At 30.2% G+C, this 57671-nt stretch carries 56 protein-coding genes (1 of these 56 running past the window's edge); 32 read left to right on the forward strand and 24 right to left on the reverse strand.

What is annotated here, in order from left to right; translation table 11 throughout:
- The first annotated feature begins 121 nt into the window (after positions 1 to 121).
- The 27 genes from ACIQ06_RS02530 to ACIQ06_RS02660 all read left to right on the forward strand — a co-directional run bounded on the left by ACIQ06_RS02530 (position 122) and on the right by ACIQ06_RS02660 (position 26828).
- A complete protein-coding gene (locus ACIQ06_RS02530) occupies positions 122 to 481 on the forward strand; it encodes a hypothetical protein (RefSeq protein WP_396143731.1) in 360 nt (119 codons plus the stop codon).
- Positions 482 to 727: 246 nt separating this feature from the next.
- Positions 728 to 1093, forward strand: coding sequence for a hypothetical protein (locus ACIQ06_RS02535; protein ID WP_396143732.1), 366 nt, complete (start codon positions 728 to 730; stop codon positions 1091 to 1093).
- Positions 1094 to 1204: 111 nt separating this feature from the next.
- Positions 1205 to 1819, forward strand: coding sequence for a helix-turn-helix transcriptional regulator (locus ACIQ06_RS02540; protein ID WP_396143733.1), 615 nt, complete (start codon positions 1205 to 1207; stop codon positions 1817 to 1819).
- A gap of 1 nt (position 1820) precedes the next feature.
- Positions 1821 to 2249: a cysteine peptidase family C39 domain-containing protein gene (locus ACIQ06_RS02545; protein WP_396143734.1), complete on the forward strand. Its 429-nt coding sequence runs from the start codon at positions 1821 to 1823 to the stop codon at positions 2247 to 2249.
- Between the two features lie 816 nt (positions 2250 to 3065).
- Positions 3066 to 3281 (forward strand): hypothetical protein, encoded by a 216-nt coding sequence (locus tag ACIQ06_RS02550; protein ID WP_396143735.1) that lies wholly within the window; start codon positions 3066 to 3068, stop codon positions 3279 to 3281.
- Between the two features lie 238 nt (positions 3282 to 3519).
- Positions 3520 to 4455: an ABC-three component system protein gene (locus ACIQ06_RS02555; RefSeq protein WP_396143736.1), complete on the forward strand. Its 936-nt coding sequence runs from the start codon at positions 3520 to 3522 to the stop codon at positions 4453 to 4455.
- Entirely contained in the window at positions 4452 to 4694 is a 243-nt protein-coding gene (locus ACIQ06_RS02560) for an ABC-three component system middle component 8 (RefSeq protein ID WP_396143737.1), read from the forward strand. Before ACIQ06_RS02555 ends, ACIQ06_RS02560 begins: the two co-directional genes overlap by 4 nt.
- Complete coding sequence (locus ACIQ06_RS02565; protein WP_396143738.1) at positions 4681 to 6495, forward strand: DUF2326 domain-containing protein; 1815 nt, start codon at positions 4681 to 4683, stop codon at positions 6493 to 6495. The genes ACIQ06_RS02560 and ACIQ06_RS02565 overlap by 14 nt, the downstream gene beginning before the upstream one ends.
- Before the next feature lie 418 nt (positions 6496 to 6913).
- Positions 6914 to 7762 (forward strand): RteC domain-containing protein, encoded by an 849-nt coding sequence (locus ACIQ06_RS02570; protein ID WP_396143739.1) that lies wholly within the window; start codon positions 6914 to 6916, stop codon positions 7760 to 7762.
- A 297-nt stretch (positions 7763 to 8059) separates the two neighbouring features.
- Entirely contained in the window at positions 8060 to 8350 is a 291-nt protein-coding gene (locus ACIQ06_RS02575) for a helix-turn-helix domain-containing protein (protein ID WP_396143861.1), read from the forward strand.
- A gap of 1008 nt (positions 8351 to 9358) precedes the next feature.
- A complete protein-coding gene (locus ACIQ06_RS02580) occupies positions 9359 to 10234 on the forward strand; it encodes a transcriptional regulator (RefSeq protein ID WP_396143740.1) in 876 nt (291 codons plus the stop codon).
- Positions 10235 to 10553: 319 nt separating this feature from the next.
- Complete coding sequence (locus ACIQ06_RS02585; RefSeq protein ID WP_396143741.1) at positions 10554 to 11177, forward strand: AAA family ATPase; 624 nt, start codon at positions 10554 to 10556, stop codon at positions 11175 to 11177.
- A gap of 138 nt (positions 11178 to 11315) precedes the next feature.
- The gene (locus ACIQ06_RS02590) at positions 11316 to 11936 is read left to right on the forward strand and encodes a hypothetical protein (protein WP_396143742.1); all 621 of its coding nucleotides are present in this window, start codon (positions 11316 to 11318) and stop codon (positions 11934 to 11936) included.
- 328 nt (positions 11937 to 12264) lie between these two features.
- Positions 12265 to 12786, forward strand: coding sequence for a hypothetical protein (locus ACIQ06_RS02595; protein WP_396143743.1), 522 nt, complete (start codon positions 12265 to 12267; stop codon positions 12784 to 12786).
- The gene (locus ACIQ06_RS02600; RefSeq protein ID WP_396143744.1) at positions 12779 to 13468 is read left to right on the forward strand and encodes a nucleotidyl transferase AbiEii/AbiGii toxin family protein; all 690 of its coding nucleotides are present in this window, start codon (positions 12779 to 12781) and stop codon (positions 13466 to 13468) included. The genes ACIQ06_RS02595 and ACIQ06_RS02600 overlap by 8 nt, the downstream gene beginning before the upstream one ends.
- A 67-nt stretch (positions 13469 to 13535) precedes the next feature.
- Positions 13536 to 15083, forward strand: a complete 1548-nt coding sequence (locus ACIQ06_RS02605) for a type I restriction-modification system subunit M (RefSeq protein WP_396143745.1) — start codon at positions 13536 to 13538, stop codon at positions 15081 to 15083.
- A 26-nt stretch (positions 15084 to 15109) separates the two neighbouring features.
- Positions 15110 to 15964 carry a DNA damage-inducible protein D gene (dinD, locus tag ACIQ06_RS02610; protein WP_396143746.1) on the forward strand — a complete coding sequence of 285 codons (855 nt, stop codon included), beginning with the start codon at positions 15110 to 15112 and terminating at the stop codon, positions 15962 to 15964.
- On the forward strand, positions 15954 to 17255 hold the full coding sequence (locus ACIQ06_RS02615) for a restriction endonuclease subunit S (protein ID WP_396143747.1): 1302 nt from the start codon (positions 15954 to 15956) through the stop codon (positions 17253 to 17255). Before dinD ends, ACIQ06_RS02615 begins: the two co-directional genes overlap by 11 nt.
- Entirely contained in the window at positions 17242 to 18237 is a 996-nt protein-coding gene (locus ACIQ06_RS02620) for a virulence RhuM family protein (RefSeq protein WP_396143748.1), read from the forward strand. Before ACIQ06_RS02615 ends, ACIQ06_RS02620 begins: the two co-directional genes overlap by 14 nt.
- Positions 18234 to 21341 carry a type I restriction endonuclease subunit R gene (locus ACIQ06_RS02625; protein ID WP_396143749.1) on the forward strand — a complete coding sequence of 1036 codons (3108 nt, stop codon included), beginning with the start codon at positions 18234 to 18236 and terminating at the stop codon, positions 21339 to 21341. The genes ACIQ06_RS02620 and ACIQ06_RS02625 overlap by 4 nt, the downstream gene beginning before the upstream one ends.
- Before the next feature lie 395 nt (positions 21342 to 21736).
- Positions 21737 to 22660, forward strand: a complete 924-nt coding sequence (locus tag ACIQ06_RS02630; RefSeq protein ID WP_396143750.1) for an Abi family protein — start codon at positions 21737 to 21739, stop codon at positions 22658 to 22660.
- Between the two features lie 103 nt (positions 22661 to 22763).
- Entirely contained in the window at positions 22764 to 23060 is a 297-nt protein-coding gene (locus ACIQ06_RS02635; RefSeq protein WP_396143751.1) for a hypothetical protein, read from the forward strand.
- A gap of 27 nt (positions 23061 to 23087) precedes the next feature.
- The gene (locus ACIQ06_RS02640; protein WP_396143752.1) at positions 23088 to 23282 is read left to right on the forward strand and encodes a hypothetical protein; all 195 of its coding nucleotides are present in this window, start codon (positions 23088 to 23090) and stop codon (positions 23280 to 23282) included.
- 95 nt (positions 23283 to 23377) lie between these two features.
- Positions 23378 to 23665 carry a DUF6922 domain-containing protein gene (locus tag ACIQ06_RS02645; protein ID WP_396143753.1) on the forward strand — a complete coding sequence of 96 codons (288 nt, stop codon included), beginning with the start codon at positions 23378 to 23380 and terminating at the stop codon, positions 23663 to 23665.
- 1 nt (position 23666) lies between these two features.
- Positions 23667 to 24434 carry a nucleotidyl transferase AbiEii/AbiGii toxin family protein gene (locus tag ACIQ06_RS02650; protein WP_396143754.1) on the forward strand — a complete coding sequence of 256 codons (768 nt, stop codon included), beginning with the start codon at positions 23667 to 23669 and terminating at the stop codon, positions 24432 to 24434.
- A 1763-nt stretch (positions 24435 to 26197) separates the two neighbouring features.
- Positions 26198 to 26620 (forward strand): DUF6943 family protein, encoded by a 423-nt coding sequence (locus ACIQ06_RS02655; protein ID WP_396143755.1) that lies wholly within the window; start codon positions 26198 to 26200, stop codon positions 26618 to 26620.
- A 28-nt stretch (positions 26621 to 26648) separates the two neighbouring features.
- Positions 26649 to 26828 carry a hypothetical protein gene (locus tag ACIQ06_RS02660; protein WP_064715057.1) on the forward strand — a complete coding sequence of 60 codons (180 nt, stop codon included), beginning with the start codon at positions 26649 to 26651 and terminating at the stop codon, positions 26826 to 26828.
- 27 nt (positions 26829 to 26855) lie between these two features.
- Here the strand turns inward: ACIQ06_RS02660 and ACIQ06_RS02665 are convergent, their stop codons facing one another.
- The 11 genes from ACIQ06_RS02665 to ACIQ06_RS02715 all read right to left on the reverse strand — a co-directional run bounded on the left by ACIQ06_RS02665 (position 26856) and on the right by ACIQ06_RS02715 (position 35101).
- A complete protein-coding gene (locus tag ACIQ06_RS02665) occupies positions 26856 to 27788 on the reverse strand; it encodes an ATP-binding cassette domain-containing protein (RefSeq protein ID WP_396143756.1) in 933 nt (310 codons plus the stop codon).
- Positions 27789 to 27917: 129 nt separating this feature from the next.
- On the reverse strand, positions 27918 to 29027 hold the full coding sequence (locus tag ACIQ06_RS02670) for an ABC transporter transmembrane domain-containing protein (RefSeq protein WP_396143757.1): 1110 nt from the start codon (positions 29025 to 29027) through the stop codon (positions 27918 to 27920).
- Positions 29017 to 29538 carry a peroxiredoxin family protein gene (locus ACIQ06_RS02675; RefSeq protein WP_396143758.1) on the reverse strand — a complete coding sequence of 174 codons (522 nt, stop codon included), beginning with the start codon at positions 29536 to 29538 and terminating at the stop codon, positions 29017 to 29019. Before ACIQ06_RS02675 ends, ACIQ06_RS02670 begins: the two co-directional genes overlap by 11 nt.
- The gene (locus ACIQ06_RS02680) at positions 29535 to 29960 is read right to left on the reverse strand and encodes a hypothetical protein (RefSeq protein ID WP_396143759.1); all 426 of its coding nucleotides are present in this window, start codon (positions 29958 to 29960) and stop codon (positions 29535 to 29537) included. Before ACIQ06_RS02680 ends, ACIQ06_RS02675 begins: the two co-directional genes overlap by 4 nt.
- A gap of 523 nt (positions 29961 to 30483) precedes the next feature.
- Positions 30484 to 31122 carry a hypothetical protein gene (locus tag ACIQ06_RS02685; protein ID WP_396143760.1) on the reverse strand — a complete coding sequence of 213 codons (639 nt, stop codon included), beginning with the start codon at positions 31120 to 31122 and terminating at the stop codon, positions 30484 to 30486.
- A gap of 23 nt (positions 31123 to 31145) precedes the next feature.
- The gene (locus ACIQ06_RS02690; RefSeq protein ID WP_396143761.1) at positions 31146 to 31832 is read right to left on the reverse strand and encodes an ATP-binding cassette domain-containing protein; all 687 of its coding nucleotides are present in this window, start codon (positions 31830 to 31832) and stop codon (positions 31146 to 31148) included.
- Positions 31833 to 33128: 1296 nt separating this feature from the next.
- Positions 33129 to 33353: a hypothetical protein gene (locus tag ACIQ06_RS02695; RefSeq protein ID WP_396143762.1), complete on the reverse strand. Its 225-nt coding sequence runs from the start codon at positions 33351 to 33353 to the stop codon at positions 33129 to 33131.
- Between the two features lie 171 nt (positions 33354 to 33524).
- Positions 33525 to 33701, reverse strand: coding sequence for a hypothetical protein (locus tag ACIQ06_RS02700; protein ID WP_160169123.1), 177 nt, complete (start codon positions 33699 to 33701; stop codon positions 33525 to 33527).
- A complete protein-coding gene (locus tag ACIQ06_RS02705; RefSeq protein WP_396143763.1) occupies positions 33688 to 33903 on the reverse strand; it encodes a hypothetical protein in 216 nt (71 codons plus the stop codon). Before ACIQ06_RS02705 ends, ACIQ06_RS02700 begins: the two co-directional genes overlap by 14 nt.
- A 6-nt stretch (positions 33904 to 33909) precedes the next feature.
- Complete coding sequence (locus ACIQ06_RS02710; protein WP_396143764.1) at positions 33910 to 34305, reverse strand: DUF5675 family protein; 396 nt, start codon at positions 34303 to 34305, stop codon at positions 33910 to 33912.
- Between the two features lie 37 nt (positions 34306 to 34342).
- On the reverse strand, positions 34343 to 35101 hold the full coding sequence (locus tag ACIQ06_RS02715; RefSeq protein ID WP_396143765.1) for a hypothetical protein: 759 nt from the start codon (positions 35099 to 35101) through the stop codon (positions 34343 to 34345).
- A gap of 1030 nt (positions 35102 to 36131) precedes the next feature.
- Between ACIQ06_RS02715 and ACIQ06_RS02720 the strand changes: the two genes are divergently transcribed.
- Complete coding sequence (locus tag ACIQ06_RS02720; RefSeq protein WP_396143766.1) at positions 36132 to 36830, forward strand: porin family protein; 699 nt, start codon at positions 36132 to 36134, stop codon at positions 36828 to 36830.
- Here ACIQ06_RS02720 and ACIQ06_RS02725 read toward each other — a convergent pair.
- From ACIQ06_RS02725 to ACIQ06_RS02740, 4 genes are all read right to left on the reverse strand, one after another.
- Entirely contained in the window at positions 36825 to 37430 is a 606-nt protein-coding gene (locus ACIQ06_RS02725) for a hypothetical protein (RefSeq protein ID WP_396143767.1), read from the reverse strand. The genes ACIQ06_RS02720 and ACIQ06_RS02725 overlap by 6 nt on opposite strands.
- Positions 37431 to 37468: 38 nt before the next feature.
- Complete coding sequence (rpoN, locus tag ACIQ06_RS02730) at positions 37469 to 38935, reverse strand: RNA polymerase factor sigma-54 (RefSeq protein WP_396143768.1); 1467 nt, start codon at positions 38933 to 38935, stop codon at positions 37469 to 37471.
- 70 nt (positions 38936 to 39005) lie between these two features.
- Positions 39006 to 40439, reverse strand: a complete 1434-nt coding sequence (asnS, locus tag ACIQ06_RS02735) for an asparagine--tRNA ligase (RefSeq protein ID WP_396143769.1) — start codon at positions 40437 to 40439, stop codon at positions 39006 to 39008.
- Between the two features lie 53 nt (positions 40440 to 40492).
- Positions 40493 to 42913 carry an RND family transporter gene (locus ACIQ06_RS02740; RefSeq protein WP_396143770.1) on the reverse strand — a complete coding sequence of 807 codons (2421 nt, stop codon included), beginning with the start codon at positions 42911 to 42913 and terminating at the stop codon, positions 40493 to 40495.
- A 185-nt stretch (positions 42914 to 43098) separates the two neighbouring features.
- Between ACIQ06_RS02740 and ACIQ06_RS02745 the strand changes: the two genes are divergently transcribed.
- Both ACIQ06_RS02745 and ACIQ06_RS02750 read left to right on the forward strand, forming a co-directional pair.
- The gene (locus ACIQ06_RS02745; RefSeq protein ID WP_396143771.1) at positions 43099 to 45366 is read left to right on the forward strand and encodes a cation:proton antiporter; all 2268 of its coding nucleotides are present in this window, start codon (positions 43099 to 43101) and stop codon (positions 45364 to 45366) included.
- A 57-nt stretch (positions 45367 to 45423) separates the two neighbouring features.
- Positions 45424 to 46191 (forward strand): hypothetical protein, encoded by a 768-nt coding sequence (locus ACIQ06_RS02750; RefSeq protein WP_396143772.1) that lies wholly within the window; start codon positions 45424 to 45426, stop codon positions 46189 to 46191.
- Here the strand turns inward: ACIQ06_RS02750 and ACIQ06_RS02755 are convergent.
- The 4 genes from ACIQ06_RS02755 to ACIQ06_RS02770 form a co-directional block, all read right to left on the reverse strand.
- Complete coding sequence (locus ACIQ06_RS02755) at positions 46180 to 48660, reverse strand: DUF5686 family protein (protein WP_396143773.1); 2481 nt, start codon at positions 48658 to 48660, stop codon at positions 46180 to 46182. The genes ACIQ06_RS02750 and ACIQ06_RS02755 overlap by 12 nt on opposite strands.
- Positions 48661 to 48763: 103 nt before the next feature.
- Complete coding sequence (frr, locus tag ACIQ06_RS02760; RefSeq protein WP_396143774.1) at positions 48764 to 49324, reverse strand: ribosome recycling factor; 561 nt, start codon at positions 49322 to 49324, stop codon at positions 48764 to 48766.
- A gap of 33 nt (positions 49325 to 49357) precedes the next feature.
- Positions 49358 to 50065 (reverse strand): UMP kinase, encoded by a 708-nt coding sequence (pyrH, locus tag ACIQ06_RS02765; protein ID WP_298304931.1) that lies wholly within the window; start codon positions 50063 to 50065, stop codon positions 49358 to 49360.
- 78 nt (positions 50066 to 50143) lie between these two features.
- Positions 50144 to 50929 (reverse strand): patatin-like phospholipase family protein, encoded by a 786-nt coding sequence (locus ACIQ06_RS02770; RefSeq protein ID WP_396143775.1) that lies wholly within the window; start codon positions 50927 to 50929, stop codon positions 50144 to 50146.
- A gap of 74 nt (positions 50930 to 51003) precedes the next feature.
- Here ACIQ06_RS02770 and ACIQ06_RS02775 point away from each other — a divergent pair, with 74 nt between their 5' ends.
- Complete coding sequence (locus tag ACIQ06_RS02775; RefSeq protein WP_396143776.1) at positions 51004 to 51597, forward strand: thioredoxin family protein; 594 nt, start codon at positions 51004 to 51006, stop codon at positions 51595 to 51597.
- Between the two features lie 222 nt (positions 51598 to 51819).
- Here ACIQ06_RS02775 and ACIQ06_RS02780 read toward each other — a convergent pair whose 3' ends face one another.
- The 5 genes from ACIQ06_RS02780 to ACIQ06_RS02800 all read right to left on the reverse strand — a co-directional run bounded on the left by ACIQ06_RS02780 (position 51820) and on the right by ACIQ06_RS02800 (position 55214).
- Positions 51820 to 52419, reverse strand: coding sequence for a hypothetical protein (locus ACIQ06_RS02780; RefSeq protein ID WP_396143777.1), 600 nt, complete (start codon positions 52417 to 52419; stop codon positions 51820 to 51822).
- Positions 52420 to 52422: 3 nt separating this feature from the next.
- Positions 52423 to 53106, reverse strand: a complete 684-nt coding sequence (truB, locus tag ACIQ06_RS02785; RefSeq protein WP_396143778.1) for a tRNA pseudouridine(55) synthase TruB — start codon at positions 53104 to 53106, stop codon at positions 52423 to 52425.
- A 3-nt stretch (positions 53107 to 53109) separates the two neighbouring features.
- A complete protein-coding gene (locus tag ACIQ06_RS02790) occupies positions 53110 to 53919 on the reverse strand; it encodes an undecaprenyl-diphosphate phosphatase (RefSeq protein ID WP_396143779.1) in 810 nt (269 codons plus the stop codon).
- An 80-nt stretch (positions 53920 to 53999) separates the two neighbouring features.
- Positions 54000 to 54245 (reverse strand): DUF3098 domain-containing protein, encoded by a 246-nt coding sequence (locus ACIQ06_RS02795; protein WP_298304913.1) that lies wholly within the window; start codon positions 54243 to 54245, stop codon positions 54000 to 54002.
- Positions 54246 to 54338: 93 nt separating this feature from the next.
- Entirely contained in the window at positions 54339 to 55214 is an 876-nt protein-coding gene (locus tag ACIQ06_RS02800; protein ID WP_396143780.1) for a cell division protein FtsX, read from the reverse strand.
- Positions 55215 to 55434: 220 nt separating this feature from the next.
- On the opposite strand from ACIQ06_RS02800, the gene ACIQ06_RS02805 reads away from it, so the two are divergent.
- Positions 55435 to 57671, forward strand: the 5' portion of a protein-coding gene (locus ACIQ06_RS02805) for a class I tRNA ligase family protein (protein WP_396143781.1). 733 nt of this gene lie beyond the right edge of the window; only the first 2237 of its 2970 coding nucleotides appear in the window; it begins with the start codon at positions 55435 to 55437; the stop codon falls past the right edge of the window.

Raw genomic sequence — 57671 nt, forward strand, 5'->3', positions numbered from 1 at the left:
TAAAATACCTAAGTGAGTTGTCTAATGTATATTAACAGGATTAAATCAATTACTTATCTAAGATTTAGAGGAATGTTTCTTTGAAAAACAGGAATAGAAAATTTAATAAATATATGTTTAAGTGAATTTAGTGTATAATAAAAATGATATTCTAATTTATGACAAAAGCGAATACTTTACAAAAATTGTAAAGTATTATTGTAGGAACAATATTGAAATAATCTTTTGTACTAGTAAAAAAGAATTAGCTGAATTGAATTTTAATACAATAAATACAGCATTTATATCATCAAATGAAAGATTTGATTTAGCGGATATTGTATTCATATACCAGTATGTAGATAAATTATATGTGAATACACAATCAAAAGAATTAAAAGAAAAATTAGAAATATTAGAAGATGTAATTTTTTTCGATTTATACAATGATAAGTTTGAAGTAATGAATAAAATCTTTAATAAAATAATAGATTTTGATTAAGAATAAGAAGTAAAATATAATAAACAGGTAGTGTTATCTCAATTTTCTTATAACATTATTTTTTGGTTAGTTATGTTAAAGTATTTGAGTATTCTGATTCACACACTGTAACCTACCTGTTTTTAAAGAACATTAAAAATAATCAGGCAAACTGACTAGTGCATCAAAAATTTAAGTTGGTATAGTTTTGATGTCTAGAGATTTGGGGCATTTATTGACGTTTGCCTGATTTTAAAATATGCTCATATGAAAAACAAAATTTACATTATCGGTAACATTCCTAGTACAATTGATCATAATTGTGAAGCTAAATTCTATAAAACCCAGTTGCAATTACTCCAAATGGGGTATTATGTTATCAATCCTATAGAAAGATTATTAGATAAAAACATTTTATCTGAAGATGCAAAAAGAAAAAATCTTCAAGACTTAATGATGTCTGATGCAGTATTCATAATGCCTTGTGTACCTCTTGGAATTGGTCAAAAAAATATAGAAATCAAATTGGCTTATGATTTTAATTTAACAGTTGTCTTAGGAGTATTAGATTTAAGTCCTGATAATACAGATGTCAATAAAAAAAGTAGAAGTAAAAAAATAAAAAGTTTTTAATTTTTAATCAGGCAAACAAAATCTTCGTGGGGCGAAGACTATTAGTGTAACTGTTAGATTTGGTGTATAATACATTAAATGTTTGCCTGATTTAATTTTTTATATCTTGAGATGAATGTAAATGTATTAATTGCAATTGATAATTTTATTAATAGTGTTGGTATAAAAGCCATAATTTCCGAAGGTATTTTAACTAGTAATATTTCTCAAGTTCCAAAAGAACTTATAATTCAAAAAATACAATCCAAAGCTATTGACATACTTGTTATAGATTACCAAAAAAATAATGCAACAGATTATGCATTAATAAAAGATATAATTAAAACAGACCCAAGAGTAAAACTTTTTATTCTAACATCTGAAAAAGTAGATTCAAAAATAATAAGTTTTAGTAGTAAAAATAATATTGAGATAATACTAAATACCTATACACACAAAACAATTATTCATCTGTTAAATTTTTCATATTTAGATTATAAAAGTAAAACTACACTTCGATTAAGAAAAAAAGCAAAAAATCAAAATTTAATCAACTTATTATCTGAAAGAGAATTAGAAGTTGCATTAATGCTAATTAAAGGGAATAGATTAATCACAATCGCTCAAATAACAAATCTACGCAAATCAACTATTAGCACATACAAAAGAAGAATATTTGAAAAGACCAAAGTGAAAAATCTTATTGAAATGGCAGAGCTATTTAGTATTCATAATAATATGGCATAATATGATAAAGGAAACTTTTTATAATTTTTTAGTTCAGCATGAAGAACAATCTGATGGTGGATTAGTGGCTTTGTTAGCTATAATTAAATACTACAAAGGAAACACTTCATCTATCAATTTAAATGATTTAATCCAAACTAATTATCCTCTAACTTCAATGTCATTATTAGTAGAAACTGTTTCTAGATATGGAATTTTATCTGTAGTCTGCGATGATGTTGATATTCCCACAATCATCAACTACAATCAGCCAGTTATTATTAATACAACTACTATAAATAATAAAACACATTTTGTGGTTTGCTTTCCCTACAATGAAGAAAAGGGTTTTTTGATTTGGGATTCAAGAAATGGTTCATATTACACATCAATCGATGAATTAAAATCTTTGCGAACAGATAAAAAATGTATGGCATTCTGTTTCAATTAAAGGATTAATAAAAGTAGAATTTGAAAGGTAAAGTTCTTTAATTGTCTATGATGTTTAGCTAAGATCTAATTAATAAAGCTTCTTAATAGTAGTGGTCTCTTCAAATAAATATATTGTAATCAAAATGAACAATCTAATAGTTCAAAATTCAGTAGGTACTGTATAAAAGAATCTATTCAAGTAAAAAATCTCAAAAAAATCTCATAAACGATTTGTCAATAGTGCAATACACTACGATACATAATAGTAAAATTGATTTCTTTTTAATAGTGGCATCACTATTCCTAATAATCCTCTCTTTTCTTTTTCATCCCATTTTAATCATGTTAATAACTGTAATTTCAGCTTTAACTTCTCTGTTTATAAACATAAAATGAATTGTATAGTTTTTGGGAATCATAAAAACCAAAAAGTTATGACATGGTATTTAATAAAGTTAACAAAAATGATATCGAATTATTTATTAAACTTTTTAACCTTATCAAAGAGATAGACACCTAGTTTCATGAATTGGCAGGAGGTTTCTGCTTTCAGAAATTATTCACATTTTTTATATTTCAAACTACTGATTTACATTAATTAATGATTCTTTTTGTAATTTCAAGATGTTTTGATTTATACTTTTTAATCAGCATTTTTTTTTTATTTTTGTAATTGTTGAAATAATATATTAGTTATAGAGTTAAAAATTCTAAATTAATATTTTTTAATAAAAACTAGTTCTTGTTTTTTAACCTAAATTCAACTCAAAGAAATAATTGTAAGAATAAAACAATTTAAAAAAGTTAAAAAATTTATTTTAAGATTTTTTGCAAAATGAATAGCAATAACCAAAATAATATAGCTCCTGTATTCCATGAAGTTTTTTGCTATTTTCTAGACAATAATATTGATATAGTAAAAGTACAATATTTTTATAATTATTATACGTTAAAAGGTTGGACAAACAATAATAACAAACCAATTTTGGACTGGAAAAAAGAAGTCGATGAATGGTTTAACAATGAAATAATTGAGCAAACAGAAGAATAATTAGTTGAAGATTTTTTGTAAAAATAGATGCTTTAGTTTTTTTTACTTTCAAACACAAAACCAGTCTTTTAACATTCCTTAAGAATTTTAAAATTTTTTCTGATAGCAACTGTCTTCAAGCAATGTTATACTTTACTCACTATTTAAAACTACCAGGATAACAAAGATAGAATTACAATTATAAGATATTTACTATATTGCATTAAGTTTCATAATTAGTTTAATATTAAATACATTTATGGATTACAGACTTGAATTATTAAATGAATCTCAATTTGAAAATCTAGTAAATAGGGTTTGTCAAAATATTCTAGGCATTGGTGTTATTTCTTTTTCTGCCGGAAAAGATGGCGGAAGAGATGGAAAATTTAATGGAACCTCTATAAATTTCCCTTCTGATAAAAACTCTTGGAATGGCAAGTTTATTATACAAGCAAAGCATACAGCCAATCCAATTGCATCTTGTTCAGAGCCTGACTTTAAAAAAATAGTTGATGAAGAAATTAAGAAAGTAAACGATTTAAAAGCTGCAGGAGATATAGATTGCTACATACTTTTTACAAACAGAAAATATTCAGGAATTGAAGGTGAAAGATTATTAAAAAAAATACAGGTAAAAACCGGTCTTCAAAATGTAGTCATAATCGGTAAGGAATCATTAAATGACTTATATATTAAACCGAATAAAGAAATAATAAAGGAATTTCAATTAGATTTGCATCATATTCCTTTTGATTTTTCTGAAGAAGAAATTAAAGACATTATTACTGAATTTCACTCTGAATTACCTAAAATTAGCGCAATCATAACTTCAGAGGTAGACAGAATAAAATTTAACTTTGATAGAATCAAAATAGAAGAGAAAAACAAAAAAAATTCTTTAACTAATGAATATTATTTAAATGAAATTTTAGGTCATTCTTTACAAGATTTTGAGAAAATTGAAACATTTCTCAGTCATTCAAGAAACGATGAATTTAAAGAACAATATTTTGATATAGCAGCAGAATTAAGAAACTTAATTCAAATAAAAAGAGATAACTTTGCATGCTTTGAGGAGATATTTATTTTCATCTTTAAGAAAATTTCGGACGGAAATAAAATTAAAGGTAAGAGGCATATTTTTACTTTGTTACACTATATGTATTATGAATGTTTAATTGGCATTAAATGATTAAACCAGACCGACACACAAATCCAAATTTTTCAATACTAAATATAAGTACATTTATATTGACGGAGCTTAATGTTTATTATTCGATTCAATATGATAAATTATTAAATAAAATTGTTACTGTTTTGGGAGACGAAGCCAAAATAAATTTTCCATATGCTCTAAATTTTTTATTTTTAATGGGCAAACTTAATTACGAACAAGAAACGGACTCTTTTAAAGCAAATGAAGTTAAGTAAATTATATTCCAATGACAGCCGTTTTAAGAATATAGCATTTAATTTAAATGGATTAAGTGTTGTATATGCAGATGTATTGACTGAATTGAAAGAAAAAAAGAACTCTCATGATTTAGGTAAAACTAAACTTGCAGAATTAATAGATTATTTACTTATAAAGCAGATAGATAAAAATCATTTTTTGTTAAAAATAAAAGATGCTAATGGAAAATCAACCTTTATTGACCATATATTTTTTTTAGAGGTACTTTTAAATGACGGTCGATATTTAACTATAAAAAGAGCCATAGACAATCATTCTAAAACTTCAATTAGTATCAGTAATGAAAGAACAAACAACTTTAATCCTCCAACTATTTGGCAACATGAAGAAATTGGCACTGATGCAGCAAAAAAAATTCTTGCATCATATATGAAATTTGATTTTTTTAAAAATAAAACATATGATTTTAGAAAGGCTATTAATTATTGTATTAGAATGCAGCCTGATTATGAAGATGTATACAGATTATCAAAATTCAAAGGAGGAAAGGATATAGATTGGAAACCTTTTATGTTTGATTTACTTGGATTTGATGGGGATGTTTTAAGAACTAAATATCAAAATGATATAGAACAAGAAAAGATAGATGTTCAGATCAAACAGTTGAAAAAAGATTTTTCAGTAAATGATACAGATAGAGATGAAATTGTTGCTCAAATGTCTCTACAATTAAACAAAACCAAAGAAGCTGAAGAAAAAATTGATCAACTAAATTTTTATGATCACGATCAAATTCTAATAGAAACTGGTGTTGACCAAATAGAAAATAAAATTTCTGAACTTAATACACTCTCTTACAATTTGAGCTTCGACATTAATAAATTAGAAAGTTCCATTAAAAACAATTTTGCGTTTGATATTAATAAAGTAAACAAAGTTTTTGAAGAGGCTAAAATTTACTTTGCAGAATCTTTAAAAAAAGAGTATGACGAACTTATAGCTTTTAATGTAGAATTGACAAAAGATAGAAATCGCTTACTAAAAAAAACATTAAAAGAAAAGAGGGAATCTTTATTGAATATAAATTTAGAACTTCAAAATCTTAATGATAAAAAAGTTAACTTATTAAGTTTTTTAAAAGATACAGATACTTTCAGAAAACTTAAAGAGTATCAAAAAGAATTAGCTCGTTTAGAATCTGAAGTAATTCAATTACAAGATAGGCTTAGAATTATTGATATTGTTATTGATAAGGAGGAATTGAAAGAACAACTTAGAAAAGATATTGAAGATACTATAAAGTTAATTAAATCAATAAGTAATCAAACTGAAAAAAATGCTAAGTACAATAAAATTAGAACTTTATTCTCAAAATATTTTGAACTAATTTTAAATGAAGTTACTTATATTTCATGGTCAATCAATAACAATAACAACGTCGACTTTAAACCGCCAGTTATAAGAACAAAAGAACATTTATCTAAAGATACTGCTAAAGATGAAGGAAGAACATACAGAAAAATATTATGTGTAGTCTTTGACTTAGCAATTTTGGTAGCATATAATGTTGAATCTTATTTTAGATTTGTATACCATGATGATGTTTTATCACAGCAAGATAATGGTATTAAAATAAGATTATTGAATTTAATTCAAAATATTACAACGCAATGTGATATACAATACATTTTATCTGTTATAAAATCTGATTTACCCATTGATGAGAATGATTCAGTTATTTATTTTACTAAAGATCAAGTAGTTTTAGAATTGAATGATCGAGATGATAATGGAACTTTGTTCGGTTTCGAGTTTTAATTCTAGGTTTAAAAAATAATAAAAAAGATGCCTTGGCATCTTTTTTATTGGAAAATTTTTATAATCTCAGAAATAAACTTATTCACTATATACTTTAGATTTTTGAATATCTAATTCAAAATTGAATAAAACTGCTGAGTAAAAAATGATGCTTTTTGTAGAAATATTGTAAAAATTATTATTGAAGAATGAAATGAATAAAACTGTCTTTTTTTAAAGCAGCAAAAGATTTGTTTTATCTCGGACGAATTTATGACCAATAAAATGTAAATAAAATTTAGACCACTACCGTACTATAATCTTTGTGTGGTAATTAGACAACAAAACCTAAATAGCAAAATAACTTATTGTAATTAAAAAAAATATAAAGTCAAAACTTCCATATAACTCCTAATTCTCAATTCCTAATTCATTCCTTTTGAATCCAAAATACAACATACTATTAAACAAACTAAACGAACAACTTAACTTTATTGATTTAGAAATTGACGACCAAATCAAAAAGTGCGAACAAGCCATTACCATTATATTCAAATCCATAAACGAACTCAAAAAAGCGACAACCAAAACCAACTTCAAAACCGAAACAGAGGAAATTCAATTTTTCAAAGAAATCAAACCCTTATTCACTTCAAAACTCATTTTTTACAACAGAGTATACAAAATTGAAATGAAGAAGCCAAACGGTGGAAACAAGATACTAAAAAAATACTACTATAACGAATTACAAATCTTAAAGAACTTTTTCGATAGCGAATTAGAGTTTTACCAATATTACCGCTCTGGTAATAGCTATCTAGATTATAAATACTTCCTTAGAGGTAAATTTGATATCAAACTAGCATTAGATCCTTACTATTTTGAAACAGATGCAACTTTTGCTACTTCACATGATTTTAAAGTAGCTACAATATTAGCAAATGACCTCATTGAATTGTATGTTGAAAATCAATTGATTATACTAGAAAACAAAGATACCAATGAAAAATCACAACGCAAACCGAACGTGAAAATGACATGGACTAGCTCTAAAGTAGCCTTAGTAGAATTAATGTATGCTTTACATACTGAAGGTGTTTTCAATAATGGTGCTGCAGATTTAAAAGAAATAGCTAATTATTTCGAACACATTTTCGAAATCGACTTAGGGCAATACCGCCGTGTTTTCCTTGAAATTAGAGCAAGGAAGAGTGATAAAACAAAATTTATCACCATGCTAAACGACCAACTATTAAAACGAATGGAAAATTCAGATGAGGTTATTTAAATAAAAATCGTTCACAACGCGAACTCCGTTGTGAAAGAAAAACTTTCAAACACCACAATTTTGCATTACCAATTAATACCTAAAAGGGCCTTAAAGAAATTGAGGCTTTTTTCTTTATTGAATAATGAAAATTAAATCATACTTGTGCTACGTTTTAATTTTATTTTGAAGAAGAAAGGGGAAATGACCGATTTATTAAGGTTATTTTGGGTGTTAAGCGGTAAAATATAACAATCTAAAACAAACGTTATGGCAATTGAAACCAACAGGTTCGCGAACTCCGCTGACAAAAACAGAATGTATCTTGAGCAAATTATTACTCGTGAAGATTTAAACGAATTCAGAAATCTTCTTTTGAACGATTTAAAAGAAATCATTCAATCCAAACCACAACAAACAAAACAGTGGCTCAAATCCAATGAAGTTCGCAAACTGTTAAACATATCTCCTGGTACTTTACAAAATCTACGCATCAACGGAACACTGACTTATACCAAAATTGGAGGCATAATGTACTACGACAATTCAGACATAGATAAAGTTTTAAACAGCAACAAAGTAAACGCAATTCCAACTTTGTTCAAGTAAGTTCTTTTCCAAACGAAGCGCCTTTAAGTACTCTTAAAAGGAAACCTTAGTGATTAAAACCTTCGTGCTCTTCGTGGTTAAAAAACTCAAAGAAACACTATACATTTTCAAGTAAGTTCTTTGCCAAGCGAAGCGTCTTAGAGACCTTTTAAAAGAAAACCTTAGTGCTCTTCGTGGTTAAAAAACTCAAAGCAACACTCTGTACTTGTTCAAGTAAGTTCTTTCACAAGCGAAGCGCCTTTGTGGTCTTTTAAAAGGTAACCTTAGTGACCTTGGTGATTAAAACCTTCGTGCTCTTCGTGGTTAAAAAACTCAAAGCAACACTGTACTTGTTCAAGTAAGTTCTTTTCCAAACGAAGCGCCTTTAAGTACTCTTAAAAGGAAACCTTAGTGAGCATAGTGATTAAAACCTTCGTGCTCTTCGTGGTTAAAAAACTCAAAGCAACACTGTACTTGTTCAAGTAAGTTCTTTCACAAGCGAAGCGCCTTTGTGGCCTTTTAAAAGGAAGCCTTAGTGAACTTAGTGATTAAAACCTTAGTGCTCTTCGTGGTTAAAAAACTCAAAGCAACACTCTGTACTTGTTCAAGTAAGTTCTTTTCCAAGCGAAGCGCCTTTGTGGTCTTTTAAAAGGTAACCTTAGTGACCTTGGTGATTAAAACCTTCGTGCTCTTCGTGGTTAAAAAACTCAAAGCAACACTGTACTTGTTCAAGTAAGTTCTTTGCCAAGCGAAGCGCCTTTGTGGCCTTTTAAAAGGAAACCTTAGTGAGCATAGTGATTAAAACCTTCGTGCTCTTCGTGGTTAAAAAACTCAAAGCAACACTGTACTTGTTCAAGTAAGTTCTTTGCCAAGCGAAGCGCCTTTGTGGTCTTTTAAAAGGAAGCTTTAGTGACCTTAGTGATTAAAACCTTTGTGTTCTTCGTGGTTAAAAAAAACACCGCGAAACTCTGTGAAAAACTCTGTGAAACTCTGTGCTACAAAAACTTAAAACATAGTAATATAAAACCCATGAACTACATAAAACACCTAACAGGATTCTTCGAAAAAGTCGCAAAAGACAAAACACTCAATCCAACTCATGTAAGTCTTTACATTGCATTATTTCAATTCTGGAACTGCAACAGATTCAGAAACCCAATAAGTATAAGCCGTGATGAAATAATGCGAATCAGTAAAATAAGCTCAAAGGCAACCTACCATAAATGCTTAAAAAATCTGCACGCACTAGGATATATTAAATACGAACCATCATACAATCCATTCAAAGGAAGTCACGTCTACCTATTCAATTTTTCTGAAGAACTAAAGCCACAGCTAAAAAAAGACAGAATCCAAAGTTCATTTTTTGAACCTCCTAATGAACAAGTAGTAAACAAGAACATTACAAGTCATCATACAAGCATTGAACAAGCACAAGTACCTTTTATAAACAATACAAACAATACAAAAAATTCAAACGAGAGTAAACAAACGCTCGCCAACAATTTTGAAAATAAGAATGACTTTCAAAAAAAAACAGAAGAGAAATTCAAGTTTAAAAACAACAACGAAATGGAAAAAGAAAAAAGTTCCGCAAAAAAAGAAAAAGCACAAACCAATCCAGAACATAGTAGCTCAAATAGTTTTCAAAAACCACAATTTACTGAGATTTTTGATTACTTCATAAATCAAGAATTTGATATTGCAGAAGCCCAAAAATTTCACAACTATTACGAAAGCAACGGATGGTTAATTGGCGGAAAAACCCAAATGGTCGATTGGCAAGCTGCAGCAAGTAACTGGATGAATAAAACAGAAATCTTTAATCACAAACCAAATACAACAACCAGCAAACCAAACCACCTAAGCACAACAACCGACAAAGACTATTCAGAACCGCTTTAGAATTCCCATCCTTTAGAGGGGTACCCAAAGGGCGTGGTGGCTAATCCGTCAAAATCCGTTTCATCCGCGTCACAAAACCTTCGCTTTAGCGAACAAAAAACACCAAATGAATGAAATTATAAAATCACAATATTGCTATACAGAAATAATCAATTGGCTCGAATCAAAAGATTTGATCGTAAGGTTTTTAAAAACTTTGCGACCCTTGCGTAAATCTTTGCGGACTTTGCGGTTAAAACTAAAAAAGCTGCGAAAATCCGTCAAAATCCGTTTCATCCGCGTCACAAAACCTTCGCTTTAGCGAACAAAAAAACACCAAATGAATGAAAATATAAAATCACATTACAGCTACACCGAAGTAATCAATTGGCTTGAGCAAAAAGGAGTTGAACTATACGGCAATCATTTCAAAATCCTTGAAACCGATTACCCAATAGTTTACAAACTAATTGCTTACTTTTTAAAGGAGGAACAAGCTTGTTATCAATTCAACATAGATTTAGAAAAAGGAATCCTATTAACCGGACCAATCGGCTGCGGAAAAACATCATTGATGAATTTAATGAAATACCTAACAGCTACAGAACATAAATTTATAGTAAAACCCTCCAGAGACATAAGTTTCGAATTTATTCAAGAAGGCTATGAAGTAATTCATAGATATTCCAAGGGTAAACTAAACCAATCAGAACCTAGAACCTATTGCTTTGACGATTTAGGAACAGAAAACAACCTCAAATATTTTGGCAACGAATGTAACGTCATGGCAGAAATTCTATTAAGCAGATACGATCTATTCATTTCAAAAAAACTCCAAACCCACATCACCACAAACCTATCAGCCACAGAGATAGAAACCCATTACGGCAACAGAGTTAGAAGCCGTTTACGTCAGATGGTAAACCTAATTGCATATGATAAAGCAACACCAGACAAACGCTAACGTCAGTTCGAGTGTTCTTATAAAATTGCGACCAGCTATTTTAAAAGAATTTATCGAGAACCTTTAAAAAATAAAAATCTGTATAAATCAGCGTTGCGAAGCATCCGTTTAATCCGCGTTCCAAAAACAAGAAAGAACATGAAATCTATAACAACCTTCTGGAATCACTTCCAACAAAACAACTTCATTTTCCTACTCCTAAACGAAATCCCAAAAGACCAACTAAAAACCCATTTCGACAAACTACTCGAAATACTACACCAATACAACAAAGACCTAGACCTCATCATTAAAAACAAAATAAACGGTGCAGAACTAATCATCACCGCAAACGGAAATCCTTATCTTTTCAAAGAAGTAGAACTACTAGTTCATCATGCACCAGTTCTAGAACGTTGGAAAATAACCGCATTCCTCCAACCCGAAACCAACCTAACCAAATACGAAAATGGAACCGACAAACCACTAGAATATTACGGCATCACTTTACGAATAAGCGAAATGTATTTCATCCCATTAGAAAACCCAAACAAACCAACCGATTTAGGAATAAAAGTCTTACTCAAAAACCATATCGTCCACAAATACAACCCAAGACTTTGCGAAGCAGTTTACGTTCACATTGAGCATTTAATTGGTGAAAAAGCATTTGCCAATGATATTGCATTTATTGAGATTGGGCAATTAGAAGGAGATGATGAAAACCAAATCGAATTGTATAATTTAAAATCATATATCGACTTTGAAATGAATAATTAACTTTCGGCAATAATTCTCATTTACTGCCAAAACTTAACTAATATTCTGTTCACAAAACACTACACAATCTTATAGTAAATCGCAAATGAAAAAGAATATACTTTGTCCCAAATAGAGCAAATAGTTGGGACAAATACAACAAACCAAACTACTATCTATGAACACGATAAACTAGTTTTTGAACAATAAACCACATAAGTTTATTATCTTATTATGTAGTTTATTAGTCCATATATATCGCATATCGCAATATGAAATATAATAACATATTTTACAACTTTATAACATATTTTATGTAATATTGCATATCGCAATATCAAATATAGAAATGATACAAGCAAAAAATAACCTCAAACCGCAAGACATAGTAATTTTATTAAAAATTATTGCACTAAGAGAAAAAACTTGGTTTCATCATACAATTGCTCAAGAACTAGGAATAAGTCAATCAGAAGTCAGTCAATCACTAAACCGTTCCAAATATGCCGGATTAATTGATGACGCAAGAAAAAAAGTAAACAAGATAGCATTTACAGAATTCTTACTTCATGGTGTTGCCTATGCCTTTCCACAACAACCAGGTGCTATTGTAAGAGGAGTTTTAACAGCTCATGCAGCAGAGCCACTAAACCAAATTATAAACTCAACCGAAAAATACGTTTGGCCCTATGCCAAAGGCGTAGAAAGAGGACAAGCAATTGAGCCTTTATACAACACAGTCGTAGAAGCAACTTTAAACGACAAAGAATTATATGAATTACTAACAATGGTAGATGCCATAAGAGTAGGACGAATTCGAGAAAAAGAAATAGCAAAAAAAGAACTTGAAAAAAGAATTCTAAATGCATAACAAAGTAATAAATCTTGCTTTAGTGGCTCAAGTAGCTCAAGGTTTACAAGAATTAAAAGATAAAATGGTATTCATTGGTGGAGCGGTTATAAGTTTATACACAGATGACCCTGCGGCTGAGGAAATTCGGCCAACAGCCGATATTGACATGACCATCAATTTAGCCAATTATGCCGAATGGGCTCAAATGCAAGAACGCCTAGAAGAATTAGAATTTTATCCAGACCCGCAAGGACAATCAATATGTTCATACAAATATCAAAATATTGCTATAGACATAATGCCTGCAGAAGATAGTAGTATTGGTGTTTCAAACATTTGGTACAAACCAGGTTTCAAATACGTACAACAAATAGCATTAGAAGATGGAACAAGCATAAACATATTGCCTTCACCTTATTTTCTGGCTACCAAGCTAGAAGCATTCAAAGACAGAGGACAAAATGATTTTTACGGAAGTCACGATTTTGAAGACATTATCTATTTAATAGACAACAGAACAACAATAGTAAAAGAAATTATTGCAGCTGATGAAGATATTCGAGAATACATAAAAACAGAATTAACCAATATCAAAAACCATCCGCAAGCAGATGAAATTTTAGCAATGCACATCCATCCATTAATTCGCGAAGAACGGTTCAAAATGCTAATGGAGAAAATAGAAATGATTACAATTTAAAGTCGTCAAAAACAATACTTTTTTAAATATTTAATTAAAATTAATCGAAGAGATTCACAATAAAATAATGACAAACATAATTCAAAAACAAGAGTTACAAAATAAAATTTGGAAAATTGCCAATGAGGTACGTGGTTCTGTAGATGGGTGGGATTTCAAGCACTTTGTTTTAGGAGCACTTTTTTATAGATTCATAAGTGAAAATTTCACCAGTTACATTGAAGGTGGTGATGAAAGCATTAACTATGCAAATTTATCGGATGAAGTAATAACACCTGAAATAAAAGATGATGCTATTAAAACCAAAGGATATTTTATTTATCCAAGTCAGCTTTTTATAAATGTAGTAGCAAATGCAAATACCAATAAAAACCTAAATACCGAATTAAAAACTATTTTTACTGATATAGAAAATTCTGCAAACGGATATCCATCAGAACAAGACATCAAAGGATTGTTTGCCGATTTTGATACAACCAGCACAAGATTAGGAAACACTGTTGAAAATAAAAATAGTAGATTGGCTGCTGTATTGAAGGGTATTGAAGAAATCAATTTTGGCGTTTTTGAAGATAGTGATATTGACATGTTTGGTGTGGCGTATGAATTTCTAATCTCCAATTACGCAGCAAATGCAGGAAAATCAGGAGGAGAATATTTTACGCCAGAACATGTATCTAGGTTAATTGCTCAATTAGCATTGCACGGACAAACTACGGTAAATAAAATTTACGATCCGGCAGCTGGTTCGGGTTCACTATTGTTACAAGCCAAAAAACACTTTGATAATCACATCATCGAAGAAGGTTTTTATGGTCAAGAAATAAACCATACTACCTACAACTTGGCTCGTATGAACATGTTTTTGCACAATGTCAATTACGACAAGTTTCATATTGTACTTGGTGATACACTAAAAGACCCACAATTAATCAACGAAAAACCATTTGACGCCATTGTCTCAAATCCTCCCTATTCCGTAAAATGGATTGGCGATGATGATCCAACAATGATCAACGACGACCGTTTTGCACCTGCAGGAGTTTTAGCACCCAAATCAAAAGCTGATTTTGCTTTTGTGTTGCATGCACTTTATTATTTATCTCCTAGAGGTAGAGCAGCAATTGTTTGTTTTCCTGGTATTTTTTATCGTGGAGGTGCCGAACAAAAAATTAGGAAATATTTAGTCGATAACAACTTTGTAGAAACCATCATTTCGGTGGCACCCAATTTATTTTATGGAACTTCTATAGCCGTAACCTTGCTTGTGCTTTCTAAAAAGAAAACCGATACAAAAACTCAATTTATTGATGCTAGTGGAGAAGAATTCTTCAAGAAAGTAACCAACAACAATATGCTCACCGAAAAGCATATTGATAAAATTATTGAACTATTCGATAGCAAAACTGAAGTGCCTCACGTGGCAACATATATTGACAATACCAAAATCGCTGAAAACGATTATAATCTTTCAGTAAGTTCTTATTTAGTTGCTAAAGACAACAAGGAAAAAATTAACATAGAGGAGTTAAACAAAGAAGTGTCCAAAACAGTAAAAAAAATAGACCAACTTCGTACAGATATTGATGCCATAATAAAAGAAATTGAAGGGTAGCCATTTCAAGAAAAGAAATAAAAACTATGGAAAAGAACACAATCACAAAACTAAATAAACGATTTGAAGAGTATGCATATGAACAAGACGGTATAGAATACTGGTTAGCTCGAGAATTGCAAGATCTTTTAGGATATGCCGATTGGCGTAACTTTGTAAACGCAATTAACAAAGCAAAAGAAAGTTGCGAAACCACTGGCGAAGCGGTTTCTGATCATTTCGTTGACGTCACCAAAATGATAGAATTAGGTAAAGGAGGAAAACGAGAAGTAGAAGATTTCATGCTTACACGATATGCCTGTTACCTGATTGCCCAAAATGGCGACCCAAAGAAAGAGCAAGTTGCTTTTGCTCAAAGTTATTTCGCCATTCAAACCCGAAAACAAGAGTTATTAGAAGAGCGTATTCAACTTATGGAACGTTTGCAAGCTCGTGAAAAACTAGCAGCTACCGAAACCGAACTTTCTAAAAATATTTACGAACGAGGTGTTGACAATTCGGGTTTTGCTAGAATAAGAAGCAAAGGCGATTGGGCCATGTTTGGAGGGTACAACACCAGCGATATGAAACGCAAATTAGGCATAAAAGAAAATAGACCTTTAGCTGATTTCTTGCCAACTATTACTATTACAGCCAAGCAATTAGCAACAGAAATCACTAATTTCAATGTAAAGAAAAACAACCTGAAAGGCGAAAACACGATTACTACCGAACACGTTAAAAACAACAAAGACGTAAGATCGTTACTAGGAAAAAACGGCATTAAACCCGAAGAATTACCAGCAGAAGAAGACATTAAAAAACTAGAACGCCGCGTAAAAACCTTAGACAAACAAATAGCTAAGAAAAACCTAAAAGGTAAAAAGGATAATGAAGAATAAAGCAAACTTTTTAGAAAAATTATTAGATGGTGTTACCGTGGAATGGAAACCTTTGGGTGAGATTTCTGAACTTTACAGCGGACTTTCAGGTAAAACCAAAAAAGATTTTGAAGATGGAAATGCTCAATATATTTCATTCAAAAACATCTATAATAATATTGAAATTGATTTTAGAAGAGATGATAGAGTGAAAGTTTCTTCAAACGAAAATCAAAACACACTCAAGTATGGAGATGTTCTATTTACAGGATCTTCTGAAACTCCAAATGATGTTGGTATGTCTTCATCTGTAACAACCAAACTTGACCAAAATATATATTTAAATAGTTTTAGTTTTGGACTTCGATTTAATGATGATATTTTAATAATTCCAGAATTTTCAAAATATATTTTTAGAAGTGATTTTATGCGTAAATCTATTGCAAAAACAGCAAGTGGTGTAACACGTTATAATATTTCTAAAACAAATTTTAAAAAAATTCAATTCCCAATTCCATGCCCAAATAATCCAAAAAAATCACTCGAAATTCAACAAAAAATAGTTGCAATTCTAGATACGTTTTCAGAGCTTACAGCAGAGCTTACAGCAGAGCTTACAGCAGAGCTTACAGCACGAAAAATGCAATATAGTTATTATAGAGAGAAGTTGTATTCCTTCGATAAAAACAAAGTACAACATTTACCTTTGGGTGAAGAAAGTATTGGCAAATTTATTCGTGGTGGTGGTTTGCAAAAAAAAGACTTTACTGAAACAGGAGTTGGTTGTATTCACTATGGACAAATCTACACTTACTATGGGACATACACAGATAAAACGAAGTCTTTTGTTTCTGAAGAGTTTGCTAAAAAAGCACGTATGGCTAATTATGGAGATTTAGTCATTGCGACGACAAGTGAGAATGACGAAGATTTGTGTAAAGCAGTAGTATGGTTAGGAAATGAAAAAATAGCAATCAGCAGTGATGCTTGTTTTTACACTCATAATTTAAATCCTAAATACGTTGCATATTTTTTTCAAACGCAGCAATTTCAAACACAGAAAATGCCATACATAACAGGCGCAAAAGTTAAACGTGTAAATGCTGATAGTTTAGCAAAAATAATTATTCCAGTTCCTTCACTAGAAGAGCAAGAACGTATTGCTATGATTTTAGATAATTTTGATACTCTTACTAACTCAATTAGTGAAGGATTACCAAAAGAAATTGCGTTAAGAAAAAAACAATATGAGTATTATAGAGATTTGTTACTAACATTTCCAAAAGATAGTATAAAAAATGGAAAAGAATAAAAATACAAATACAGAATTTATCATCTTTAAAACAGAAGATGAAAATATTTCGGTAGATGTTCGTTTAGAGAATGAAACAATCTGGCTTACACAAGATCAAATAGCGGCTTTGTATGGCATAGAACGTCCAGGAATTACACAGCACATCAAAAACATTTTTACAGAAGCCGAATTAGACGAAAAATCAGTTAGTAAGAAATTCTTACGAACTGCCGCCGATGGCAAAAACTACAATACCAAACATTATAACTTAGACATGATTATTTCGCTGGGTTATCGGGTAAATTCAAAAATAGCTACACAATTTAGAATTTGGGCAACCAAACGATTGAACGAATACATTCGCAAAGGGTTTACCATGGATGATGAACGCCTCAAAAATTTGGGCGGAGGCAGTTATTGGAAAGAACTTTTGCAACGCATCAGAGATATTCGTGCATCCGAAAAAGTATTTTATCGTCAAGTTTTAGATATTTATGCTACAAGTATTGATTATGACCCCAAAGCTGATGTTTCAATTGCCTTTTTTAAAAAAGTACAAAATAAAATTCATTTTGCTGTACACGGACAAACCGCAGCCGAAGTAATTTTTAACCGTGCAGATGCCGAAAAAGAATTTATGGGTTTGATGACTTTTTTGGGAAACCAACCTAATTTAAAAGAGATAACCGTAGCCAAAAATTATTTAAATGAAAAAGAACTTCGGGCATTAGGACAAATTGTTTCGGGTTATTTAGATTTTGCTGAACGTCAAGCCGAACGTGAAGAAACAATGACAATGAAAGATTGGGCAACTCATTTGGATCGTATTTTAACAATGAGCGGAGAAAAATTATTACAAGGTGCAGGCAACATAAGCCATGAAAAAGCCATTGAAAAAGCGACCAACGAATACAAAAAATATCAGCAAAAAACTTTAAGCGAAGTAGAAAAAAACTATCTAGAAAGTTTAAAGGCAATAGAACAAAAAACGAAAAGATGAATTATTATAAAACCATAGCAGAGTCAAACAATTTTATTGTTTTAGATACTTACAATAAACACTCAGAGGTAAATGAGCCACCAGCAGTTTATCAAACCGAAGCGGCTCTTGAAAAAGAATTTATCCAAGATTTAATCAATCAAGGATATGAATATGCTTCAAACCTTACCACTATCGAAACAATGTTGGCAAATGTAAAAGTACAATTGCAAACGCTCAACAACATGGAGTTTACAAATAACGAATGGCTTCGTTTTGTGGAAGAATATTTAGACAAACCAAGTGATAATTTGGTTGAAAAAACAAGAAAAATTCATGATAATTACATTTATGATTTTGTATTTGATAATGGTCGCATTCAAAATATTTATTTAGTCGACAAAAAAAATATAGTTCGCAATAAAGTTCAAGTAATTTCCCAATTTGAACAAAAAGGTACGCATGCCAATCGATATGATGTTACTATTTTAGTTAATGGTTTACCATTGATACAGGTAGAACTAAAAAAACGTGGTGTTGCCATTCGTGAAGCGTTTAATCAGGTGCATCGCTATACCAAGGAGAGTCTTAACAGTACTAATTCTCTTTTCAAATACGTGCAGATTTTTGTAATCTCAAACGGCACGGATAGCCGCTATTTTGCAAATACTGTAGAACGAAACAAAAACACCTTCGACTTTACCATGAATTGGGCTAAAGCCGATAATACATTAATCAAAGACCTTAAAGATTTTACAACAACTTTTTTCGATAAGCGAACACTATTAAATGTACTGCTAACCTATTCGGTTTTTGATACGAGTGATACATTGCTTATTATGCGACCATATCAAATAGCAGCAACCGAAAGAATGTTATGGAAAATAAAAAGTTCTTTCGAATCAAAAAAAACATCAAAACAAGAAAGTGGCGGTTATATTTGGCACACCACAGGTTCGGGTAAAACACTAACCAGTTTTAAAGCGGCTCGTTTAGCTACGCAACTCGAATTTATAGATAAAGTATTCTTTGTAGTAGACCGAAAAGATTTGGACTTTCAAACCATGAAAGAATATCAACGCTTTTCTCCTGATAGTGTAAATGGTTCAGACAGTACTGCAGGTTTAAAACGAAATATTGAGAAAGATGATAATAAAATTATTGTCACGACTATTCAAAAGCTAAATAACCTAATGAAAACGGAAAGTGATTTAGCCATTTATAATAAGCAAGTAGTTTTTATTTTTGATGAAGCTCATAGATCGCAGTTTGGGGAAGCTCAAAAGAACTTGAATAAGAAGTTTAAAAAATTCTACCAATTTGGTTTTACAGGAACACCAATATTTCCACAAAATGCTTCAGGTGCAGAAACAACTGCCAGTGTATTTGGTCGTGAATTACATTCGTATGTAATTACCGATGCCATTAGAGATGAAAAAGTATTAAAATTCAAAGTAGATTACAATGATGTTCGTCCACAGTTTAAGAGTTTTGAAACAGAAATAGATGAGAAAAAATTAACAGCTGCCGAAAACAAAAAAGCATTTTTACATCCTGCTCGTATCAAGGAAATTTCAATATATATTCTAAAGAATTATAGAATAAAAACACATAGAAATCAAGGTGGAAATAATGGGTTTAACGCCATGTTTGCTGTTAGCAGTGTAGATGCAGCAAAATGTTATTATGAAGAATTAAACCATCTGCAAAAAGACAGTGAAAAACCATTAAGAATTGCAACTATATTCTCTTTTGCACCCAATGAAGAACAAGCTGCTATTGGGGAAATTCCTGATGAAAACTTTGAGCCATCGGCAATGGATGTTAGTGCAAAAGAATTTTTAACAAAAGCTATCGATGACTATAATGCCATGTTTAAAATGAATTTTGGTATTGATGGTAAAGGTTTTCAAGACTACTATCGTGACCTTGCTAAAAGGGTAAAGAGTAAGGAAGTTGACTTAATCATAGTAGTCGGTATGTTTCTAACTGGGTTTGATGCACCAACTTTAAATACTTTATTTGTGGATAAAAATTTGCATTATCATGGGTTAATGCAAGCATTTTCTCGAACCAACCGTATATATGATGCTACAAAAACATTTGGTAATATTATTACATTCCGTGATTTAGAAAAAGCGACTGTTGATGCCATAACTCTATTTGGAGATAAAAACACTAAAAATGTAGTTCTCGAAAAAAGCTATAAAGAATATTTAGAAGGTTTTACAGATATTGCTACAGGAGAAGCACGTAGAGGTTTTATGGATGTGGTAAATGAATTAAATCAAAAGTTCCCAAGTCCAGATGAAATTATTACAGAAAAAGATAAAAAAGAGTTTTCAAAACTTTTTGGAGAATACCTGCGAGTAGAAAATATTTTACAGAATTACGATGAATTTACCAATCTAAAAGCATTCCAAAAAATAGATGTAAACGACGCAGTAGCTGTTGAAGCTTTTAAAGAAGCTTATTATGTAACAGACGAGGAAATAAATACGATGCAAGAAATAAGCTTGCTACCAGAACGAACCATTCAAGATTATCGCTCAACCTATAATGATATACGTGATTGGTTAAGACGTGAAAAAAACGGCAAAGAATCAGAAGAATCAACTATTGATTGGGATGATATTGTCTTTGAAATAGACCTGCTTAAATCTCAGGAAATAAACCTTGATTATATTCTTGAATTAATTTTTGAACATAACAAAAAAAATAAAGATAAAGCTAGTTTGATTGAAGAAATCCGCAGAGTGATTCGTGCCAGTATAGGAAACAGAGCAAAAGAAGGTTTAGTTGTAGATTTCATAAATGAAACAGATCTCGAAATCATTCAAGATAAAGCAAATGTTATAGATTCCTTCTTCAAGTATGCACAAGAAAAACAGAAAAAAGAAGCCACAGCATTAATCACAGAAGAGAATTTAAATGAAGAAGAAGCAAAAAGATACATTACATCATCTCTAAAGCGAGAATTTGCAAGCGACACAGGAACGGAACTCAATACCATTTTACCAAAAATGAGTCCTTTAAATCCTCAATATTTAACAAAAAAGCAAAGTGTTTTTCAAAAGATTGCCTCATTTGTAGAGAAGTTTAAAGGTGTTGGTGGGCAATTGTAGAAAGCTATAATTAAGTTTAGCAAATTAATTAGAATTTATTATAGATGGAATGTTTACAGTTACACTTAGAAGACCTTTTGATTATGAAAAGTGGGTAGAAAACCCGATGTCGCGGATTTGCAATCCCGATGTCGCGGATTTGCAATCCGTGACTTCAAAATATAGTAGATAAAATAATGAATAACCTCAATTCCTTTCTTGAATTGAATAAATAGGAACATGGTTAAGTAGAAATGGAAAGTATTAAAATAATTAATTTGGAAAGTATTAAAAATAATTTGTACTTTTGCACCAACAGTACACACCACGCTACCCTTAAGAACAGCGTCCCAGGGTGTGTCTTTTGCTTTTTATAAAGATAAATTCACACCCCAAATCAAGTAAAACTACTTGTTTTGGGGTTTTATATTTTAAATATGTTTGAAAAAAATGCAACTTCAATTTCACAACAAATTGAAATTTTAAAGAGTAGAGGTTTGATTATTAGTGATACTTCTTTTGCAGAACATCAGTTGGCTAATATTAGTTATTATCGATTAGGTGAATATTGGTATGTAATGCAAGATAATAAGGAAAATCATACTTTCAAGCCTAAAAGCAGGTTTGAAGATATGATGTCTCTATATAATTTTGATAGAGAACTTCGCTTTTTACTCTTTGACGTTATTGAACGTATAGAGATTAGTTTAAGAACTAAATTAATATATCATTTATCTCATGAGTTTGACCCTTGGTGGTTTCAAAATTTTGAACTGTTTCAAGATAGTCAAGCATTAGTTAAAACACTTTCAAATTTGCAAGAAGAATTAGAAAGAACAAAAGAACCTACTATAAAAAGTCATAATCAAAAGCATAAAGATGACAAACGATTTCCTCCATCTTGGAAATCATTAGAGCAGACCAGTTTTGGTTCTTTGTCAAAGTTATATGGAAATTTAAAAAACACAATCAAGTCAAAAGACATAATTGCGGAAGAATTTGGAGCTGTAAATCATACTTATTTACCAAGTTGGTTACAATCTATATCACAAATAAGAAATTTTTGTGCACATCACTCACGGCTTTGGAATAAAAATTTACCGTCAACTTTAAGACTTTTATCAAAACCTCCTTATAAATGGATAGCAGATGTTCCTAATCAAAATGATTTTAAATATTTATATATCCATTTATGTTTAATGAAATACATGTTAAATATAATTGAGCCTGAAAATATATTTACAAAAAGACTTAATGCTTTATTCGAAAAATATTCTAATGTAGATCCAAATGCTTTAGGTATGAAGTCTAATTGGCAGGACGAAGATTTGTGGAAATAGCTTATAAATAAATTCCTCATCCTACCACGCAATCTCCCAATGTCGCGGATTTGTAATCTATAAAAAAATAAACGAATTAAACAAACCAATAAATCACAAACGATTGACCAATGCAGAAAAATTAAGACAACCATTTGATCAATTACAAATCAAACTCTCTGCCGAAGATGAAGCAGCAATTGATTTTAGAAACGATTTATTACATGGAAATATTCTAATGAATAATGAAACGACAAGAACTAGTAAAGAGATTGACAATAAAATGCTCTATGCTAGTGCTAAATTATATACTTTAATAAGCAAACTAATTTTAAAAAATAGTGGGTATTCTGGCTATGTAATAAATTATGGTAAACTCTATAATAAAACATCTAATGAAGAGTATTTTGAAGAAATATAATTAAAGCTAAATCCTAAAATTAAGAAAATGATGAATGTAAAAGAACTTGAAAACACTAAATTAGAAGTATTGAAAATTGAAGTTAATTGTCTAAAAATACTATCTGAAAAGTTAAATAAAAACGATTACAATAAAGATATTGAAACCATTTCACGAAGAGCAAATGAATTGAAAAGCGAAATAAACGAATTACTTAAATTGTCAAGTAAAACATCAACATAGATAATTAAATAAAAAATTTATACTTTTGTATAATATTATAATGATAATCAACACATAGGAGTTATATTGGTACTATATTTGATTTATATTAAATAATGAAAAACAAAGTAAACATAGCGACAATTTTTCCCAAACACCTTTTTTGGGACATGGATTGTGATAAGTTAAATCTTGAAAAAGATAAAGCCATCATTATCCCAAGAGCTATGTATGCAACAACTCCAGATACTTTTGAGCAAGACATTAAAAGATTAGAGCAATTATATACTCCAAGAGTTATTGTAAAATACCTTAAAAACACTAAAGAAAACATCAGCAACAAAGTTTGTGTTAGTGTGGCAAAAAGGTATAAAGTAGAACCTTTTCTTCGTTATTCGCTCTAAAATGAGTGCAGTTTCTCCAGCAATCGTCAAAACTATTCTTCAATTACAAAGTTTGCCATCGTTAGCCAATTTCAGTTTAGCAGGTGGAACAAATTTAGCATTACAATACAATCATAGAATTTCAGATGATATTGATTTATTCTGTCCTGAAATTATTGGATTAGAAGGATTTAATAAAATTCAAGAAGAGGTAAAAGCTAGTTTCGGAAAGAATGCTAGAAATTTTGATAACCCATGTGATATAAATGATCAATATTCTTTTTTAAGATTTTTTATTGACAGTGACGATGGAACAATGATAAAAGTTGATGTTTTACAAAACATGAAACATCTTTTCGAAATTGAATCTATCAATGACATCCGATTATTCAGTAAAGCAGATATTGGTTTATACAAACTAGTTAGTTTGTCCAATCGTTCTACTAAAAAAGACATCTACGATTTAGATTTTATAACTGATGAAATCAAATTAAGCACACTATATGAAATGTTAAAAGAAAAAGCTGAAAAATTCAATAAAGAAGACCATAAAACAATTTTTGATTTAGATAAAAACCAATCTGTTTTAGACAACCTTGAACTACTGATTAGCTTTGACAACATAACGGCTTCTTCAAAATTTCCAACACATACACATGATAATATAAAGATTTTTGAAGGTAGTAAAACTTGGATAGAAGCCCGAATAAGTTGGCGTTTCAAAGTAAGAGCTTTATATGGCCATTTGGGAATAGATTTTCCAAAACCAAAAGGGATTGATATTTCATAATCATTATCTCATTCTTCTGCACAAAAATTGCTCCTAGTCCAAGTATTCCTAGCATCAATTCTTTGTTTGCTTCATTTCACTAATTTCATTTCATAATAACGTGAACGTACTTTTTCGCTTAGTGGTAGATTCCTGTTTTAGTTTTCAGTTGCCACTCCTTCCCAACGCTCCAAAAAAAATTACTGTCATGGTTATTGGTGCAATAACACGTATGCTTCGCAACTCATGCCAGTAATTTTTTTCCCAAAGCTTCTTTACATAATGTTGCATTATAGGGCATTGAAAGCGTTTTTATTGTTTTTTTGGTTTTTCAATGCCCTATAATAACATTATGTAAAAAAGCCGCACGGCCAACGCGCAAGGCAGCGGCTCCAGGACAACTTTTTTTATTGCTTCCTCGCACCGGCCTGCAATAAAAAAGACCATCCTTCACCGCTGCCATCACCAATCGTCAGTGTGTGTTTTTAGCTCTGTTTTTGAATTTTTTCTTTTTCTTTTATCTGTAAAGTTTTGGGCTTTTATTCTATATACTTTGCGCTCACATAGGATAGTATTTGCATTGCTTTTGTAAGTGTATAAAAATGCTTAACAACATTTGAATTTAAAAACAACATCAAGAAATAAGCATTTTTATACACCCACAAAATCAAAAGAGGACAGCAAGAGTATTATTTTTTTTTGCCAGAACCATCACAGTAAATTGGTTTCACGATGGCCTGATGCCTTAACCCATTCCAAAACAACTATTCACTAATCACTAATTACTAATCACTTTTAGTAAGGCATCAATCCATCATAAAACCAATCAGAACATCCCAATAAGCAAATAAAAAATAATACACTTGCTCGCGCTACTGCCATTACGCACTCGGTAGTATAATGCATTGTTTTTTGAAGATGCTTTCCATTTTCAAAACAAATATTCTTCTGATTTACAAATCCGGTTTACAATAGACGCACAAAGCATCCTCAAAAAACAAACCAACTAAAGAGTATTGAATTTTAAAACAGGATAAAAGCATTGTAGTTGATTTGCCGTTGGTTATTTATCCTGTTTTAAAATTCAATACCCTTTAGAAGACGACCTACTTTCAATTCCAAATCTCGTAAACCACAACAATCTCGGATTCAACTCAGATTAAACAACAACTTTGATAGGAAGTTTCAATAAAAAAAATTAAAAAATAGGAAAGTGTTTGCATTTTTTTTGAATATGCTTCACATTTTCATAAGATAAATTTCTGCAAACTGAGCACTGCGACTGCCAACTGACTTACAAGCATCCTCAAAAAACAAAACCACTAAAGAGTATTAAATTTTAAAACAGGATAAAAGTATTATAATTGATTTGCCTTTGGTTATTTATCCTATTTTAAAATTCAATACCCTTTAGAAGACGACCTTATTTCAAAAGACAATCCCAATTAGTACAACTTCTTCCGATTCAACTCCGATTACATAACAATTATGATTTGATATTTCAAAAAAAAATAAATAAAAAAAGAGAGCAAAGATAAGTTCCAGGTATACAAAAAAGCAAGTTCAAGCCCTACCGGGTTTCGGATAAAATCTCCACCTTAACAGGTAGTATTTTACTCGAAAAACTTGCTTTTTTGAAACCCTCCACTAGACTAACGGCTTTCTTTTTTTCTTTTTTTTCTTTTGAAAAAATTTAATGGGCGGAGCGTAGCGAGGCACATCTGCATTTCATAAGAAACACTGCAAAAAATTGAAAATTAATTTAATTTTTTAAAGCCGAAGCCATGATGAATTTTATCGTTAAAACCCACAAGAAGAACACCATTTACCAAAAACCACATTTTTTTATTCTAAATAAAGGAATGAATAGCGGAAAACCACAAAAAGAACCATTTACGAACAGCTTTGTAATCTTATTCGATTGTAATGAAAATTGCGAAAATGTTTTCTGGGTAGCATACAGTCTTTGGAAATCTAAATTTTGGCATCAACATTTAGTAGGTTCAGTAATTTCATTTTTAAGGTTAAATGATTTTAAAAAGGATTTTTTTCCAAAATCTAAAGTAATGATGGAAGAACACGAAGAACATTTAAAGCATGTTGCAGCTCTTAAATTACTTGATTTAAAAGAAAAACAATTTCACGAAAATATAAATTTAATCAACGATATGCGTAGAGTTATCGTACATCGTTACAGTAACAGATAATTTATTTTCAATCCTTAAAATCAATTCTATGAGTGTATTTTTATTATTTCAAACCGATAGTTGGAAGTCAAAAGCATCAAGAGTTTTCTTTGGAGCTTTTGATAGCAGAACAAAAGCATTAGATTATGCAAAATACAACGATTTGTATTGGTATAATTCAGAAGTTGTAGTTGTTGAGGTTGTACTTAATCAATTTGGAGAAGTTTAAAATCAAAAAAGCCAGTTTAAACTGGCTTCATGATTTCAAAAAATATTCACTATAAAAATTATCTGTTTGCATCAATTGATTATGAGAGCCAAAATGAGTAATTGTTTTATTATCTAATACATAAACTACATCAGCAATATTTTTTAAAGCATTTAGTCTATGTGAAATAAAGAAAATAGCGCAACTTGGCTTAATTTTTTGAAACAAATCCATTGTGAAATTTTCTGTATTTCTATCCATCGCAGAAGTAGCTTCATCTAAAATTAGAAATTGTGGCTTTTTATACAAAACCCTTGCTAGAGCAATAATTTGCTTTTGCCCGCCACTTAAATTTATGCCTTCCTCTCCAAGAATAGTTGCTAAACCTTGTGGCAATTGATTGAAGTAAACATCAAAACCAAACTCTGTGAGAAAAGAAACTATATTTTCAGATGTCTCTTCTTGCCCTAGTAAAATATTATCAACCACATTTTCATTAAAAATGGTAACATCTTGCGGTACAACTCCAATTAAATTTCTATAACTTTTTAACTCAATATCATTCAGTTGATAATGATCATTAATCCAAATCTTTCCGTTCTCAAAATTATAAAAACGCTGCAAAATTTGTCCTAATGTACTTTTTCCACTACCGCTTTCTCCAACTATGGCAGTAAATTTTCCTTTTTGAATTTCTAAATTAATACTTTTAAATAATTCACTTCTTCCTGCAAAACGAAACGAAAGATTTTGAATTGAAATTGAATTAATCTCATTTATTGACTTTCCATCTTCTTTTTCTTTTTCAATCGATGCAAATTCATACATCCTATTAAAGGCAATTTTTGCTTCATTAATCGGAATAGATATCAATGCCAAGTTAGCTATGGACGGCATCAAAGAACTTACAATTCCCAAAATAGCCATCAATTCACCTAGTTTAATTTCTTTATTAAAGACCTGAATAGAAGTATAAATCAAAACACCTATTAAAAAACAAACACTAGCAAACCCAGATTGCCAAGATAAAGTAATATTGATTTTTCCTAAGTTAAATATTTTGTCTTGAAAATTAGCGAAAACTTGTTCATTAACCTTATTAAAAACTTCCTACTTATTATCATTTTTTATAGTTGCGATTCCTTGAATTGTGTTGATATAATTACTCTCATTAAAAGCATAACTTTGCATTACTTCTTTTTGAGAGTTAATTATTTTCTTATTGCTTCTATAAATAATATAAAAATAAATAGGCAAACTCAAGGTAGAAATCAATCCTAATTTCCATGAATAAGTGAACAGAAAAACTAATGAGATGATTGAAACTAAGACATCAATTACTAGACTACTAGCCAACATTTTAATAACACTTTGAACTCTCTGCGTATCATTTAATCGTGCAACTAATTCTCCAATTTTTCTTGTATCAAAAAAGGGTTTTGGTAAATGTAATAATGAAGAAAAAAATTGATTATTAATTCTGTTATTAAAATCTTTAGATTGTTGTAAAAGGAAATACTCTCTTAAAATAGAAATTCCGACTCTTGCTAATAACAAAACCGTTAACAAAGCAATTCCCGAAACTAGTTTTTTAATATCATGAGATGGTAAAATATCATCAATCAATTTTTGTGAAAATAAAGACATCGCCAATCCTAAACCGGCAACAAAAACACCCAATAAAACCGAAATCCAAAGGAGCTTATAATCTTCTTTTAAGATATTTAGAAACCATTTCTTTTGTGAATTTTTTTCTTCTTCAGCTTTTACAAAACTTTCATTAGGTTCAAGAGTTAAACAACTTTTAGAAACCCAAATTTTTTCTAATTCATTTGAATTTAGATAATATACTCCTTTTCCAGGATCGCCAATTAAGAAGCCTTTTTCTTCATTATATTCATAACAGACAACATAATGCTGTAGCTGATTTTCAATTAGAACGTGTAAAATAACAGGCTGTTTATGTTCAATCAATGCGTTTATATCAGCTTCGCAACCTTCAGCAGTAAAGCCAATTTTGTTTGCTACTTGATACAAACCAAGCATAGTTGTACCTTGTTTAGTTGTTCCGCTTAATTCGCGAAGTTTCTCGATTGAATTTGTTCCTCCATAAAGCTTCACCAAACTTAATAAACAAGCAACGCCACAATCTGATTGGTCAAGTTGTAGCGTATGCGTTTTTTCAATATGTTTTATTGTCATTATTCTATTATTCTGCATTTAGCTTTTTCAAAATTGTTTCTGCCTTTACTTGTCCTTTTATTTTTTCAATAAGTTTTTGATCTTTGTTGTAAAGCACTAAGCATGGCATAGATTTAACATCAAAGGTAGCAGCGAAAGTAACCTTACTATCACATAAAAAATGAACGTTATCATAGGTATTTAATTGATATTTATTGGCAAATTCTTTTATCTGTTCAGTTTTTTCAAATGAAATAAAACATAACTGAAAGTCAGCAAACATATCTATGTTATGTTTTATCATTTTTGCCTCTTCATTACAAAAATCACATTCGCTATTGTAATAAATAAAAAGTGTTGCAATGTCTTCTTTTAAATTTTCATTTGTAAAATTATCGCCATTTATATTTTGATACTCAAACTTTGGTATTGTCTTTATATGCTCTGCTACTTCTTTCTTGTGCTGAATTTTAGAATAAATCTGATAACCAAAATAACCAAGTGCACCAATAAAAAGTATTGGAATTAATATTTTAAGTAGTTTTTTCATGTAGTTTTATTTATAAAATTAATTGAATGTTCTTTAAAAACACTCTCAATCAATTCCATTTTTTGTTTATTTATTTCAACTTGAATAAATCTTTTTTTATTGTTTATAAGTTTAATGATCAAAACATTATCTAGGAGACGTTTTTTATATTCTATGCTTTGAATACTATTAAAATCTATTTCTGTAATGTAAGACTTATTAAGATCCAGAATAAAAAGCAGAAACCATAACATTCCTATAAAACCTGATATGAGCTTAAAAGAATCTCCTGTTTTGTAATAAGAATAAAAATTTATAATCCCATTAATAGTCCATATAATTTGAGCAAACTTCATTAAATAGCTATAGTCCTTCTTATTTTTCATTTCTATAGTCTTTTTTTGACTGTCAATAACAAAATTATAGAACGCTATTATTTCCATCTTCCTTTATTTTCTAAGTAAATGAATAAGTAATAAAACTATAGCTGTTGAGCCTAAAACTAATGTTGATACTTTTTCTTTAAAATAAAAATGTTTGATAACGTGAAGTACCAACAATATAACGGCACAAAAAATTAATATGATATTTTTATATTTTCCCATACTTACTTTTTACTTTTTTATTTTTCAAAATCTCTTTTAATGAGTTAATTAGTAAAGGAAAATTAAAAATAAATATTTCTAAAGCACAAAAATAATTCCACATAGTATCCGCAAATTGCATTTTTAAATTAAACATTAAAAAAGCACTACCAATTACAGTAATAATGTGTGAGCTTATTTTAAAATTAAAATCCATTATTCTTTTTTATTAGAAATAATTACACTAATTATCATACAAATCATGGAAGCAACACCAAAGAGAAAAGATGTTAAACTTTCCTCTTTAATAAAATATAAAATGATGTGCGCAATAATTATCACCACAAAAAAAACTATAAATATTTTCTTTGTTCTTTCCACGCTATGAATAATTTAAAGTAAAAAACATAATAACAGTGACCCACAGTAGTAATGTAGGAACATAACTATAACTAACTATTTTCAATCCATTATCGGCATTAGTTTTTGTTAAATCGCCAATCTGATAAGATAAATAAATGATGTATGCAACTTCAAATAGATTTAAAGTTTGTAAGGGATAAATTAGCCACGAGTCAAGCTCTTTGTAGCCAATAATATTTAATGCTGATAGAGGATAAAAATACTGAATATCTTCAAGTGTATAATCGGTTTGAAAAAAGTAAAACCAAAATATTTTTAAGATAGGCATAAGAAGAAAAATAAATTCTGCTTTTATAACAATATTCAGAATTTTTTTAAAACTATTATCATTATTGTTAAAAAACATACCAATACTTAAAACACTTGAAATAATTGATGTTTTAAGCATAAATATTATTGGAATTAAAATAAAATTTAGTAGTTCAATCTTTTTTTGAAAAAATAAAAATCTTTCTATTTGTTTTATTGAAAGTTCAGATGAAAAAGATTTATAAATAATATTGTCAAAATCCAATAAATATTTTCCTAATTTTATAGTAATAATTGCAATTATTGTTAAAATAATTATTAGAGTATAGTTTTTCGTGGTTAATTTCATAATTCAATTCTTAGACTAAACAATTATTTTAAATGTGTTAGAATCATATTTGATAATTGTTTAAAATTTTGAATGTTTAAATCTTCTATAGTTTTGTCAATCAAAATTTTATTATCCTTGAGTATTAATACTTTATCAATAATACTTTCTAAAAATTCAACTTGATTAGATGAAATCAAAATTGTACATCCATTAATTTTTAATTCAACTAAAACTTTCATTAATTTTTCAAGAGTTACTAAATCTATGCCTATGAATGGTTCGTCCATAATCAAAACTTTTGGATTATTCATCGTTGCAACTGTAAAGAGTATTTTTGATTTAGTGCCAAAAGATAATTTTGAAATGTATTGATTTAAATAATTTTCAAAATTTAATATTTTTGAAAATTCAAGAATTTTTTTTTCAATATCAGAATGTGAGATGTTTTTTAAAACTGCTGATAAATACAAGTATTCATAAGCTGTGAGACTGTTAATTAACATTTCGTGACCTAGATATAAACTAATTTGAGATTTATTAATTCCATCAAATTCAATTCCATTGTTTTCGGATTTTAACAATCCTACTAAACATTTAATTAATGTAGTTTTGCCAGAGCCATTTAACCCATAAATAACAGCAATTTGACTATTATTGATGGTGAAATTAATATTTTCAAGTACTTTATTTTTATTAAATACTTTATTTAAATTAGCAACTTTAATCATTTAAGTATGTATTAGTAATTTTTTTAATAAGTTTTTTTTTTGAGTAAAATGCCACACAAAATAGAAGACAAAAAGATATTAAATAAAATAAAACTATTAATTTGCAACTCATTTTTAAAGAATAAATTAATAAAATAAAAAAAAGGTTTACTGCTGTAAAAGACACTAATCTTATTAACCAATCTAAAAAAAATTTACTTTGTATAAAAAAAAAATTATAGATAATTCCAAAAGTTTGATTCAATTGTATAAACAAATTCATTAAAATCCAGTTTTCTTTGTTAAAAATAAAATCATGATCTGTTATAGATAAAAAAGTAACAACAACTGTGTATATAAAATTAAATTCCAAGAATAGAAAAAAATGCTTCACGGAAATTATTCTTTTAAGATTTTTACTTTCAAATTGTAAATAAAAATATTTTTCATTCTCATTGTCCCATATCAAAGCATTAATTCTATTAATAAAAACAAGGTAGATTAAAGAATAAGGAATTAATGAATTCTTAAAAACTGAAAATAAAACTAAAAAAAAAATCAATATTATATCAATTATTTTTCCTTCTCTAATCTCTTTTAAGAATAATATATTTGCTATTCGCATGATGGAATTTTATGAAATTTTTTTAAATATAAAATTAATAATAAAAATGCTAGGATAGAATGAATTATAGCGACCAATAAGATTACTTGAAAATAATGAGCCTCAATATATTCAACGTAAAAATTATAATCTCCTTCTTTCTTTACAAATAACCCACCAAATATTGAAAAGAAAAAAATATATATGAAGAAAAAAATAAAATATATTTTTTTGCTTATGGTATTATTACTAATAAGCTCTTTTAAAAAAAAACTTATAAAAATAAAAATTGAACTAATAAATATAGTCAACAAACGATTAGAGGTAACCAATAAAATCGGTACAAGAATTATAAATTTAATCAAATATTCCGTAGACAAATTAATTTCAATACTTTTTCTTTTAGATAGTATGTTACCAAAAAGCATCAGAGAATTTAAATTTGACTTATTAGATATAGTGTGAAAATCTAGTCCTAAAACTAATAAAAAAAAACATAGTAAAGTATATAAAAAATAATCTAACCCACTAACATTATTTAATAAAAACAAATAAAAAGGGATAAAGATAAACATATAGTTAATCTTTATTTTTTTTTTAAAATTATGGTCAAAGTTATTTCTAAAATATAACTTAAACTTAGCTATTAAAATTTCTTTAAACATCTAAAAATAATATTAAGGTCTATCTAAAGAGATAGACCTTTTTAGCAATTAACAAGTAAATAATGCTCCAATTGCACCAGCAGCCCAACCTGTTAATGCTCCTGCAGGACCGCCTACAACAGCACCACCAGCAGCAGCACCAGCAGCAGAACAAATAACACAAGCATCACTTGCTGTAAATTCACCATGTGACATAAGCCATTTTTGACAAGAGGTTAATGAAGCTAATCCTCCTTCCAGATTCTCCATCTGATTCAATTCTAATTTTTTCATAATGTAAATTTTAAACCGTTATTTTACAAAATTAAGAAAGCTGATTTTATTTTAATATCTTAAAAGTGACATGATGTGCTTAAAAGTGATATTATTTTATAAAAAAAACCAAATCTCACGACTTGGCTTTCATTTTGTTTAACCCAAAGGTCACCACAACTAGGGTTAAACTTATTTTTTGTGCTTCTTATTTAGGCTTTTAAGCAGTAACGAAATCGTAAAACTGACCACGGCTCCAACAGTAGCTAAAATAACTGTTTTTGCAATATCATCAGAAGAAAGATTTGGTACAATACTTAAAAATGTACCTCCAGCAGTTCCCATTAATGTGGGATTATTTGCTGTCATCAGTTGTAGTAAGCTGACTTGCAACCGACAAAACACCTCCAGCTACCGCAACATAACCACCAATAGTAGTTACAATGACAGGTAAAGCAATTGGAGCTGTTAAAATAGTTCCTCCAACGGCTGCTAGTGCCAACCCAACAGTTCGAAGCACTTTAAAAAACTTTGGTGTAGGAGCCGTAGCTCTATTGATTATTTTTTTCATAATCGGTTAAGATTGAATAATTAATTGAACATTCTCAGAAAGATTTAAAGTCTTATAAACAATGTCTTTGAGCTTTTTAAAAGCCTTTCTTGACATCAAACCTAAACCTGGTCCTGAGTGTTTAGTAACAGGAGCAATACAACCTTGCAATTCTTTTTTAGCATTATTTGCTGGATGAAATAATATAAACTTCCTATTACTAACATCCATAATCTCCAAATGCCATTTATACTTTACGCTGTATCGTTTTCTAATAAAATATTTCCCTTCCGGAATACAGGAAACCTTCGTTTCGTTCATCTTCCAGGGTAATTCAATTGTTTTACAAATCAATTTACCTTCGCATTCGAGTTTACCATTGGTTCCTTCAGGGAAATAAGTTCTAGTTAAAAATAATACCATTTTTTAACCTTATTGTTTTACCAAGTCTGTCAAAAGACTAAACTCCACTATCTACTTTAGCAATTGACAACGGATTATACGCACCATTTTTAAGAGCATACATTTGACCATTAATCTCTTGATAAAACTCAATTCCCAAAGCCAAAAACAAAGGTTTTGTGCTTGCTGGAGTAACTGAGTTGATATGGTTAATAACTGCTGTCGCAGTTGCATCCCATGGAAGAATTGCTGTTTCTGAAGTATCCAAAACAAAAGTCTCAGCTTCAAAATCTACTTCAGCACCGCCAGAAATAATCTTGTAGTGAGTAGTTCCACTAGGTGCAGCAATCATATTCGCAGGAATAAAAGAAGCCAAATCAACAGTAATTGAACCAGCAACACGATCAATAGCAGCTACAAAAGGAGCAAACAAGGTAGTGCCCAACTTACCACGAATATTGAATTCAAAACCAAATAGCAATTCAGCTTCTCCATCAATCACATTTCTCAAACCACGAACACTAGTCAAATCAGCTTGAAGCACCTTAACCATAGCCTGTGTCAATCGACTTACCATTCTTCCATCTGCAGAATTGATAAGTAATGGTCGTAAAGCAGTTCTCAATAGCTTTCCAGCCTTCCCAGCTCTTCCAAACTCAGAGCCATTCTCACGAGTTCTCTGAAACGCAGGGTCACTGGCAATTCTACTAGCGTCAATACCGCCTTTTTCTCTTGCTAAATGACCATCTTGCGTTTTGTAAAAAGTAATATCTCCGATAGTACCTTTTAATTTAATTATGCCTTTCTGTCTAGCCATAATTTTAAATTTTTCGTTCTACATTTAGAGTATATACATACTCTCTCACATCTCATTTAATCAATTAAATTGTTGCAACTTTTAAAATGATCTCTACAAAGATTTATTAAAAACAAGCTCTTTCAAAATAGAGATGTAAAAAATGGTACATAATTGATGCTAATAATCAATTTTAATCAACAAAAATGTCTAGATTTGTAATGATGAATCTTATACTCAAAGCTATACTAAAGGTATGGATAGAGTATTAAATGTATAAAAGTGTCTGTTAGGAATATTAGGGTTTGTATATATCCAAAAGATGTTCAACGCATTACTGGTAAAACTTATAGACAAGCTAGGGTTTACTTGTTGAAAATAAAAGTTAGTCTTAACAAGGAATCTCATCAACTTGTTTCTATTGATGAATTTTGTGAGTTTTCAGGTCTTAAAAAAGACGAAGTTTTAAGTTGCATTATTGGTTAGCTAAAGTGCTTAATTCGAGTGTTTAAATCAGTTTGACTTATAGTAACTAGTATAAAAAATGATACGATTTGTTATTTAATATTTTTTTATAATAATTAAAAACCTTATCTTTAGAACATCAAACGGGTACAAAACGATTTAATTTGTAAGGGGTATAATTCGGGGTACTTTGAATGTGTTTTAATTGAGAGGCTTATTTATCGGGGTTTATTAAGCAAGTTCAAATCCCATCCTCTCTGCTAAGATGTTTTTTTAAATTTTTAGAAAAAATTAATTAAAGCAGGAGTTCGAATCCCATTTTAGTTGCTAAGAAGTTTTTTTAAATTTTTAGAAAAAATTAATTAAAGCAGGAGTTCGAATCCCATTTTAGTTGCTAAGAAGTTTTTTTAAATTTTTAGAAAAAATTAATTAAAGCAGGAGTTCGAATCCCATTTTAGTTGCTAAGAAGTTTTTAAATTTTTAGAAAAAATTAATTAAAGAAGAGTTCGAATCCCATTTTAGTTGCTAAAAAATAATTAAAGGAAGTTTTCAAATTCTATATCCTAATCAAAATAATTCTCAGTTTATGCGATTTTATTTTTCCATAATAACTTTATTTTTCTTTATTAGTGCTTTTGCGCAGGAAGAAGTTGTGGAAAAAAAGGTGTTAGATTCTTTATACAGAGAAGATCAATTTTATTTGAATTTTACTTACAACAGTTTGAAAAATTTAAGCGGAATTAATCAAAATAAATTTTCTTCAGGTTTCTGTATTGGTTTTTTGAGAGACATGCCTATTAATAAAAATAGGACCATTGCAATCGCAACAGGATTAGGTTATTCATTAAATATTTATAACGATAATTTATATCAAAATAGATTAGAAGTTGCTGGTAAAACTGAAAATACTTATGAAATATTGTCGTCAGATATTTATTATGATAAGAATAAAACTTCTCTACATTATTTAGATTTACCAATTGAATTTAGATGGCGTTCTTCAACACCAGATTCTCATAGATTTTGGAGAATTTATACTGGTTTCAAACTGAGTTATTTAATTGGTGATAGATACAAATTTGTGAATGACGTTCAAACAAAAGTTTACAAGTCTAATACTGATTTGAATAAATTCCAATATGGTTGTTATATGGCAGCTGGTTGGAATACTTGGAATTTTTATGCTTATTACGGATTAAGTCCAATATATAAATCGGCAAAAATTAATGGTGAAGATATAAAAATGACCACTTTTAACCTTGGGTTACAATTTTATATTTTATAGCCATAGTATCCACAAAAGCACCTGCGGAAGCATTCCTGCTGCATATCCTATAATTAATTCTTCTATTGTATGAGCTTTCATTACTAATCTCGATGAAGCAACAATTCCTGTTATTAAAAACAATGATGCGATGGTATAAATGATGTTTAACTCATTATGCATGCTCAATCCAATTACAAAAAAACTAAGAGCACTCATTGCAATCATGTGAATACTTGCTTTGATTTTGACAAAAATTAATGCGAAGGCAATAAAGGTGCTGCCAATTCCTCCAAGAAAGAAAAAATACAATTCCGGAAAACGTTCTATAGTAACACTTTTCTGAATTAAAACTGCAGTTAAAATCATTTGCATTAACAACGGAATTTTTCTTTGCGACAAGTCAGAGAGCATTATGGTGTCTACTTTTCCAAAAGTTCTAAGTAAATAAAAGAAAGACAGTGGAAGGAAAAATGTAATTATAATTACTTGAAGCAATAGCAAATAATATTGTTCTGTTATGTAATAATTACCTCCAAAAAGTATATAAAAAACCGTTCCCAATATCGGAATGAAAATAGGATGGAAGAGGTACGAAAAAAAAGGAAGTATTTTTTTCAAAATGAGTTATTTGATAAACAAATATAAGATTTTTTGAATTAAATCTTCTTTCTCATTCGAGCCACAGGAATATCTAATTGCTCACGATATTTTGCAATAGTTCTTCTAGCAATTGGATAACCTTTTTCCTTTAAAATTTCTGCCAATTGATCGTCAGGAAGTGGTTTGCTTTTATCTTCTTCTTCAATGGTGTTTTGAAGAATTTTTTTGATTTCTAAAGTAGAAACATCTTCACCTTGATCATTTTTCATGGCTTCAGAGAAGAATTCTTTTATCAATTTTGTGCCATAAGGCGTGTCAACATATTTGCTATTTGCAACACGAGAAACAGTTGAAATATCTAAACCAACCATATCAGCAATATCCTTCAAAATCATTGGTTTCATTGAAGTTTCTTCACCATCAAGGAAATATTCTTGTTGAAAATGCATAATGGCATTCATGGTAACAAATAGTGTTTCCTGACGTTGTTTTATAGCGTCAATAAACCATTTAGCCGAATCTAATTTTTGCTTAATAAACTGAACGGCATCTTTTTGAGAATTCGATTTGTCTCTAGAATCTTTATACGTTTGCATCATTTCTTGATAATCTTTTGAAACGTGCAATGATGGAGCATTTCGTCCATTTAAAGTTAATTCTAATTCACCATCATTAATTCTGATGGCAAAATCAGGAACAATATTTTCGGTAACTTTATTATTTCCTGTAAAAGAACCTCCTGGTTTTGGATTTAATTTTTCAATTTCATGAATCGTTTTCTTCAAATGATCTTGAGAAATTCCGTATTTCTGTAATAATTTGTCGTAATGTTTTTTGGTGAAAGCATCAAATTGATTTCCGATGATATCAATGGCTAAATCAACATATTCTGTTGGGGTTTTATGTTTCAATTGCAATAACAAACATTCTTGTAAGTCACGCGCACCAACGCCTGCAGGCTCCAATTCGTGAATGATGTGCAACATTTTCTCAACCATTTTCTCATCAGTATAAATACCTTGAGTAAAAGCCATATCGTCAACGATATCTTGAATGTCACGTCTTAAATAACCATCATCATCAATACTCCCAACAAGGAATTCAGCAATATCTCTTTGCTCATCAGTAAGTATAAAAGTATTCAATTGATTAATTAAATCTTGATGAAAACTTACAGGTGCAGCAAATGGACTTTCGCGATCATCGTCATCATCACTATAATTATTTGATTGAAGTTTGTAGTCTGGTGTTTCGTCGTCACTCAAATATTCATCGATGTTTATGTCATCAGCTTCAATGTTGTCGCTTCCTTCATAATCATCATATTCGTCATTGTTGTCAAGTTCATCCTTTTCATAAACTTCTTCTTCATCTTTACCCGTTTCTAATGCCGGATTCTCATTCATTTCCTCCAATAATCGTTGCTCAAATGCCAACGTAGGCAATTGAATCAACTTCATCAACTGAATTTGTTGAGGAGATAATTTTTGAGATAATTTGAATTGTAAGTTTTGCTTTAACATTTTTATTTTTGTTGTCGGTTGTCGGTTATGGGTTGTCGGTTAAAAACAGACAACTGATAACAGACAACAATTAAAACTCTGCGTTTTGTGGCGTTCTTGGAAAAGGAATTACGTCTCTAATATTAGACATTCCTGTTACAAATAATACCAATCTTTCAAATCCTAATCCGAAACCTGAGTGAACTGCCGAACCGAATCTTCTAGTATCTAAATACCACCAAAGTTCTTCTTCGTCAATTCCTAATGCTTTCATTTTTTCAACTAAAACATCGTAGCGTTCTTCTCTTTGAGAACCACCAACGATTTCTCCAATTCCTGGGAACAAAATATCCATGGCACGAACGGTTTTTCCGTCTTCGTTCAAACGCATGTAAAATGCTTTAATATTGGCTGGATAATCAAACAAAATTACAGGACATTTAAAGTGTTTTTCAACTAAATATCTTTCGTGTTCACTTTGTAAATCTGCACCCCATTCGTTGATGATGTAGTTGAATTTTTTCTTTTTATTTGGAGTACAATCTCTTAAAATATCAATAGCCTCGGTGTAAGAAACACGTTTGAAATTGTTTTCTAAAACGAAATTTAGTTTTTCTAACAAAGCCATTTCGCTTCTATCAGCTTGTGGTTTTGATTTTTCTTCTTCCAACAAACGACCTTCTAAAAACTTCAAATCGTCTTGGCATTTCTCCATCGTATATTTAATTACGTATTGGATAAAATCTTCTGCCAAATCCATATTGTCGTTCAAATCATTGAAAGCAACTTCTGGTTCGATCATCCAAAATTCTGCTAAGTGACGTGAAGTGTTTGAATTTTCAGCTCTAAAAGTAGGTCCGAAAGTATAAATCTGACCTAATGCCATAGCAAACGTTTCACCTTCTAACTGACCTGAAACGGTAAGATTAGTCTCTTTTCCGAAGAAATCTTCTTTATAATTTACTTTTCCATCTTCGGTTCTTGGCGTGTTGTCAAATGGTAAAGCGGTAACTTTAAACATTTCTCCTGCACCTTCAGCATCAGAACCTGTAATAATTGGCGTGTTTACATACACAAATCCTTTTTCTTGAAAATAAGTATGAACTGCATGAGCCAAAACCGAACGAACTCTCATGATTGCTCCAAAAGCATTAGTTCTAACTCTTAAGTGAGCGTTTTCACGAAGAAATTCTAAAGAGTGTTTCTTAGGTTGCATTGGGAATTTCTCAGCATCTGAATCTCCTAAAATTTCTAATTTAGAAACTTGAATTTCATATTTCTGACCTGCACCTTTGCTTTCTACTAATTCGCCAATTACTGAAACTGCAGCACCAGTTGTAACTCTTTTTAAAGTTTCTTCAGGTGTATTTTCAAAATCGACAACACATTGAATATTATTAATTGTCGAACCATCGTTCAACGCTATAAATTGATTGTTTCTAAAAGTTCTAACCCAACCTTTTGCATTTACTTCATAATTCGCTTTCGAACTATTTAATAAGTCTTTAACTTTTGTATGTTTCATTATAAATATTAGATTTTAAATATTAGATATTAGATATCTTTTGCAAATATAAATTAATTATTTTTCTTTTCTAATTCGTCCAATTCTTCGTCAGTGTGTTCTAAGATGTCTATAATTGGAGTTTTTAATTCTTGTTCGTTTGCCAATGTTTTGTTCAAAGTTAATACTAATGATGGCAGTAAAACTAAATTGGACAACATTCCGAAGAAAAGTGTCAAGGCAACCAATCCACCAAGAGCAATGGTTCCACCAAAACTTGATAGCATGAATACAGAAAACCCAAAGAATAATACGATTGATGTATAAAACATACTTATTCCGGCATCATCAAAGGTTGCGAAAACCGATTTTTTTATCTTCCAATCGTTTCTTGAAAGTTCCAATCGATATTGAGCTAAGAATCGCAATGTGTCGTCAACTGACATTCCGAAAGCAATTCCGAATACTAATATTGTTGATGGTTTTAAAGGAATTCCTAAAAATCCCATCAAACCTGCGGTCATTAAAAGTGGTAATAAATTTGGAATAATAGAAACCAAAACCATTTTAAACGAACGGAACATTATTGCTACCAATCCTGCTGTGATTAAAAATGCAAACAATAATGATGATAATAAATTGTCTAGTAAATATTTAGTTCCTTTTTGGAAAACTAATGATTTTCCAGTGATAATCACTTCATATTTTGGTGATGGAAATATTTTATTGATTTTATTTCTAAGTTGTGACTCGATAGATTTCATCTTTTCACCATTTTCATCTTTAATGAAGGTCGTGATTCTTGCTACACTTCCATCATCAGAAATATAACTTTTCAACTGATTGTCTTTCGAATTTTTTAGAGAATTTTTGATATAAGGCAACAACGCAAACTCTTCATTTGGAGAAGGCAAAGTGTAAAAATCTGGATTTCCGTTGTAATAAGCTTGGTTGAAACTTTTGGCAACATTTACAATTGACAACGGTTTAGAAAGCTCTGGAATATCCGTTATGGTTTCTTCCAAATCTTCCATTCTTCGCAAATTGGTTAACTTCATAGCACCATTTTTCTTTTTGGTGTCAATCATTATTTCCAAAGGCATTACACCATCAAATTCTTTTTCAAAGAAACGAATGTCGTCAAAGAAAGCCGATTTTTTAGGCATGTCCTCAATAATACTTCCCGAAATTCGAATTTCATAAATTCCGATGATTCCAAAGACTAAAAGAATTACAGCGGTTACATAAACTCCAACACGATTGAATTTTACAGTTCGAACAATCCAATTCATGAAAGAAGTCAAATATTCTCGTTCTAAATGTCCAAGATGTCTAGGAATTGGTGAAGGAATGTAACTAAAGAAAATTGGAATTATTATCAAACAAAGCAGATAAATAGCAATGATATTTATTGATGTTACTACTCCAAATTCTGACAATAAAGTATTATTTGTTGCAATAAAAGTTGCAAAACCAAACGCAGTTGTTAAGTTAGTCATCAACGTTGCCGTTCCGGTTTTTGTAATTACACGTTGAAGTGCTTTGGCTTTATTAGCGTGTTTTTGATATTCTTGATGGTATTTATTAATGAAGAAAATACAATTCGGAATTCCAATTACAATTACTAAAGTTGGAACTAAAGCAGTTAAAACCGTGATTTCATAACCCATAAGTGCAATGATTCCAAAAGACCACATTACACCGATAATTACTATAACCAAAGAAATTAAAGTAGCTCTAAACGAACGGAAGAAAAAGAAGAAAATTAAGGAGGTAATTAGTAAAGCTGCTCCAATAAATATTCCAATTTCGTCTACTATGGTTTTGGCGTTTAATGTTCTAATATAAGGCATTCCTGAGGTATGCAATTCAATTCCTGTCTCCTCTTTAAATTTATTTAATTTTGGAATCAGATTGTGTAAAACATATTCTTTTCTAGCAATAGTATTTACAATTTTCTTATCTAAATAAACCGCAGAACGAATGGCACCTGACTTTTTGTTGAATAACAAACCTTCATAAAAAGGCATTTTGTTGAACAATTCCGATTTGATTTGTTTTAAATAATTTTCGTCAAGCGTTTTTGATTGATCAACTAAAGGTTTTAGTTCAAATGTTTGTGATGAGTCGTTTTTGGTAAGTTTTTGAAGATTATCGACGGTGATTACCAATTCAATTTCTTTATCGGATTTGATTTGATGCATTAATTCACTCCATTTTTTATAAATTTCTGGAGTAAATAATTTTTTATCTTTTGTAGCAATGACTATAAGATTTCCTTCTTCACCAAAGTTTTTTAGAAAGCTATTATAGTCTAGATTTACCTTGTCATCAGCAGGAATTAAGTTGGCTTCTGTGTGAGTAAATTTCAAATCTTTCCATTGAAAAGCCATTAGAATTGTAATTAATACAACTAAGCACAAGAGTAAAATTCTATTTCTAAGGATAATTCGGGCAATTAATTCCCAAAAACCAATACCTGATAACTTTTTCATTTGAAAATTTAAAACGAGTGCAAAGGTAGTGAAAAGTGCTTGAAATTAAAGAACTAAATCATACTTTTGTGTAGAAATTTGACTTAAACTTCTGTAAGTAAATTTTATATTAATTTTATATCATTTTACAATTTTACAATTAAGTTTTCTCATATTTGTAGTGTAAAAAAAGTTGCTTGAGGAAAATGAGGAAATTTAAGAATGGAATATTTTATATTGGTGTAACAGGAGGGTTTATAGCACTTATGTTTTGGATTGTTACTAAAGGAAAATCTTTAGAAATAGGAAGAAATGTAATAGCTAAAACATCTAATGATTCCCTTTTTGGTCAATTTCTAAATTCACTAATACACAACTTAAAACATCCTTTAGCAATATTGTTATTGCAAATTATCACCATAATAATTGTGGCTCGTTTCTTTGGATGGATTTTCAGAAAAATTGGACAACCAAGTGTTATTGGTGAAATTATTGCCGGAATTTTTCTAGGTCCATCTGTTGTTGGAATGTATATGCCAGAATATTCTGCCATGCTTTTTCCTGTTGAATCTTTAGGAAATTTACAGTTTTTAAGCCAAATTGGATTAATTCTTTTCATGTTCGTCATAGGAATGGAACTCGATTTGAATGTTTTGAAAAACAAAGCCAATGAAGCCGTTGTAATTAGTCATGCAAGTATTGTTTTTCCTTTCGCACTCGGAATTGGATTATCCTATTTTATCTATCACAAATTCGCACCACAAGGAGTAGAATTTTTGTCGTTTAGTTTGTTTATGGGAATTGCTATGAGTATAACGGCATTCCCAGTTTTAGCAAGAATTGTTCAAGAAAGAGGGATTCATAAAACAAAACTCGGAACTATTGTAATTACTTGTGCTGCAGCCGATGATATTACCGCTTGGTGTTTACTTGCAGCCGTTATTGCAATTGTAAAAGCAGGAACTTTTATGAGTTCACTTTATATCATTCTTTTAGCAACAGTTTATGTTTTGATGATGCTTTTTGTGGTAAAACCATTCCTCAAAAAAATTGGAGATTTATATGCGAAAAGAGATAATTTGAGCAAACCTGTTGTAGCTATTTTTCTTTTGACTTTAATTATTTCATCGTATTTAACTGAAGTTATTGGAATTCATGCACTTTTTGGTGCTTTCATGACTGGAGCTATTATGCCAGATATTATCAATATTAGAAAGATTTTTATAGAAAAAGTTGAAGATGTAGCTTTGATTTTACTTCTTCCGTTGTTCTTTGTGTTCACAGGTTTACGAACCCAAATTGGTTTGATAAACGATCCTTATTTGTGGAAAATTACAGGATGGATTATTCTTGTTGCTGTTGTAGGAAAGTTTGTTGGAAGTGCTTTAGCAGCAAAATTTGTTGGACAAAATTGGCGTGATAGTTTGACCATTGGAGCTTTGATGAATACTCGAGGATTGATGGAATTGGTTGTTCTTAATATTGGTTATGATTTAGGAGTTCTTTCTGCTGAAGTTTTTACAATGATGGTCATCATGGCTTTGGTAACAACTTTCATGACTGGTCCAGCAATTGATATTATTAATTATTTTTTCAAGCGAAGAGAAGTTATTATTCCTAAAGAAATTAGTAATAGTAGTTTTAAGATTTTGATATCTTTTGGAAACAATGAAAAAGGAAAATCATTATTGCGTTTGGCCAATAGTTTTATAAAAAAACAGAAAGAGAATTGCAACGTTACTGCTCTGCACTTGTCTTTGAGTGATGAAGTTCATTCTTATAATCTTGAGGAATATGAAAAAGAAACTTTTGAACCCATTTTGGAAGAATCTGAAGTTTTAAATCAAAAGTTGACTACAATATTCAAATCAACCATTGATATTGAAACTGACATTGCAGATATTGCTGTAAGAGGTGAATATGATTTGGTTTTGGTTGGTTTAGGGAAATCAATTTTTGAAGGTTCGTTTCTTGGAAAAGTACTTGGTTTTACAACCAGAATTATCAATCCGGATAGGTTGTTAGACAAATTCACTGGAAAAGAAGGTTTGTTTGAAAATTCTCCTTTTGATGATAGAACACGTTTAGTGATTTCAAAAACTAAAAAACCACTTGGAATTTTAATTGATAAAGACTTAGTAAAAGTAGACGAAGTTTTTGTTCCAATATTTGGTTCAGATGATACTTTTCTTATGGAATATTCGCAAAAGTTGATTTATAATAACGATACAAAAATCACCATTTTAGACATTAATAATCAGGTGAAAAATAATTTTGTAATTGAAAACGCAATTAATACACTTCAAAATTCTTATGCTGATAAAATCTCAATAATTGATGAAAGTCAAATGAAAGCTGGTTTTCTTTTGCAACAAGACATGATGATGATATCATTAGAAAGTTGGAAAAATCTAGTTGATTCAGAAAGCGTTTGGTTGAGTAATATTCCTTCTGTTTTGATTATTAAGCCATAGAATTAAAAATTAATTTTTAGTATTGAGTTTTTTTTAGATTAATAAATTAGTAAAAAAATGAGAAATATATTTTTGCTTTTCTTGTCATTTTCTTTGATTAATTGTCAAAGTGAAAGAAAAAAAGAGAACAAAATATCTTTAATTAATCTATCAAAAGTAGAAAAAGTTCAAAAAATTGAGCTTGAAGAAAATTTTACCGATAGCACGGAAATTGGTTTAAAAAGAAAATTTAAAATCAATTTAAAAAAATACAGAAGTCCCGATAGTGTTTATGTAGAAATCAATCTTTACAAAAAGGCAGGAACAAATTGGATTAAAGTTCAAAGGTTAGAATTTTTAAAAGATGGCGTTTTAAGTTGTGATCCAAAAATTGAAGATTTTAATAATGATGGATTTAACGATTTTACTTTTCAATCTTCAATTGCTGGAAGAGGAGCAAATACAATTAGAAAATTATTTATTTTTGAAAAAGAAAAATTAAAATTTATCAAAAATTCAGAAAATTTTCCAAACATACGTTATAACAAAGAATTAAATTGCATTGATGCTTTCAGGGTTTATGCAGGTTCTCAAACGGCTTTTGCTAAAATTGAAAAGGATAGTTTAAGAGAATTTGCTAATGTAGAAATATATGATGACACATTGAAAGTAAAGTATATTAGCAAAAACGGAAAGGAAAATTTATTAAAAATTGAGAAATATGAAAATGGTTATTTTCACAGATTTAAAAATTATAAACCATTAATAGAAGATTTTGAGTATAATAAATATTCAATCAAACGAATGAATTTTTATTTTCATAATGTGATTTACTTAAAACCCTAAATCCAAAACATAACTCAATTTCAAAGCGAAATTATCTTCAAATTTTGGCAAAGCATTTGGTCCATATCTCATAAAAAAGGTTAATCCAAATCCTTTGAAAATTTGGTTGACTTCAACGCCACTTTCAAAAAAACCTCGCTCCAACGTTTTGTATTGTAGACCGATGTGTTGTTCTGGTTTGTCCATTTCACCCCAAGCCATTCGTGTTACAACAGAAATTAGTGGTTTTATTTTATAAGCTAATTTCACTTTATTAAAAGTGTGTTTTACGTGAAAACTCACATAACTACTTGAGAAAAATTCATTGAAAAACATGGTTTCAAAACTGTTTTTTCCGGCAAAGGTGATTCGTCTAAACAATGTTTCACGATTTAAATTATTTGGCGCAATACTATATAAATGTGTCAATGGAACGTTTCCAAAAGCAAATCCGCTTTGAAAAATTAAAGATGTATTTTGTCCAGAAAGGAAAGGAATTTCGTGACTAATACGCAAATCTATTTTTGTAAAGTCAAAATCACTATCTAATATATTTTCAAATGATTTTGTAAATTGAAATGAGAATTTTGGAAAACGTTTATCAATTTCTAATCTACCTGTCGAAGTTTGCATATAATTGCTAAATGGATTCCATTGTATTGCAAATTGTGCTGTTGTGAAGTTAAAATTGGTATACGATTTATTATCAACGTTGTATGTGTAATCAAAAAGTGGTTGAATTTCTGTTCGTGCAATTCCAAAATAAATATCTGTTTTCGGCACATACTTACTTTCAATAAAAGAAGAATAGGTCTTGTTATTGTAAAAAGTAGAGATGTTTATTGGTCTCGGATCATAAATTCTAAATCGGCGTGATTGAGTAGCAAACTGAATTTGACCAATTTCATTTAAATCATCAACATAAGAAGCGCTTATCCATGTATTGGTTTCTTTGTGTAATAAATAGGATGGAGTTATACCATATTTGAATTTATCATCTTTAAATCCGTAAGCAACGTAGCCACTGATTTTGTATTTGTCTGATAGTTTATTGTTTGTAACGCCTCCAATTCCTAATCTAAAACCTTCATAATTGTTGAATTTTATCAACGTTTTTAAGTCGATATCTACAAAACTTACAGGAACATAACCATTGATTATTTTTTTACCTAAAAAGATTTTTTGTTCAATGTTTTCAGCTACAGATAAACTATCTAGATTGGTATAAGTACGCAATTTTCTTCTGTCTAAAGTGTCCTTTTTTAAAGACACCCAATAGGAGTCTGGCTTAGACATACTGGCTTCTGGAACATCAATCTTGATACTTGGTGTTTTGAAGGAAACGGCTTCATTTATTTTTACATCGTATGGTGTAGATTCTAGTTTGAGATACATTTGGTCGGAAGCATCTTTTTGCAAACCTTCGATACTAGAATTGAATTTAATGGTACCACCAAATATTTTTAAATCTTCACTATTGTTTCCTTTTACAACGATAAATTTCCTTTTTTCTGGAAACCAAACTTTATGATCTTTTAGATAATTAAAGGTGTAAGTAGCATTAATATTCACAATTCCGTAAATTCTGTAAAATGCTTTTGCAATGGCGAAATTTTCAGCATCAACAAAAAGTAATCCTCTTAATTTATTAGAATTTAATTTTTTAGGTTGAAAATAAATTCTGTAAACCGTTCTATCATGAATTTTTACAGTATCAATAATTTTGAAAACAAATAATTTTCTACCATAACTAGAAATTGGATTTCGAATAGGAATTTCAAGAATGTCTAAGCTGTTTTCGTATAATGAATAAGAAACTAAGTTCAATCCCAAATATTCATAAAGCGGTTTTTTGAATCCAGCCATTCTTGAAGCTATCAAGGTTTCTTTGGTGCCAGAATTGTTGTGTTGTAATAAATTTACCTTCTCAGTTTGATAAATATGTTGGTTTTCTACTAGTTTTTTGAATTTATAATTGGTAGAATCAAATTGCATTTTCTTTCTTCCAAAAAGTGATTTTTTGTAAAGTGTGTCAATTTTACTGGAAATAGAATCTGGATTTGCAGTTACCAATAAGTGTTCGTAATTTTTATATTCAAAAGTATTTAAAGCTTTTTCAGGTTGATTGCTTTTCTTGTTTTCAATGACTTTTTTGATGATAAGATTTACTTGATTCTCCGAAAAAATTTCTTTCTCTTTCATGGTATTATTATTTACCATTTTTATAATTAGAAATTTGGCGCCAACTGTTAAATGATAATTTTTATCATAATATCCTTTGTACGTTACAACTATTGGTTTTTTATCGTCGGTTATAGTGATAGTAAATTTACCTTCCCAATTGGATGAAATAGTTTTGTTATTGTGAGTGATTTTTGCAAAAGCAATTGGGACAGTAGTATCATAATCAATTACTTGACCTTGCATTATTTTTTGCGAAATAGCATAATTGCAAAAAAGAATAAATAGAAAAATCCAAAATTTTCTCATTAAGATGATTTTGTTTAAATCGTGTAAAAGAATTATGACAAATGTAGGAATAAAAAAATCCGCTCGAACTATCGAACGGATTTTAATATACATTTAACGAAAATTATACTTTCATTATTTCAGCTTCTTTTTGAACTAAATGCTCTTCTACTTTTTTAATAAAACTATCGGTTAGTTTTTGGATAGTTTCTTCCGCTACTTTACAAACATCCTCTGAAACGCCTTCTTTTTCTTGTTTTTTGATATCTGTATTGGCATCTTTTCTATGGTTACGAATACCAATTTTTGCTTCTTCAGCTTCGTGTTTTGCTTGCTTTACTAAATCACGACGACGCTCTTCAGTAAGTGGCGGAACACTGATGATGATTAAATCACCATTATTCATTGGGTTAAAACCTAAATTGGCAATCATAATTGCTTTTTCAATAGGTTGTAACATGCTTTTTTCGTAAGGTTGAATAGTAATAGTTCTTGCATCAGGAACATTCACATTTGCAATTTGAGAAAGAGGTGTTTGTGAACCATAATAGTCAACAAAAACGCTACCCAACATCTGTGGCGAAGCCTTTCCAGCTCTAATATTTAAAAAAGATTTTTCTAAGTGTGCTACAGAACCATTCATTGCTTCTTTAGCTTCATCAATTATAAAGTCAATTTCTTCCATTGTATTTCAGATTTTATTCTAAAAGTTTTCTAATTATATATTTACTACTGTTCCAACATTTTCGCCTTCACAGATTTTTAGTAAGTTTCCTTTTTTGTTCATATCAAATACCACGATTGGCAATTTGTTTTCTTGACTTAAAGTAAAAGCTGTTGTGTCCATTACGTTCAATCCTTTTTTTAACACATCTTCAAAAGAAATGTAATCAAATTTTACAGCAGATTTATCTTTTTCTGGATCGGCCGTGTAAACACCATCAACTCTTGTTCCTTTCAAAATTACATCGGCATGAACTTCAACACCACGTAAAACAGCAGCCGTATCTGTTGTAAAATAAGGGTTTCCTGTTCCAGCACCAAAAATAACAATTCTTCCTTTTTCTAGGTGACGAACAGCTCTTCTCTTAATATAAGGTTCTGCTATGGCTTCAATTTTTAAAGCGGTTTGTAATCGAGTTAACATTCCTTTATCTTCCAAAGCTCCTTGAAGTGCCATTCCATTTATAACAGTTGCTAGCATTCCCATATAATCACCTTGCACTCTGTCCATTCCGTTACTTGCTCCGGCAACACCTCTAAAGATATTTCCACCTCCAATAACTATTGCAATTTCTACACCTTTGTCGTGAATTTGCTTAATTTCATTAGCATATTCGGCTAAAATTTTTGGGTCGATTCCATATTGTCTTTCACCCATTAATGCCTCACCACTCAGTTTTAGAAGTATTCTTTTGTATTTCATTAGTAGTTATTTATTTTGAACAAGGTTGTGTATTTCTAGTGCAAATATAGTTATTATATGATTTTATGAAATAGCAAATTAAAAATTATCCTTCATTTGTTCAAATGAATTTTTTGCAGCTTGATACCCAATTTCAAATATCTTATCCATTTTAGTTTTACTGGTTTCAAAAGTGCTGAAATTGACCAATTCTTCAGGTTCAATAATCCAATCGCAATTATTGAACTTTTGAAAATTAGAATTTGCTGAGAGTAAATCAAAAGCTCGAGTAGTAACAGATTTGATAGAGTTCAAGTCTTTGGCTTCAATTTTTTGAATCGGGCTAACATAAACTCCAATCATAAAATCGCAACGACCTTGCAATATATCTGTTGGAAAATGATTTAAAATGCCGCCATCACTATATAAATTTCCATTAACAATGTAAGGAGAAATAACGCCTGGAAAGGCAGATGAAGCAAGTACAGCATCAACAATTCGTGAGTTGTTATTGAAAATTTTAAGTTTGCCTTTTACCATTTCAGTAGCCGTAATATGCATTGGAATGGGTAAATCACTCATTTTAGCATTCTGAAAAATTTCTTCAAAATAATTTTTAAATGATTCTGAATCAATGATTCCAGGTTTTTTTATTGTAAAATGTTTCCAATGAAAAAAATAAATGGATTTAAAAAAAGATAAAATCTCTTCTGGTGTTTTTCCCCAAGAATATAATGCACCAACAATTGCTCCAGCACTTGTTCCTGAAATTTGTGATGGTTTTATCTTTTGTTCTTCTAGAAACTTTATTGCACCAGCATGGGCAAGTCCTTTTGAACCTCCGCCAGATAATGCTAAACCAATTGATTTTGTTTGAAAGTCCATAATCTTTTAATGTAATTAATGTTTCATTTCATTTGTAAAAATAAAGCTAATTTTGCAGTATAAATTTAATTAAAATGAATTCAATTATAAAGGAAAGTCTGAAAGAAAGTTTCTCTTACCAAGAATATAGAGATTTTGTAACTGATTTAGCTAAAGAAGATAAAACTACAGGTCATGAACAGCGTGAAGATCTTATACATTACACGCAACTGAACGAAGCAAGATTGCATCGATTAGACAAAACTATTCAAGTTGTTGATGAAGCAAAATTGTTTTTGCAACAGTTGTCTACTGAATATATTTGGTTAGTAATTTCAGAAAGTTGGTGTGGCGATGCAGCTCAAATTCTTCCGGTTATTAATAAAATGGCTGAGGTTTCAGACAAAATTGATTTAAAAATTGTACTTCGTGATGATAATGAGGAATTGATGAATTTGTTTTTAACGAACGGAACCAAATCCATTCCGAAGCTAATTATTATTAATAAGGAAACGAATGAAGTCATCAATGATTTTGGACCAAGACCAAGTGGCGCAAAACAACTTATATTAGATTACAAAGCAGAACATGGCGTAGTTGATGAAACCGCTAAAATTGAATTGCAAAAATGGTATTTGCAAGACAAAGGAATTTCTACTCAAAAGGAAATTATGGAGTTACTTTGTTAAATAACCTGAGTTCGATATAAAAACCAAAGAAACATTCACTTTTTACACGAATTACACGAATTTACACGAATTAGAGATGGAAAATTACACCAATAAATCTGGTTTATCAGATTTTAATTCGTGAAATTTAATTGTTAAAATTTTAATTCGTGCAAATTCGTGCAAATTCGTGAAATTCGTGTCTAAAATTTTAATATGCTTACGTCGAACTCACGTTAAATATTAATTAAATACCGGAATGGTCAATCCCAAACTGATACTTCCGGTATCTTCAATATCTCGAACTCCAAATCCATTGACACTAACATCGGCAAAAATGATAATGTCGCCTCCTAGTCCAATTCTAAATTTGTTATAGTAACCTGAGAGATTACCGCGTCCAATTGCGAAAGATTTTCCGAAACCATATTGAAATAATAAAGAAACGTCGTCATTAATTCTTGGTGTTAAAACTATGGAAGCATAAATAGGAACGCTGAATAGTTTTTGTTGAGCAACGACATCAAATCCGGTGTTCAAACTCAGTCCAATCCATTCGCTGAAATGAATTCCGTAGCCAAATTTTGCTCCAATTCCATCAGGAAGAAACCAGTAATCACTTCGATTTCCATTTTCATCAATTTCACCATAGGTTTCATTTCCTCTGAAAGGAACACTTATGTCAAAAATAAAAAATTGACCATTTTCACTTAATGGTTTTGATTTCTCTTGTTCTAAGTAAGATTCTAGATGACTTTTCTTGTCAGTTAAAGTGTCTTTTTTTGTTTGTGAAAAAGTGGTTATTGACAAAAAAGTAAAAAGGAAAAAGAATATTTTTCTCATAAATTATTTTTCAAATGCTTCGGGCGAAACACCATTCATAACATCGTAATCACCAATTTTTGTTCTACGCAAAGCTGTTAAATGCGCTCCTGAATTAAGTGCAATTCCAAAATCAAAAGCTAAGGAGCGAATGTAAGTTCCTTTACTGCATTTCACTCTAAAATCTATTTCTGGTAGTGCAATTCTGGTAATTTCAAACTCGTGAATTGTTGTTTTTCTTGAGGCAATTTCAACTTCTTCTCCAGCACGAGCGTGTTCGTATAATCGTTTTCCATCTTTCTTGATAGCAGAAAAAACAGGTGGTTTTTGGTCTATTTCTCCAAGAAATTGTTTGGTTGTTTCTAGAATTAAGGCTTCCGAAATATGCTCGGTTGGAAAAGTTGCATCAACTTCAGTTTCTAAATCGTAACTTGGTGTTGTTGCTCCAACGGTAATTGTTCCTGTATACTCTTTAGCTTGCGCTTGAATTTCTGTAATTTTCTTGGTGAATTTTCCAGTGCAAATAATTAATAAACCTGTCGCCAAAGGGTCTAAAGTACCAGCATGACCTATTTTGAATTTTTTAGGTAAATCGTATTTTCTTTTTAAAATGTATTTCAATTTATTCACCGCTTGAAACGAACTCCAAGTTAACGGCTTGTCAATTAAAAGAATTTGACCTTCAAGAAAATCTTCGGCTGTTTTCAAATTTTATTTGTTTAAAGAAAAATAAGTCAATAAAATAATTCCAGCAATAATTCTGTAGTAACCCCAAGGTTTAAAACCATATTTTTTAATGATTCCGATGAAGAATTTTATGGCAATTACTGCAACAACAAAGGCAACAATATTTCCTATCAGAAACAATTTTAAATTCTCACTTGATTGGGTTAACAATTCATATCCTTTTAATTGTGAAACTTCATAAGTTTTAAGGAAAAGCGAGTAAGTAGTAACCGCCAACATCGTTGGAACTGCAAGAAAAAACGAAAATTCAGCAGCCGTTTCTCTTGTTAATCCTTGTTGCATTCCACCAATTATAGAAGCTGCAGAACGACTTGTTCCTGGCATCATCGCTAAACATTGCCAAAAACCAATAGTTACGGCTTTTTTGATTGTAATATCTTCTTCGTTAGCAACAGTTGGATTATTAAATCGTCCATCAATAAATAGGAGAACAATTCCGCCAAGGATTAAAACTATAGCAATTGGAATTGGATTTCCTAGAACGGCATCAATTTTATCATCAAATATTTTTCCTAAAACTAAAGCAGGAATTACAGCACAAGCCAATTTGATATAGAAATTGATTTTTGTAAAGTCAAAAAACTTTTTCCAATACAAAACTACAACTGCTAGAATGGCTCCAAATTGAATTGAAACTTGAAATAATTTTACAAAATCATCTTCTTGAATACCAAAGAAAGAACTTGTAAAAATCATGTGAGCAGTTGAAGATACAGGTAAATATTCTGTTAATCCTTCTACTATTGCAATAATAATTGCTTGAAGTAAATCCATTTTTCAGTAATTAGTGATGAGTGATAAGTAAAAAGTAATTAGTAAATAGAATTATAAAACTATTCACTGATTATTATTCACTATTTACTAGACTTAGGATTTTTGAAAATAGAATAAATTGTAATTCCAAAACCAATTAACACCACTGTTGGAGCCAATCTAATTCTTCTGAAACTAAATACATCTTCATTAAAAACTTTTGGATCAGTGCTTCCGCCACCAGACATTAATATAAATCCTAAGGCAATAACTGCAATTCCAATTAAAAGAAATTTATAGTTGATTTGATCAAAAAGAAAATCTGGTTTTTGTTCGTTATTTTTCATTTATGCTGAATTTATTTCAATACTAGTACTGAAAGTTGTTTTTATTTTTATCTGAATACTGATTTCTGAATACTGATTTCTGAACACTGAATACTAATATAGGTCGTCAGTTCTTAAATTTAAGAAACGTTGTGTTGCAAAGTGAGTACTTATCCAAGTTATTAAAACTCCAAGAACTAAAACTCCCAATAAAACCACAATAGTTAATTCAATATCTTTAAAAATATCCAATGCAGGATAGTTTGTTGATACATATAAAAGAACTCCAAGTAATGCTAATACAGCCAAAGCAGCTCCAATAATTCCTAAAATAATGCTTCTTTTTACAAATGGTTTTCTAATAAATGATTTTGTTGCACCAACCATCTGCATAGTTTTAATGATGAATCTGTTGGCATAAATAGAAAGACGCATCGAACTATTAATTAGTAAAACAGAAATAAAAGCAAAAACACCACTTACAATTAAAACCCACATACTAATGGTTTTTACGTTATCATTTACTAATGTGATTAATTGTTTGTCATAAACTACATCAGCAACCAAAGGATTTTTACGAATTTGACTTTCCACTTTAGAGAAACCAGGATTGGTTACATAATCTGCTTTTAGGTGAATATCATAGGAGTTTTGCAATGGATTTACTCCAAGAAATTGCATAAAATCTTCTCCAATTACTTCTTTATGTTGTTTGGCTGCAGTTTCTTTTGAAACATATTTGTAGTCTTTAGCGAATTTTCCTGCCTTCATTTCAGCTTCAAATTGCTTGAAAATAGTGTCGTTGGCTTCGTTTTTAAAGAAAACAGTCATTACAATATCTTCTTTAAAGTTGTCTGATAAACGTTTAGAATTGATAATGAAAAGACCAAGCATTCCTAGTAAAAATAATACTAAAAACACACTCATCACAACTGAAACATAGGAAGTGATTACTCTTCTTTTTTGAAATTTATCGAAATTTGATGACATACATTGTAATTTAAGCCGTAAAAATAATAAAGAATTTGTTTATTCATAGTTTATAACGTTTAAAGTTTTGAGTTTAGTACAATAAATGTAAATTTGTGGCCAATTAGCGTAGACATTAACTTTCGATTAACTTTCAAGGTTTTAAGTAAAAAAATTAACAAAGTAAATTCTTACAATAGCAATGTTTATCGCCGCTAAAATTTTAATGTAAAAAGGACGAATGAAATACTTTCACGAACAAATCGAAGCCAAATGGCAACAATACTGGGCAGAAAACCAAACTTTTGCTGCATCAAATAACAGCGAAAAGCCAAAATATTACGTTTTGGACATGTTTCCTTATCCATCAGGAGCAGGATTACACGTTGGGCATCCGCTAGGTTATATTGCATCCGATATTGTTGCTCGATTCAAACGTCACAAAGGTTTTAACGTGTTGCATCCACAAGGATATGATTCGTTTGGTTTACCAGCAGAACAATATGCTATCCAAACTGGGCAACATCCAGATACAACCACCAAAGAAAACATTGCGCGTTACCGTGAACAATTAGATAAAATTGGATTTTCATTCGATTGGAGTAGAGAAGTGCGCACTTCAAATGCCGATTATTACAAACACACGCAATGGATTTTCATTCAATTGTTTAATTCTTGGTACAATAAAAATACAGATAAAGCAGAAGATATCGCAACTTTAATTACTTTGTTTTCAAATGAAGGAAACGCTAAAGTAAATGCAGTTTGTGATGATAACATTGCATCGTTTTCAGCTACTGAATGGAATGCTTTTTCATCTGAAGAACAACAAAAAATTCTTTTACAATACAGATTAACCTATTTGGCTGAAACCGAAGTAAACTGGTGTCCAGCATTAGGAACTGTTTTGGCAAATGACGAAATCGTAAACGGTGTTTCTGAACGTGGTGGTCATCCAGTTATTCGTAAAAAAATGACGCAATGGTCGATGCGAATTTCAGCTTACGCCGAAAGATTATTGCAAGGTTTAGAAACCATAGATTGGAGTGAATCGATAAAAGAATCACAAAGGAACTGGATAGGAAAATCAGTTGGCGCTTCTGTTGATTTCAAATTGAAAGATTCAGATAAATTAATTTCAGTTTTCACAACTCGTCCTGATACCATTTTTGGAGTAACATTCATGACTTTGGCCCCAGAACACGAATTGGTTTCACAAATTACAACGCCAGAACAAAAAGCTGCGGTTGAGGCTTATGTGGAAGCCACTGCAAAACGTTCAGAAAGAGAAAGAATGGCCGATGTAAAAACCATTTCAGGAGTTTTCACTGGTGCGTTTGCTGAACATCCATTTACTAAAGAACCAATTCCAGTTTGGATTGGCGATTACGTTTTGGCTGGTTACGGAACAGGCGCAGTTATGGCGGTTCCATGTGGTGACGAACGTGATTATGCTTTCGCGAATTTCTTCAGAGGAACTCACGGAATGCCAGAAATTAAAAACATTTTCAATCAAGATATTTCTGAAGCGGCTTATGGTGAAAAAGGCGGTTTCGAATTAGTAAATTCTGATTTCTTAAATGGATTGGGTTACAAAGATGGAACGAAAAAAATCATCGAAGAATTAGAAAAAATCGGACAAGGAAAAGGCAAAACCAATTACCGTTTGCGTGATGCTGTTTTCTCTCGTCAAAGATATTGGGGTGAACCGTTTCCAGTGTATTATGTGAACGGATTGCCACAAATGATTGATGCCAAACATTTACCAATTGTATTGCCAGAAGTTGAAAAATATTTGCCAACCGAAGACGGACAACCGCCATTAGGAAACGCAACAACTTGGGCTTGGGATAGTGTGAATTGTTTAGTTGTTGGTAATGATTTGATCGATAACAAAACGATTTTTCCTTTAGAATTGAACACTATGCCAGGTTGGGCAGGAAGTTCGTGGTATTGGATGCGTTATATGGATGCGCATAATGAAAACGAATTTGCCTCAGCCGATGCACTAAAATATTGGGAAAACGTAGATTTATATATTGGTGGAAGCGAACACGCAACTGGACATTTATTATATTCTCGTTTTTGGAACAAATTCCTAAAAGACAGAGGATACGCACCAACAGAAGAACCATTCAAAAAATTGATTAATCAAGGAATGATTTTGGGAATGAGTGCTTTTGTTTATAGATTATCTAAATTTAATCAAATAGTACCAAAAAATATATTCGATGAAATTCTACCTATAAACAATAAAAAAGCTTTCGTTATTGAAATTGATGAGAATAATAAATATGTTTATAAGGATAAAGATGTTAAGCCTGAAGATGTATTAATGCAAGCAATTCATGTTGATGTTAACCTTGTAAATTCTTCAAATGAATTAGATATTGAATTATTTAAAAAATCGAGACCAGAATTTAAAAACACAACGTTTGTTTTAGATAATGGATTAGTATATAATCCAGAAATCACACC

It is taken from the genome of Flavobacterium sp. (assembly GCF_044341265.1).
GTDB lineage: Bacteria > Bacteroidota > Bacteroidia > Flavobacteriales > Flavobacteriaceae > Flavobacterium.

What these genes read in the sequence shown, in the direction of transcription:
- frr (WP_396143774.1), bottom strand. Translation starts at nt 49,324, where the DNA reads ATGGAAGAAATTGACTTTATAATTGATGAAGCTAAAGAAGCAATGAAT.
- ACIQ06_RS02580 (WP_396143740.1), top strand. Translation starts at nt 9,359, where the DNA reads ATGAACTACATAAAACACCTAACAGGATTCTTCGAAAAAGTCGCAAAA.
- ACIQ06_RS02605 (WP_396143745.1), top strand. Translation starts at nt 13,536, where the DNA reads ATGACAAACATAATTCAAAAACAAGAGTTACAAAATAAAATTTGGAAA.
- ACIQ06_RS02640 (WP_396143752.1), top strand. Translation starts at nt 23,088, where the DNA reads ATGATGAATGTAAAAGAACTTGAAAACACTAAATTAGAAGTATTGAAA.
- ACIQ06_RS02695 (WP_396143762.1), bottom strand. Translation starts at nt 33,353, where the DNA reads ATGAAAAAATTAGAATTGAATCAGATGGAGAATCTGGAAGGAGGATTA.
- ACIQ06_RS02590 (WP_396143742.1), top strand. Translation starts at nt 11,316, where the DNA reads ATGAAATCTATAACAACCTTCTGGAATCACTTCCAACAAAACAACTTC.
- ACIQ06_RS02670 (WP_396143757.1), bottom strand. Translation starts at nt 29,027, where the DNA reads ATGCAGAATAATAGAATAATGACAATAAAACATATTGAAAAAACGCAT.
- ACIQ06_RS02775 (WP_396143776.1), top strand. Translation starts at nt 51,004, where the DNA reads ATGAATTCAATTATAAAGGAAAGTCTGAAAGAAAGTTTCTCTTACCAA.
- rpoN (WP_396143768.1), bottom strand. Translation starts at nt 38,935, where the DNA reads ATGTTAAAGCAAAACTTACAATTCAAATTATCTCAAAAATTATCTCCT.
- ACIQ06_RS02620 (WP_396143748.1), top strand. Translation starts at nt 17,242, where the DNA reads ATGGAAAAGAATAAAAATACAAATACAGAATTTATCATCTTTAAAACA.
- ACIQ06_RS02600 (WP_396143744.1), top strand. Translation starts at nt 12,779, where the DNA reads ATGCATAACAAAGTAATAAATCTTGCTTTAGTGGCTCAAGTAGCTCAA.
- ACIQ06_RS02680 (WP_396143759.1), bottom strand. Translation starts at nt 29,960, where the DNA reads ATGGAAATAATAGCGTTCTATAATTTTGTTATTGACAGTCAAAAAAAG.
- asnS (WP_396143769.1), bottom strand. Translation starts at nt 40,439, where the DNA reads ATGAAACATACAAAAGTTAAAGACTTATTAAATAGTTCGAAAGCGAAT.
- ACIQ06_RS02575 (WP_396143861.1), top strand. Translation starts at nt 8,060, where the DNA reads ATGTATCTTGAGCAAATTATTACTCGTGAAGATTTAAACGAATTCAGA.
- ACIQ06_RS02650 (WP_396143754.1), top strand. Translation starts at nt 23,667, where the DNA reads ATGAGTGCAGTTTCTCCAGCAATCGTCAAAACTATTCTTCAATTACAA.
- dinD (WP_396143746.1), top strand. Translation starts at nt 15,110, where the DNA reads ATGGAAAAGAACACAATCACAAAACTAAATAAACGATTTGAAGAGTAT.
- ACIQ06_RS02715 (WP_396143765.1), bottom strand. Translation starts at nt 35,101, where the DNA reads ATGGCTAGACAGAAAGGCATAATTAAATTAAAAGGTACTATCGGAGAT.
- ACIQ06_RS02540 (WP_396143733.1), top strand. Translation starts at nt 1,205, where the DNA reads ATGAATGTAAATGTATTAATTGCAATTGATAATTTTATTAATAGTGTT.
- ACIQ06_RS02555 (WP_396143736.1), top strand. Translation starts at nt 3,520, where the DNA reads ATGGATTACAGACTTGAATTATTAAATGAATCTCAATTTGAAAATCTA.
- ACIQ06_RS02740 (WP_396143770.1), bottom strand. Translation starts at nt 42,913, where the DNA reads ATGAAAAAGTTATCAGGTATTGGTTTTTGGGAATTAATTGCCCGAATT.
- ACIQ06_RS02750 (WP_396143772.1), top strand. Translation starts at nt 45,424, where the DNA reads ATGAGAAATATATTTTTGCTTTTCTTGTCATTTTCTTTGATTAATTGT.
- ACIQ06_RS02565 (WP_396143738.1), top strand. Translation starts at nt 4,681, where the DNA reads ATGAAGTTAAGTAAATTATATTCCAATGACAGCCGTTTTAAGAATATA.
- ACIQ06_RS02560 (WP_396143737.1), top strand. Translation starts at nt 4,452, where the DNA reads ATGATTAAACCAGACCGACACACAAATCCAAATTTTTCAATACTAAAT.
- ACIQ06_RS02780 (WP_396143777.1), bottom strand. Translation starts at nt 52,419, where the DNA reads ATGAGAAAAATATTCTTTTTCCTTTTTACTTTTTTGTCAATAACCACT.
- ACIQ06_RS02800 (WP_396143780.1), bottom strand. Translation starts at nt 55,214, where the DNA reads ATGTCATCAAATTTCGATAAATTTCAAAAAAGAAGAGTAATCACTTCC.
- ACIQ06_RS02745 (WP_396143771.1), top strand. Translation starts at nt 43,099, where the DNA reads ATGAGGAAATTTAAGAATGGAATATTTTATATTGGTGTAACAGGAGGG.
- ACIQ06_RS02550 (WP_396143735.1), top strand. Translation starts at nt 3,066, where the DNA reads ATGAATAGCAATAACCAAAATAATATAGCTCCTGTATTCCATGAAGTT.
- ACIQ06_RS02790 (WP_396143779.1), bottom strand. Translation starts at nt 53,919, where the DNA reads ATGGATTTACTTCAAGCAATTATTATTGCAATAGTAGAAGGATTAACA.
- ACIQ06_RS02685 (WP_396143760.1), bottom strand. Translation starts at nt 31,122, where the DNA reads ATGAAATTAACCACGAAAAACTATACTCTAATAATTATTTTAACAATA.
- pyrH (WP_298304931.1), bottom strand. Translation starts at nt 50,065, where the DNA reads ATGAAATACAAAAGAATACTTCTAAAACTGAGTGGTGAGGCATTAATG.
- ACIQ06_RS02660 (WP_064715057.1), top strand. Translation starts at nt 26,649, where the DNA reads ATGAGTGTATTTTTATTATTTCAAACCGATAGTTGGAAGTCAAAAGCA.
- ACIQ06_RS02585 (WP_396143741.1), top strand. Translation starts at nt 10,554, where the DNA reads ATGAATGAAAATATAAAATCACATTACAGCTACACCGAAGTAATCAAT.
- ACIQ06_RS02645 (WP_396143753.1), top strand. Translation starts at nt 23,378, where the DNA reads ATGAAAAACAAAGTAAACATAGCGACAATTTTTCCCAAACACCTTTTT.
- ACIQ06_RS02795 (WP_298304913.1), bottom strand. Translation starts at nt 54,245, where the DNA reads ATGAAAAATAACGAACAAAAACCAGATTTTCTTTTTGATCAAATCAAC.
- ACIQ06_RS02710 (WP_396143764.1), bottom strand. Translation starts at nt 34,305, where the DNA reads ATGGTATTATTTTTAACTAGAACTTATTTCCCTGAAGGAACCAATGGT.
- ACIQ06_RS02625 (WP_396143749.1), top strand. Translation starts at nt 18,234, where the DNA reads ATGAATTATTATAAAACCATAGCAGAGTCAAACAATTTTATTGTTTTA.
- ACIQ06_RS02615 (WP_396143747.1), top strand. Translation starts at nt 15,954, where the DNA reads ATGAAGAATAAAGCAAACTTTTTAGAAAAATTATTAGATGGTGTTACC.
- ACIQ06_RS02700 (WP_160169123.1), bottom strand. Translation starts at nt 33,701, where the DNA reads ATGACAGCAAATAATCCCACATTAATGGGAACTGCTGGAGGTACATTT.
- ACIQ06_RS02655 (WP_396143755.1), top strand. Translation starts at nt 26,198, where the DNA reads ATGATGAATTTTATCGTTAAAACCCACAAGAAGAACACCATTTACCAA.
- ACIQ06_RS02705 (WP_396143763.1), bottom strand. Translation starts at nt 33,903, where the DNA reads ATGAAAAAAATAATCAATAGAGCTACGGCTCCTACACCAAAGTTTTTT.
- ACIQ06_RS02595 (WP_396143743.1), top strand. Translation starts at nt 12,265, where the DNA reads ATGATACAAGCAAAAAATAACCTCAAACCGCAAGACATAGTAATTTTA.
- ACIQ06_RS02770 (WP_396143775.1), bottom strand. Translation starts at nt 50,929, where the DNA reads ATGGACTTTCAAACAAAATCAATTGGTTTAGCATTATCTGGCGGAGGT.
- ACIQ06_RS02545 (WP_396143734.1), top strand. Translation starts at nt 1,821, where the DNA reads ATGATAAAGGAAACTTTTTATAATTTTTTAGTTCAGCATGAAGAACAA.
- ACIQ06_RS02690 (WP_396143761.1), bottom strand. Translation starts at nt 31,832, where the DNA reads ATGATTAAAGTTGCTAATTTAAATAAAGTATTTAATAAAAATAAAGTA.
- ACIQ06_RS02755 (WP_396143773.1), bottom strand. Translation starts at nt 48,660, where the DNA reads ATGAGAAAATTTTGGATTTTTCTATTTATTCTTTTTTGCAATTATGCT.
- ACIQ06_RS02720 (WP_396143766.1), top strand. Translation starts at nt 36,132, where the DNA reads ATGCGATTTTATTTTTCCATAATAACTTTATTTTTCTTTATTAGTGCT.
- ACIQ06_RS02535 (WP_396143732.1), top strand. Translation starts at nt 728, where the DNA reads ATGAAAAACAAAATTTACATTATCGGTAACATTCCTAGTACAATTGAT.
- ACIQ06_RS02675 (WP_396143758.1), bottom strand. Translation starts at nt 29,538, where the DNA reads ATGAAAAAACTACTTAAAATATTAATTCCAATACTTTTTATTGGTGCA.